Raw genomic sequence first — 57,671 nt, 5'->3', positions numbered from 1 at the left:
GTGCTTGTTTACGTAATGCTGACGCCGCTGGTGTACACGCTATTATTGTTCCTAAAGATAATGCCGCACGTATTACTGCAACAGTGAGAAAGGTTGCTGTTGGCGCTGCTGACACTGTACCTTTAGTGCAAGTAACTAATTTATCAAGAACCATGAAGCAACTGCAAGATTTAGGGGTGTGGATAGTTGGAACTGCTGGCGAAACTGATATCAATTTATATGATGTTAAATTTGAAGGTGCTATGGCTCTTGTTATGGGCGCTGAAAGTAAAGGAATGCGTCGCTTAACGCGTGAAAATTGTGATCAAATAGTTAAATTACCCATGGCTGGAAGTGTTTCAAGCTTAAACGTTTCAGTTGCGACGGGTATATGTTTATTTGAAATCGTTAGACAAAGATCAAATATAAATTAATATATTTAAAAAACATGATTTAATTTCTATATAAAAAAAGAGCTGTTATAGCTCTTTTTTTATATGGGAATTGTTTTTATCTTATTGAATTTTATATGTAAAATATGAGTTTTCAAGTTTTAAAAATCAATGGTGAAATGCGCTCCATCACTGATTTAGGTTTATAACTCTAACCACTAAAAAAATACATCCGGCACGGCCCTCAATCAACGCTTGCCTTTAATGTCGATTTTATCTACACTACGCGACCTTAATTCAGCTAGAACTTTTTGTTCCTTGTCTCAACACTGGTGTTGGCTGAGCCAGATAAGAGGCTACAACCGTAGGGAGCTCGTAATGCGTCATTACGAAATCGTATTTATGGTTCACCCTGATCAGAGTGAACAAGTACCTGGCATGATCCAGCGTTATACTGACTTGATCAATGCTGCTGAAGGCAAAATCCACCGTCTTGAAGACTGGGGTCGTCGCCAATTAGCATACCCAATCAATAAATTGCATAAAGCACACTATGTTTTAATTAACATTGAAGCGCCTCAATCAGTTATTGATGAACTAGAAACTTCTTTCCGTTACAACGATGTTATTATTCGTAACATGATCATGCGTACTAAAGGTGCAGTAACTGAAGCTTCAGTTATGGCTGTTTCTGAAGAACGTCGTGAAGTTAAGAAAGATGTTGCTGAAGAAGCGCCTAAAGCTACTACTGAAGAAGCACCTAAGGCTGCTGCTGAAGAAGTTACAGGCGAAGAATAAGTAACAGTGACAGTCTCTTTATCAGAGAATTGCCTTGTGTTGGTAGGAAAAGTTATTAAACGACCTAAAATATCAACAAGCCCCGCAGGTATTCAGCATTGTCAGTTTTCAATAGATCATCATTCTATTCAAAACGAAGCAGGTATGAACAGACAAGCGTTTGTTCGAATACAAGTAGTTGCAACAGGTGATATGTCACAAAACTTAACTCGTGATTTAACTGAGGGCTGTAATGTAAAAGTGACTGGTTTTATCAACCGGCACGAATCTCGAAACGGTAATCCGCTTCTTGTGTTACATGCTCAACAGATTGAAATGATTAATTAGGAGAAATCCATGTCTCGTTTTTTTAGACGTCGTAAGTTCTGCCGTTTTACTGCAGAAGGTGCTGTATCTATCGATTATAAAGATATTGCAACACTAAAAAACTATATCACTGAAAGTGGTAAAATTGTTCCTAGCCGTATTACTGGTACAGCTGCTAAATATCAACGTCAACTTGGTCGTGCGATCAAGCGTGCTCGTTATTTAGCATTGTTACCATATACAGATTTACATAAGTAACCTAATAAGGGGTTTTGAAAATGGAAGTAATCCTTCTTGATAAAATCGCCAAATTAGGCGGCCTTGGTGACAAGGTGTCAGTTAAGTCTGGCTATGCACGTAACTACTTATTACCAAAAGGTAAGGCTGTATTTGCATCTGCGGCTAACGTTGAGCATTTTGAAGCTCGTCGTGCTGAATTAGAAGCTCAATTAGCAAAAACTTTAGCAGCAGCTGAAGCTCGTGGCGCTAAATTAGCTGAATTAGCTGAAATTACTATCGCATCAAAAGCGGGTGATGAAGGTAAATTATTCGGTTCAATTGGTACTCGTGATATCGCTAATGCAATTACTGAAGCTGGTGTTGAAGTAACTAAAGCTGAAGTACGTTTACCATTAGGTGCTATCCGTGAAACAGGTGAATTCGATATCGTAATTCACTTACACAATGATGTTGATACTAACATCAAAGTTGTTGTTATCGCTGAAGCATAATTTAAAACTATTCATTTAGTTCTAAATTTTTAAACACCGTATTATCTTAGATAATACGGTGTTTTTTATTTTATGGTGTTAAATATTAGCGATATAAGTCATTTTTATAGTAAAAAAATATGGTTGTTTGATAAATTTACGTTACAGTTAGTTATGAGCTTTTGAATTCTATGTAAATTATCGCCTAATTTCTTTTATATTTATGGCAAAAAGTGTTTATTAAATTATTAACAATAATTTTATTAAAAACTTGCGTCAATTCACTAATAGAGGATAATGGAAATTAGGTAATTCGTTATAAATAAACAATAAAATAGACATATGTCACTTATACCTAAAATTAATAAGCTGTTTTCTAAAAAAAAATCGAACGACATTATTGGTGTTAGTTTGCAATCGAACTCACTATCTTATTGTTATCGTCCCGTAAACACCTCTCCAGATTGTCAAAAAATTACAGAACCTAATCTTTCTCATTCTATTACTACATTAGCTGATAGGGTTAATGGTAAGGGGCTGTGTCATATAGTTTTATCATCGAGTCAATATCAAATAGTACAAGTTGATAAACCTAAGGTACCTGATACAGAAATTAACGCAGCACTTAAATGGCAAGTGAAAGATTTAGTGCCATTTAAACCCGATAATATGGTTGTTGATTATTTTGATGCTCCACAATTATCCATGAATGTAGAAAAAATTAATGTTGTATGTGCTGACTTAACAGAGTTGAAGTCAATTGTTGAAGATATGGGTGATAAGCAATTAGATATAGCTTCTATAACGACAGTAGAGTTTGCGTTTTCACAATTAATTCCCGAAAGTGAATTAGCTATTTTGTTGGTTTGTCAGCATGCAAATGAAGATTTACTTATTCTTATTATTAAACAGGGCCGGATCTTTTTTCAACGTCGTATTCGAGGTCTTTCTCAAATATCACAAAAAACGGAAGAAGAACTTACAATGGGCTCAATAGATATGTTGAGTTTAGAGATACAGCGTTCAACCGATTATTTTGAACGACAATTAAAGCAGGCACCGATCAAAGAAGTTCAAGTGATTATCCCTATGGCATCTGAAGCATTTTTGGTTCGAAAAATTTCAGAAAATACCAATGTACCAGTAAATCTCCTATCAATGCCTGAAGGGTTTGAACAATACCGAGATTTTCCGGGTGCGGTTGGAGCTTCTATGTTACCAAATACGGCGGTAGCAATATGACCGAGATAATAACAGGTAAGCATAGTGTAAACTTATTACAGCCTGAATTAATTCCTGTAAAGCCTTTATGGTCTTTAAAAAGATTGTTTATTGTTTGGTCGGCCACTTTAGTTTTTATGTTGCTATTGATTTTTTTAAGTCAAAATCAATTACAAAAAACGAGTAGTCGTCATCAGCAACTAACAAATGAGACAATAGCATTAAATGAAAAACTTGTTCAATTAGAAAATGAACTTGAAGCTCATAAACCAGATAACAAACTGAAATTAAAAATAGATTTACTTGCGTTAATTTTAAACAATAAAACACAGTTACATGCTGAATTAACTGATACGACAAAAACTCAAGTAGCAGGCTTTGCACAATCAATGACTGAACTATCTGAAAACCATCATAAAGGTATTAGTCTATCCATTGTTCAAATTAACAATGATGATATGACTTTTGCTGGAGTAACTAAAAATCCACAAGCAGTACCTGCTTGGTTGGCAGGTTTTGAAAATGCTACATTTTTGTCAGGTAAAAAGTTTATTAATTTTGTTATGCAAGAAAATGAAAAACAACAAATTCAATTTGCGGTAAGTTCTAAAGCTGATCTTGAGGGCTTTTCTTATGAGTAAGTGGCAAGAGTATTCAGATAAATTTCAAAACATCAGTGTTAGAGAGCAATACTTAATTTTAATTACTGGCTTAGTTGCTATTATTTTTATTTCTTTTACTTTATTTCTTGATCCCAGTTTAGCAAAAACGAAAAACCTTCAAGAGCAGTCTGTTAGTTTAGCATCAGACAATCAGTCGGTTAGAACGTCTATTTCAATTTATGAAGAAGCATTAGCTAAAGATCCTAATGTAAAGTTTAATGACCAAATATCTGCTTATGAAAAGCAATTAAAGCAAATAGACGACAAATTGCTACTATTAACCTCTGAGTTAATCGACCCTATTCAAATGAGATTTGCATTAATTGATATGTTGAAAGTACAAAAAGGTGTATCACTTATTTCATTCGAATTATTAGGCGCTAGACCTTTAATGGGGAAAGAAGGTGACTTAGCTGGTGAAGACAATGAAAGTGAAGAAAATAAGAAAGAAAAGTTAAAAAAAGCTTTTGCTGATGTCAATATGCCACAAGAAAATATTAACTTATACCAACATGGCATTCGATTAAAATTAACGGGTAAATATTTTCAATTACGCGACTATTTATCACAATTAGAAGCTATGCCTTGGAAGTTTTTTTGGAAAGACTTTCGCTATACAATTAAAAAGTATCCATTGGGTGAATTAGAAATTGAGATGTATAGTTTAAGTACTAATGAGGAATTTATTGGTGTATAAATTTATATTAATCATTATTTTATCCGTATTTTCTTTTGATACTTTTGCACAGGGGGTTGATCCAACTAAGCCATTGTCAATATCGAATAATGCAGGCGTTGAAAATATTGAAAAAGGATTAGTACTTGAAACTATTTTTTACCGTAGTAAAAATAAATCAGCAATTATAAGTGGGAAGCTAATGAAGGTAGGTGATTATATTGGAGAGCATGAGTTAATCACAGTAAACTCCTCAAATGTTATTTTACGATCTGATGACGAACGTTTAAAGCTGTCTATGTTTTCTAATGTTGTAACTAAATAACCATGAAAAGAAATAATCATATGAAACTTTCAAAATTGAGCCTAAATAGCTGTTTAATTTCTTTTTTATCTATCGCTTCGGTTGGTTGTCAAACGGTGCCAGATCAGCCAACAGTTGTTAATAACGAGTTAGATAAAGCTATTGAAGAGTCTACAAAACGCAAAACACCTAAACCTTTAACTCAACTTCCAAACTCTGTTAAACAAGAATTAATGCAGCAAAGTATGCAAACTGCAAAAAATGGTTTGCTAGCTGAAAAACGATTAGAGATTGCAGCGAGTGAAGTAAAGGCACAAGATTTTTTCGCCGCTTTAGTTGAAGATTCACCTTATAGTATCGCTGTACATCCTGATGTAAGCGGCTCTATTACATTAAATTTAAAAGAAGTAACGATTCAAGAAACGCTAGATGTTGTAGAAGAATTATACGGTTTCGATATTCGTCGCCAGGGAAGCGTGATTCAAGTGTATGCCGCAGGTATGCGTACAGAAACTATTCCTTTAGATTATCTATTCGTAAAACGCAGTGGTTCGTCTAGTACACGCGTTAATTCTGGTGGTGTATCTGAAAACGATCCTAATTCAGGCGGATCTTCAGGAAGTCGTTCAAGTGGAAACTCTAATCGAAACTCTGGTAATTCAAACAATCAAAACAATGATAATAACAACGGACAAAATAGCCAAAGCAGTAATGGTAGTAGCGGAACTAATATTTATACGAGTAATGAATCTAATTATTGGGAAGAATTAAAAGAAAACTTGTCTTCTTTAATTGGCGCTAAAGCTGAAGGTGGCGAAGGCCGTTCTGTTATTGTTTCCCCTCAGGCGGGCTTAGTAACCGTTCGCGCTTTGCCAAATGAAATAGCGTCAGTAAAAAAATTCTTAACTGATTCACAAGAGCATTTACGTAGACAAGTGATTATTGAAGCCAAAATAATGGAAGTTACTCTCAATGACGACTATCAGCAAGGAGTTAAGTGGGAAAATGTTTTAGGGCATGTAGGCTCAACAGATCTTAGTTTTCAAACAACAGGAAATATTGTTGGTAATGTTATTTCTGCATCTGTGGGGGGCTTAACCGGTCTTAGTTTTAAAAATGCTGATTTTTCAGGAGTTATAGATTTACTTTCTACTCAAGGGAATGTACAGGTATTATCAAGCCCTAGAATTACGGCAACCAATAATCAAAAAGCTGTAATAAAAGTAGGTGAAGATGAATATTTTGTTACTGAAATTTCAAGTACAACTACTACGGGTACAGCAACAACCACAACCCCAGAAATTCAATTAACACCTTTTTTCTCTGGTATTGCATTAGATGTGACCGCGCAAATAGATAAAAATGGGGAAGTCATTTTACATGTTCATCCGTCAGTAACTATTACGGATGAACAAACGAAAACAATACGCTTAGGCGATGATAATTTTTCATTGCCACTTGCACAAAGTAGTGTTCGTGAATCTGATACTATTATTCGGGCTAAATCAGGAGAAATTGTTGTTATTGGTGGTTTAATTGAATCTCGTAAAGTGGATCAAGAGTCAAAAACACCTTTATTAGGCGATATCCCTTTATTCGGAGAATTGTTCAAAAGTAAAACGGAAAGCATTCAAAAGAAAGAACTTATTATTATGCTTAAACCGATTGTTGTCGATCAAAACACTTGGAAAACACAATTACAAGACGCTAGGGCATTATTAAAACAATGGTTTCCTGAAGAAGTTGAAAAAACAACTAGCGAACAGTAAACATGTATTTGTACCACTTTGGTTTACGTGAACTACCTTTTACACTGACGCCAAATACACATTTTTTTTTAGGGCTAGAGCCTCATAACGAGGCTTTAGCGGTGTTAATTACGGCTTTGCAAACAGGCGAAGGCTTTATTAAAGTTATTGGTGAAGTGGGGACTGGAAAAACCTTACTATGCCGTAAATTACTAAATGAAATACCTAAACACTTTGTTACTGCTTACATTCCTAATCCTTATTTAAAGCCTGATGAATTAAGAAGGGCTGTAGCACTTGAGTTGGGTGTAAGACAAGCACAACGAATGTCAGTACAACTACTTACACAACGCATTCAGCAAAAGCTTATTGATTTACATAAAGAGGGGCGCTCTGTTGTTCTCATACTTGATGAAGCACAAGCTTTACCAGAAGAAAGTTTAGAAGCTCTTCGCCTATTTACTAACCTTGAAACAGAAACCAGAAAGCTTTTACAAGTTGTATTATTTGCACAGCCAGAATTAGATGAACGACTAAGCCAAACTAACTTTCGTCAATTAAGGCAGCGCATTACCTTTTCTTATAAGCTAAGGGCAATGACAAGTATTGAAGTTGAGCGTTATATAGAGCACCGTTTACAAATCGCGGGTTATAAAGGCGCTGCTTTATTTAACTCTCGTCTTTGTAAAAAAATATCCAAAGCAACTCAAGGTATTCCGAGGTTAGTTAATATTTTATGTCACAAAATGCTTATGCTCACATATGGTCAAGGACACTTTCAAATTAATACAAGCCATTTAAAAGCTGCGATAAAAGACACCGAAGATACACAATTACCTTTGATTGATCTTCGATGGGTTTTTACAGGTATTATTTTAATTACTTTGTTTATCGGTGCATACCTTTATTGGGATTTCCGAGGATGAGTGTTATTAACCAAATGCTGAAAGAGCTTGAACAAAGGAATGAGCAATCAACAGGTAATCATAATGCCGACACACGTTATGGCAATAAGAAAACGTTATCGAAACTTAATATTGCGCTTATTGTTCTGATGATTATTGTGGTTAATATATTGGGTATTTACACTTGGAATTTGTACTCTGAAAATAAAACCCTTAAAACGGCTGTAAATGTTACGAGTAATCATGATGCTAATACACCTCCTTCAAATGATCAATCAATAACAAAAAAACTTGTGAGCATAGAGCCAAAACTGAAAAGTCAACCTACTGAAATTAAAGAAACTCTTAAAAAAGAAAGTATTCCCACAACGACTCAAGATGTTAAGCCGCCACAAGTTGTTAATACTTTAAGCACAGAACCCAATAAGCAACCCATTGTAGTTAAAGAAGAACATGTTGAACAACTCAATACAGTTACTCAGAAAAGTATTCAGCAAGCTCGTAGTCAGCAGATAGTTGAAGACGACAATACTGTGGTTACACCACTTAATAACATTATAGAATCAGAAGATTTAAACGTAAGTTTGAGAGCTGAAGAAACTCAAGCACCTCTAAAAAAATCATCTCTCAGTATTTCTAGAAGTAAATTATCACCTGAGCGTGCAGTACAGAATAAACTGAAAAAAGCTGAACAAGCTATAATTGACAACCAAGTACCTAAAGCTGAACAATTATTTGAAGATGTTTTACTTATTCAGCCTGAAAATAAAGGTGCTCGAAAACAATTAGCCGCTTTATGGTTTGGCCGTAGACTGTATAGACCAGCGTTAAACTTATTATCACAAGGGATCGATATATATCCTGATGATATGGATTTCAGGCTAATGAAAGCCCGTATTTTAATGACTCAAAATAATAATAGAGAAGCATTTCAAGTATTAAATGATTTCTCTGATGTACAAAATGTAGAGTATCAGTTGTTATTAGCTAATACCGCTGAGTCTGTAGGCAATGTAAATAGTGTGATTTTAGCTTATCAGCAACTTACTACTATAGAAGATTATAAAGGTAAATGGTGGATGGGATTAGCCGTGGCTTTAGACCGTAACAGTCAGTTCGAAGAAGCGAAAGCAGCATACGAAATGGCTTTGTCTAAAGGCAGTTTATCTAGTAATTCAGCACAATTTATCAGACAAAGATTGACCGAGTTAGGAGAATAATAATGGCGGCACCTAAATTAAAAATGCGATTAGGTGATTTGTTAGTACATGAGCATATTGTAACTAACGAACAGTTAATGCAGGCGTTAAATAGCCAAAAATCTACTGGACGTAAGTTAGGCGATACGCTCATTGAGCTAGGCTATATTGGTGAAAGGCAATTACTTGAATTTTTAGCTCAACAACTCGGCGTACCATTTCTTGATATAAGCCAAAAACGCATCCCTTCAGAAGTTGCTTCGCTGTTGCCTGAAGTACATGCAAGGCGTCTACGAGCATTAATTATTGAAGACCAAGGTGATGCTGTTCTTATTGGTATGAGTGATCCAGCTGATTTAGGAGGGTTAGATCAACTCGAACAAATGCTTGCGCCTAAACAGTTAAAACTTGCTGTTGTTATGGAGTCTCAGCTATTTGAAGCCTTCGATGGTTTATATAGAAAAACAGCAGATATAGAGTCTTTTGCCAGCCAATTAGAAGAAGAGTATGACCAAACGGCTGATTTTGACTTAAGCACTTCGTTTGGTGACGAAGGCGGTGATGCAACCGTAGGTAAGTTATTACAGTCAGTATTTGAAGATGCTATTCAAATGCGTGCTTCAGATATTCATATCGAACCTGATGAAAATCAACTACGTATTCGCCAACGTATTGATGGTGTTTTACAAGAAAATATTTTAAAAGAAAATAAAATTGCTTCGGCTATGGTTTTACGTTTGAAATTAATGGCTGGCCTAGATATTTCTGAAAAACGCTTACCTCAAGATGGTCGTTTTAATTTACAAATTAGTGGGCATAATGTAGATGTTCGTATGTCAACTATGCCTGTTCAGCATGGCGAGTCTGTTGTTATGCGTTTACTCGATCAAACAGAAGGCTTACTCACATTAGATGAAACCGGTATGCCTAGTGACTTAGTGACTAGAATACGCCATCAAATAAGTCGCCCACACGGTATGGTATTGGTTACAGGACCTACAGGTAGTGGTAAAACAACTACTTTATATGCCGCGTTAAGTGAGCTAAATCAATCCAGTAAAAAAATTATTACTGCAGAAGATCCTGTCGAGTATCGGTTGTCACGTGTAAATCAAGTTCAAGTAAATAGTAAAATTAACCTTACTTTTTCTTCTGTACTAAGAACGGCTTTACGTCAAGATCCCGATATTATTATGATTGGTGAGATGCGTGATAAAGAAACGGTAGAAATTGGTTTGAGAGGTGCATTAACGGGTCATTTAGTTTTATCAACATTACATACTAACGACGCTATAACGAGTGCGCTTCGTTTAATTGATATGGGAGCTGCTGGATTTTTAGTAGGTAGCTCGCTCAGAGCTGTTATTGCTCAACGACTTGTAAGAAGAGTTTGCGGGAGTTGTGCCATTGATCATGAACCCAATAGCCAAGAAAAATTGTGGCTAACAAACTTGATGGGTGAAGGAGTAACATCGCATCGATTTAAGCAAGGTAAAGGTTGTCAAACATGTCAATATACAGGCTATAAAGGCCGAATTGGTGTTTTTGAATTACTTGAAATGAACGAAGGCATGATGGCGGCACTTAAAAGAGATGATCCAGAAGAGTTTGCTAAGCTTGCCAAAGCTAACCCTACATTTAGGCCATTAGCCGTAGCGGCATTTGATTATGCTACTCAAGGTATTACAAGTATAGAAGAAGTACTTCGCTTAGTTGAAACGGTAGACGTTACAGGGTAATAAAAAAGATGGCAGCGTATAGTTATATTGGACGAGATGCTAAAGGCTCTCAAATTAAAGGAAAGTTAGAAGCTAGTAATTCTGCTGCTGCGGCAGAGCAACTTTCTCGCCAACAAATTATACCTATTTCGATTGAAGTGTTAAAAGGTGATCACAAAGGCAGTGATTTAGCCCAAATAGATATCAACGAGTTGTTAGGTTTTGCCCTAGTTTCATTAGATGACCTCATCATTTTTTGTCGTCAAATGTATGCATTGATGCGTTCAGGTGTCCCTATATTAAGAGCTATTAATGGCATGGCTGAATCAACTACATCAGTAAAATTAAAAGCTGCATTAGTTGAGGTTTCAGGCCAGTTAGAAGGGGGATATACACTTTCTACAGCGCTAAATCAGCATCCTAAAATCTTTCCTCCTTTATTTGTTTCACTTGTACATGTAGGTGAAAATACAGGTAAATTGGATGACGCTTTTGCTAAATTAGCCAGTTATTTTGACCGAGAACAAGAAACCCGTAAACGAATAAAAACAGCCTTACGTTATCCGTCTTTTGTACTTGGCGCGATAGTTATCGCAATGGTTATTTTAAATATATTTGTTGTACCTACTTTTGCTGATATGTTTACAAAGTTAGGGGCAGATTTACCTTTAGCAACTAAAGTACTTATTGCAAGTTCAAATTTCTTCTTGGATTTTTGGCCGCATCTGCTTATTGGTTGTGTGTTTGTCTTTTTTGCCATACGTAGTTACGTTAAAACTGAGCAAGGGCAGTACTGGTGGGATAAAAGAAAAGTGAATTTACCTATAGTTGGCAGCATTATTGAACGTTCAATACTTTCAAGGTTTTCTCATAGTTTTGCAATGATATTACGTGCAGGTGTTCCAATGACTTCAGGGCTAAACCTCGTATCAGATGCTGTTGATAATAGTTACATGAAAGACAAAATTATTACCATGCGAAAGTCTATTGAAAGTGGCGAAAGCCTGCTTAGATCTGCAGTAGCAAGTAAGTTGTTTACATCTCTGGTATTGCAGATGGTAGCGGTAGGTGAAGAAACAGGAAGAGTTGACGAACTATTAGAAGAAGTAGGTGAATACTACGAACGTGAAGTTGACTACGAATTAGGTAATTTAACGGCTAAAATCGAACCCATTATGATCGCTATTGTCGCTGGTATGGTACTGGTTTTAGCCTTAGGTATTTTCACTCCTATGTGGGATATGATGTCGGCATTCCAAGGTAAATAATTATGAATTTATTAACCAGTAATTGAATTATACGTTATGTTTAAACATAGGACGTCAGATAAAAAAGAAAGAACTTTAGTTGAAATAGTGCTAATAGTTTTAGTATTGGCTATATTAATGATGAGCTTTATACATTCTTTTTTTAAACAGGAAGAAAAATTTACAGAGGCTGCTTATAGTCGTTTAGCTCAAAATTTTTCAACCAAAGTAACAGCCGTACACGCACAATGGTTTATGGACAAACAGCCAGATAACATAGTTTTATCGCTACCCCAAGCAAGTCAGCGTATATATGTTAATCGACGCGGTTGGATCGACACATTAGGTAATGAAAATGCTTGTGCCAATATTTGGAAAACTGTCATTATGGAGCCCATGTATTTTATGAACTCTCCAGTGTCAGCAATAGAAATAAAATCAGCGAATAAAACTGTTGGTCGAGTTTGCCGTTTTGAATTAGCCACAGGTGAATATTTTGAATACAGTTCGGAAAATGGCAAAGTAAGCCAGATATTATTAAAAAACGTTAATCCTTAAACTATTTGTTGTTGAAAGTAAGAGAGTTTCACTTTAAGGTAACGTAGTGTTGTAACTAAATGATTGTTACAATTAATATAATCTTGAAAGTTATGGTGTTGTTATGAGAAAACAGTCAGGTTTTACGCTAATAGAATTAGTGATAGTGGTTGTTATTTTGGGCTTTTTAGCGGTCACCGCTATCCCAAAATTTATTAATTTAACCGACCAAGCAAAGCAAGCAAATATTGAAGGTATGGCAGGCGGATTTGCAACGGGAATTTCTCTTGCTCGAGCTCAATGGGAGGCCGAAGCACGCCCTACAGATTCAAATAATAGAAATATAGTTGATTATGATGGTACCGACGTACTACTAACAACTGAAAATAAAACTGCAGGCATTAGAGGTGGGTATATTGTTGCTTCTTTAAATGGTGATAATGACGGAGCTACCTTAGGTGGAGGCTTTGGGGCTAGTAATTGCTTAGATATTTGGAACAGTATTTTACAACAACCTCCAAGAGCAACAACGGTTATTAATACATTAAATAGTGTAAATGCTACCGATTATTACGTAACAAATTCTGGTTCAGGTGCAAGTGCTCTATGTCATTATTTTTTAAAGGAAACTTTAAATAAGAATGCGGCGGGCGATTTTGTTGCACCAACAGGTACATTAACCGATGTTGGTAATAGCTTTACTTATCGTCCAGCCACTAGTCAAATTATTGTTTATATAAATATTTAACCCTTATTTAGCACATTAACTTTAGGTAATCTTATGAAAAAAATTAATAAATCCTCTCTGAATACGCAAAAAGGTTTTACACTGATTGAATTAGTGGTTGTTATCGTTATTTTAGGTATTTTAGCCGCGACAGCAGCCCCTAAGTTTATTGACTTAACGAGCGATGCTAAGAAAGCTACAATGAAAGGTCTTCGGGGGGCAGTCGAAAGTGCTACTAGCATGGTTCATGCAAAAGCACTTGTTAGTAATACAATCGCTGAATCCTCTTCTAAATTAACTGTTAACGGCAGTGATATTAATGTTTTTGCAGGCTGGCCTACTAATGAAGCTGCTACATGGACTGCGATAGCTAGTATTTCTTCTGATTCTTTTTTATCAGTCGTCTCATCAACAAGTGCAAATGGCTCTTCTGAAATTGTTTGGTACCCTTTTCAAGAAACTGCATTGGCCGATGTAGCTGCAGCTAAGACTGCTGCTTGTTATGTGAGTTATACTGAAAGTCTTAAATCAGCTATAAGACCAATAATAACGATTGTTGATACAGGTTGTTAAGTCTTATTTAAATAAATTCTATAGTGGAGAGCTTAAGCTCTCCATTTTTTTATCTGTTAAACCATAATAAATTAGTTAGCTGATCTTAAATGATAATTTATGTACTATTCTACTAATAGTGTTTTAAAACTACTGAAGTACTCTGTTAATGAATAATAAAATGCATTCACTACTAAAAAGTAAACATTTAGCTAGCTTTAGTTATAAAGCTGGACGAGGTTTTACAATAATTGAGTTGGTGCTGGTTATTGTTCTTATGGGGATTTTAGCTGTTACCGTTGCCCCTAAAATGTTCGGTTCAGACGGTTTTGAAGAGCATACCTATCAAGCTGAAGTTATTGCCACTTTACGTAGTATTCAATTACGAGCGATGCAGCAAACCAGTGTGGGAGGAAATGCTTGTCATACCGTCATTGTCTCAACAAAACTTTTGACAGTAGGAGGAAGTTGCGCTGTTAATAAAAAAAACGCCAATGACCAAGCCTTAAATGATTTAGACGTTAAAATTGATGAAGATCATAACGTGACTTTTGTAACATCAGGAATGACGGGTAACTCTTTTATTTTCGACTCAAATGGCATACCTGCTAATTGTAGTAACCCTTGTAATATAACAATTATAGGTAGCGATACGCTTACGGTTAGAATTGAATCACAAGGTTATATTCATGCTATTTAATCGCAAAGCTTCAGGCTTTACATTAATAGAACTTGTAATTGGTATTGTTGTTTTATCTTTATCTTTCTCTATTATTTTTACCATGATATTACCCACCGCAACGCAAAGTGCTGTTCAAATTCATCAAGTTAGAGCCGCAGAACTAGGGCAAGCGATGATGAATGAAATTATGGGAAAAGCTTTTGATGAACACTCAGATATGATGGGGGGAATGAATCGTTGCGGTGAGGGGAAAGATACTAATTTAGACGACGTTATCGATGCTTGTACTCTTAATGATAACTTAGGCCCTGACACAGGAGAAACCAACAGAAGTTTATATAACGATGTTGATGATTATAATAATTACTCGACTATTGAAGACTCACTTAATGACAATAGCGATGATGATTTAGATACCTTGTATAGAGGTTTTAGTGTGAATGTTTCTGTTTGTAACGATAGTAACTATGATGATGTGTGTGATACAACAAACAACATAGCAAAGTTGATCAAGGTTACTGTGACTAATGCTGAAGGTGAAGCGATAACGTTTGCAAGCTATAAGGCTAATTTTTAATGAAGTACTTATTAAGCAATAAAGCTGATAAAGGTTTTACGCTTGTAGAACTGGTTATTGTTATTGTTTTATTAGGCATATTATCGGTAGGGATCAGCGGCTTCCTCAAATTAGGTTCTCAAATATTTGTAGATGTAAAAAACCGTTCTGAAATTGTTGCTACTGCCCGATTTGCGATAGAGCGATTAAATAGAGAATTAAGAACTGCTTTACCTAATAGTGTGAGAGTTACGTTAACAGATCAATCGGGCAATTCGACTAATATCCAATGTATTGAATATATTCCTATTTTAACAACAGCCAATTATTTAGATATTCCTACAGAAAGTGAAAACGAAACAGCTAAAACGCTGTCAGTTGTTGATTTTAATACAGGCGCTTTAAATGGTTTAGTTGACTATCGCGTGGCGGTATACCCCGCTAGTATTAATGAGGTATATCAAAATATAAGAATCAGAACATTAGAAAACGCGACTATCGACAATACTACACATGTTGCTCCTCCGGTAAATAATCGATGGGATATCAACTTTACTAACGATGTCTCATTTCCTAGTGACTCACCAACGGGAAGATTATATTTTATTGGTACAAAAGTGAGTTATTGTGTACAGGGAGATGAATTAAAACGCTTTACTGGCGATAGCCCCAATGATCAAAATAGTTTAAGTAGTGCTGTAATAGCATTTAGGGATAACGGTGTATTAATGGCTGAAGATTTATCGTATACGCCTGCTAATTTTTCAGGGAATGACTTTCCTTTTAAGCTATCGCAAGCAACCCAATTTAGAAATGCCACGGCGTTAATCAAGTTAAGATTTAATAAAAACGAAGAAGTTGTTGTTTTCAATAGCGAGGTTCACGTTCCTAATGCTCCTTAAACAAACGCTTTTAATCACTAAAAATACACAAAAAGGTAGCTCACTTGTTCTAGCTATTTTTATTTTAGTGGTTATGTCTTTACTTGGAGCCGCTTTACTTAGAATGATGGCCACTAATGAAGAAACTTACGTTTATGAAGTGCTAGGTACCCGAGCCTATAATGCGGCACAAACAGGTGCGCAACGAAAATTACAACAGCTTTTTCCATTAAATACCGGACTAGATAGTAGCATGTGTACTGCCGGCGATACTTTTTCTTTAGCTAATATTGAAGGTTTAGATTACTGCTCAGTGAAAGTTGATTGTTTAGAAGTAAAACATGAGAATGTAAGTTATTTTACCGTTACCAGTATAGGACAATGTGAAATCAATGATGAGGCGACTTCTCGAGTTGTTGAAGTGCAGGCAAAAAGTATGAATTAATTTTCATTTTAATGTTTTAACTATAAATATTACAAACTAAAACCATTGTTTACTTAATAGTCGATTTATCCTTATTTCATTTTAAATACCGTCATATATTCTCCTTTTTGAATATCATTTGCATCGCTTTTGCCTAAGCGCTTTTTAAATCTTATAAAAAAGCAAAAATATACTATTTTTTTTACAAAAGTTAAGACACTTCCTCTTATACTGGGTTATGATTAGCAGCTAAAAATTTAATTCTATTTATTTATGTTTATATATTTTAAAAAATACAAACGTAAATACGGCATAAGTATTTTCTTATGCGATATGTAAAGGACATTTTCATCGTATGTTTAAAAAATTACGCGGCATGTTTTCTAATGATTTGTCAATAGACCTAGGAACAGCTAACACGCTGATATATGTTAAAGATCAGGGGATCGTATTAAACGAGCCATCAGTGGTTGCAATTAGACAAGATAGATCAGGTGGCTCAAAAAGTGTTGCCGCAGTAGGTTCTGCTGCTAAACAGATGTTAGGAAGAACGCCAGGAAACATAGAAGCTATTCGCCCAATGAAAGACGGTGTTATTGCAAACTTCTTTGTCACTGAAAAAATGTTGCAGTATTTTATAAAGCAAATTCACAGTAATAATTTTTTGCGTCCGAGCCCAAGAGTTTTAGTTTGTGTGCCATGTGGATCTACACAAGTTGAACGAAGAGCAATTAAAGAGTCCGCAGAGGGCGCTGGTGCGCGCGAGGTTTATTTAATTGATGAACCCATGGCCGCGGCAATTGGTGCGGGTATGCCAGTGTCGGAAGCTACAGGTTCTATGGTTGTTGATATAGGTGGCGGTACGACAGAAGTAGGTATTATTTCACTTAATGGTGTTGTGTATTCATCATCAGTTCGTATTGGTGGTGATAAGTTTGATGAAGCTATTATCAACTACGTGCGTCGTAATTTTGGTAGTTTAATTGGTGAAGCTACGGCTGAGCGTATTAAACACGAAATTGGTTCTGCTTATCCTGGTGAAGAGTTAGTTGAGATAGAAGTAAGAGGCCGTAACCTAGCTGAAGGCGTTCCACGTAGCTTTACGCTAAACAGCAATGAAATTTTAGAAGCATTACAAGAGCCACTAACCGGTATCGTTAGTGCAATTATGGTTGCTTTAGAACAATCTCCTCCAGAATTAGCATCAGACATCTCAGAACGAGGTATGGTACTGACAGGCGGTGGAGCTTTACTGAAAGATCTTGATCGCTTATTAATGGAAGAAACAGGTATACCTGTTGTTGTTGCTGATGATCCATTAACGTGTGTAGCACGCGGCGGCGGAAAAGCATTAGAAATGATTGATATGCATGGCGGCGATTTATTCTCTTACGAATAATATTTATATTATTCTAGCCCTTTAATATTAAGCAGCATTAGATAATAATAAAGCTATATTTATGAGCCCAATATTTAAACACGGCCCGTCTGCACAGCACCGACTTTTGTTGGTGCTGATTTGTTCTGTGCTTTTAATCTTTTTTGACCACCATATAGGTAGTTTTGAAACAGCTAGAGGCTACCTTCAATCTTTTGTAAGTCCACTCCAATATTTAGCGACAGCGCCAAAAAGAATGATGATTTGGACAGCTGAAAATCTGACTTCGCGTAAAGACTTAATTGAACAAAATCAAAGCTATAAAGTTAATGAACTACTTTTACGCGAACAGTTAATGCACCTTTCAGATCTTGAAAAAGAAAATAACCGACTACGTTCCTTATTAGCTTCACCTCTACGTGAAGAAACAAAGAAAATGGTGGCCGAAGTTATTGCTGTTGATAGTGATCCCTATACCCATCAAATAGTTATTAATAGAGGTGCAAATGATGGTGTTTATGAAGGACAAGCGGTTTTAGACGATCAAGGTATTGTCGGACAAATTCAACACGTAGGTACAATAAGTAGTCGAGTTATTTTGATTACTGATGTTACCCATGCCGTGCCTGTTAGAGTGAGTCGTAATGGCATTAGAATGATTGCTACAGGTACTGGGCAAATAGACAAGCTCGTGAATAATTTTGTTCCGCATAGTACAGACGTTATAGTTGGAGATGTATTAGTCACTTCAGGTTTAGGAGGGAAATACCCTGAAGGTTACCCTGTTTCAACCATATTGAAAGTGAATCAAGATGAATCAAGAGCTTTTGCTCAAGTCATTAGTGAACCTGTAGCAAAAATAGATCGCTTACGTTATTTATTACTTTTATGGCCAAACATAAAAAATGCTGAACCTTCTGCTATAAAAGAGGAAAAGAAGTAGTGTTAGCTCATAACGGTATTATTATTTTATTAACGCTATTGTTAGCATTAATTGCAACCATTATTCCTATGCCATTAAGTGTTGATGCTTTTCGACCTGATTGGGTTTTAGTGGTGTTAATCTACTGGTGTTTGGCATTACCTTCTCGTGTTAATGTGATTACCGCTTGGATCATTGGTTTCATATTAGATGTATTGTTAGGCTCTATATTGGGTGTACATGCTGCAGCTTTGGCAATATCGGTTTTTATTATTGCTGAAAACTTTCAAAAAATTAGAAACTTTTCTATTTGGCAGCAGTCTATTATTGTTGGAGTGCTTGCGGCTTTATATCATTTGCTTGTTTTTTGGATGCAGCGCTTTATAAGCGATGTCGTGTTTCTCCCTAGTTATTTATACCCTGTTATTACCACCATTATCTTGTGGCCTTGGGCATTGTTATTGTTAAGAAAAATACGTCGTCATTTTCAAATTAAATAATTCTACATTAGAAAGATACGCCTATGACACACACTTTGGTTTTAGCTTCTCAATCCCCTCGTAGACAAGAATTACTTGCTCAAATTGGTTATGTCTTTTCCTGTGAACCTGCCAATATTAATGAAGACATTAAAGAAAACGAAAATGCAGTCGATTACGTTCAAAGACTAGCCATTGAAAAGGCGCAAGCTACCTATCATTCTATTGGTGCACCTCAAAATAATGATGTCGTTGTCCTGGGGTCTGATACTAGTGTGGTTTATAACCATTGTATTTTAGGCAAGCCCGCTAACCTCGATGAATGTATAACTCAACTGCAAATGTTATCTGGACAAACTCATCAAGTGCTAACTTCTATAGCCGCAGTAAATCTAGATAAAGTTTTATCTAAAGTTGTGACAACAGAAGTTACATTTAAAACACTTACATTAGACGAAATTACGCGATACTGGCACACGGGGGAGCCTCAAGATAAAGCTGGTTCTTACGGTATTCAAGGAATTGCAGGACAGTTTGTAACTAACATAACAGGCAGTTATTCAGCCGTTGTTGGTTTACCTTTGTTTGAAACTGCACAATTACTTTCTAAATTTGGGGTTAATACGCCAATACAACTAATCTCGAAGGAAAATATATGAGTGGTGAATTACTCGTTAATGTAACACCTAGCGAAACTCGGGTTGCGTTAATCGAAAATGGAACTCTTCAAGAAGTGCACGTAGAGCGTGAAGCAAAACGCGGCATTGTGGGTAACATTTACCTAGGAAAAATCATCAGAGTATTGCCTGGTATGCAAGCGGCTTTTGTTGATATTAGTTTAGACAAAGCGGCTTTTCTTCATGCGTCCGATATTAATTCTAAACTTATTCTTAATGAAGATGAATCGACAAAAGATTCGGTGAATGATCAAGTCCCTGATATTCGAACCTTAGTACGAGAAGGTCAATATTTAATGGTGCAAGTGGTTAAAGATCCTTTAGGAACAAAAGGGGCCAGATTAACAACCGATATTACCATTGCTGCACGCTATTTAGTTTTAATGCCCAATGCAGGTCGAGCGGGGATTTCACAACGTATTGAAGATGATAAAGAACGTAATCGATTAAAACGTATAATTTCGCCATTTTGTGATGAAGAACATGGTTTTATTGTGAGAACTGCAGCCGAAGGGGCTGATGAGCAAGAATTAAAACAAGATGCTGAATTTTTGCGAAGAGTTTGGTCTAAAGTTATCAAAAGAAAAAAAAGAAAAGTAACTAAAACAGCGATATATCAAGATTTATCATTAATTTTTAGAGTGCTAAGAGATTTTGTTGGAACTGAGCTTGAGCGCATTCGTATTGATTCAAAATTAACTTATGATCAAGTTGTTGAATTTACAGAAGAGTTTGCGCCTAATTTGAGTCATGGGCTTGAATATTATCCGGGCGAACGTCCTATTTTTGATTTGTTTGATGTTGAAAACGAAATACAAAGAGCGCTACACCGTAGAATTAACTTGAAGTCAGGTGGCTATTTAATTATTGATCAAACAGAAGCCATGACAACCATTGATATTAATACAGGGGCCTTTGTAGGACATCGAAACTTAGAAGAAACAATATTTAATACTAATATTGAAGCAACGCAAGCCATAGCAAGGCAGTTACGATTAAGGAACTTAGGTGGCATTATTATTGTTGATTTTATCGACATGAATGACAAAGACCATCAACGACGTGTATTAACTAGCTTAGAGCACGCTATGGCAAAAGATAACGTTAAGTTTAGCATCAGTGGCTTTTCAGCTTTAGGCTTAGTTGAAATGACTCGTAAGCGAACACGAGAAAGTCTTGAGCATATTTTGTGTGGTGAATGTTCCGTGTGTGCAGGACGTGGTCATTTAAAAACATGCGAAAGTGTATGTTATGAAATATTACGAGAAATTGTGCGAGTGAACAGAGCGCATGATGCAGATAAATTTATTGTTTATGCATCTAAAGCAGTAAGTGAAGCGTTAATTAATGATGAATACCATAATTTAGCTGAGCTTGAAGTGTTTATAGGGAAAGACATTAAAATACAAACTGAACTTATGTATAATCAAGAACAGTTTGATGTTGTAATGATGTAGCCTTTGAGGCTAACTGAAATGAATTAACCCGTTACACGTTCAGGTATATAATGATTTAATTAATAAGTGATATTGTAAAAATTAATGAGTACTTCTCGCGTCATTAACCGCTGGTTAAACAGAGTTTATAAAAGCATTGCCATTTTCTTGGTGCTTTTTGCTGTATTAATTAGTGGCTTTCGCTTGTTTTTGCCTTATGTACATCATTATCGAGAGCATGTTCAGAATTTTATTAACTCCACTAATGATAGCCAAATAACGATTGGTGAACTTAGTATGGACTGGGAGAAACTCGGTCCCTCTATTGTTATTAAGCAAGTCAGTTTACTCGAAACGCAATCAACCGATATATTCATCGATAAAATTCATGTGCATTTAGATTTTTGGCAAAGTCTAGCTAAAGGTCGACTCATCACCCAAGATGTGACCCTTGACGGTGCTCAAGTTTTTATTAAAAACTTTAAAACTTCAACAAAAAGTAAAGATAAAGATGCGCCGCTTGTTGCTCGTATTGCAGACATATTTTTAGATCGTATTGGTCGTTTTTCTTTATTAAACAGCCAAATAGTGTTTCAAACTAATCAAACTGAAAAATTATTGCTTATCAATCAGCTTGATTGGTTAAATGAAGGCGATAGCCATAGAGGTAAAGGCTACGTTATTGTTGATGGATTAACCTCTAACAATATTAAAGTTATATTAGATTTGCACGGTGATGAAATTGAAGAACTAGATGGACAAGTCTACTTGCAAGCGAATCAGTTAAATATAACACCTTGGTTAGATACTATTTTTGCTATCGATAATAAAGACACGCATTCAGCCATTAATTTTGATGGCTGGTTAACCATTGATGGTGGATTTCCTACTGAGTTACAAGTCTCTTTAGGAAATAACGAAATCAGCTGGATTCATAATAAACAACATAAATTTTTTAGTGTTAATCAAGGGCAAATATTAACGCGTTTTACTAAAGAACAAGATAATAAAGGTTTGAAAGCTTTTAATATTGTTTCTAGCCCATTAACTTTTATTACTAATAAAAAGTCTTGGCAACCGACTCAACTCCAGTTTTCTAAAGATTCTGGCATATTAAATGGTTATATCAGTGATTTGAGCATTGAAGGGATAAGTGATATTGCGCCTTTATTTTCAAATGACAAAAATATTACTCAATTATTAGATCAAACAAATCCTGTAGGTGTTATTAAAGATATTTTCTTACAGGTTTCAAAAAATAATCAAGCAGTTGTTGCAGGTATTAAGGGAGTAACTAGCCACCCTTATATTGGTATTCCTGGCGTTTCAAATATAGATGGCGAATTAGTTTTCAAAAACAATGTTGCTCAGCTGAGTTTGCAGTCTGAAAATGGAGCTTTAGATTTCGCCGAGCACTTTATTAAACCTATTCCTTACCGTATTTTTTCTAGCGATTTTATGCTGAATTTTGATGAAGGGGCATGGGGCTTATCAAGCGATAATATTGAGTTTTCTTCTGATGAATTAACTTTATCTGCAGCTATAAGCATTGATAAACCTAAAGATGAAGACACAAAAATGTCGCTTTTAGCGAGTATTCTCAATGGTAAGGCTGAATTAGCTAATCATTATTTTCCGAATATTTTAATGGGAGACGATTTAGTTAATTATCTTAATGGAGCTATTGTTAGCGGCAAGATTGAGCAAGCTCAAGTACTATTTAATGGCCCTCTTAATAAATTTCCTTTTAATAACCATGAAGGTATTTTTAATGTAGATGCCGAATTAAGTGAGGCCGAATTTAAGTTTGATCCCCATTGGCCTGCAATTCAAAACTTTAATGCGAATCTTACTTTTAATAATAACAGCATGCTTATTACAGGTCGTAATGGTGATTTAGATGGGATTGATGTTAAAGGCGTAACTGCGGAAATTAAAGACTTATCACATGAACAAATATTAAAAGTAAAAGCTGCGTTTAATAAAACAAATCCGGGGTTAGTGACTCGTTTAATGAATAAAAGTCCTATGAAGAAAACCGTAGGCAATACCTTAAATCAACTGGTAATAAGTAAACCTATTTCAGGAAAATTTTCATTAGATTTACCTTTAAATAAACCTGAAGATGCTGTAGCTAAAGGAACGGTTAACTTTAAAAATAATAGCATTAACTTACAAACGCCCAATATGTTATTTACTCAAGTTAATGGTCAATTAGCTTATAATAATGATCAAATTAATGCTGACAATGTAACCTTGCTGTGGCGTGGCATGCCTTTAAACTTAAGCGTTAATGCAAAAGATAAAGCCATGCTTTACAATACAAATATTAACCTTGAAGCCAATTGGAAAAGTAAAGATTGGTTAAAGCAATTGCCCGAAGTCTTGCAGGAATATGGTTCGGGGAGTTTGGCATGGCAAGGCTTGTTATCGCTAAATATGTATCACGAAGGTGGTTTTACGTATGATTTAGGCATAAATTCAACTTTAGATAAAACCGAACTTAAGTTACCTGCGCCATACACAAAAAAGGCAGGAGAAGTGCTTGCCCTAAAAACGCATGTAACAGGGCAAACATATAACACCACCATTAATGCTTCAGTTGGTGAACAATTACAGTTTTATGGTGTACTTAATCATGACAATATTTCTTTTTCAAAGGCGCATTTAGTCTTAGGTTCCGAAGAAATGCTTTTACCTACTAAAGGCTTTCATATCACAACTAAGTTAGCCCAAGCAGATGTTGAGCAATGGCAACCTTTTATTTTCAATATCATAGAGTCAATTAATACATCTGATGATACTAAATTGCCTGGTAACTCTGGCAGTTTAGTTAACGATAATACCACGCCGAAAAAGCCCCCATTATTGGATAAACCTGAGCGTATAAGAGGGGAAATAGATTCGCTGCTTTATGGTGATTATTCTTTATCTGACATGTCTTTTAACTTAGGCAGCAATGATACATCTTGGTTACTTGATATTAATTCTAAAGAAGCCAGAACTAAGGTGATTTTTCATAATAATATTGTTGAAAAAGGTATACAGGTAGAAGCTGACTTTATTCATTTAGCTAAAATTATTACAGAAGAATCTGATGATAACCTTGATGCAAGCACAAGCAGTTTTACTTCTGAAGGTACACCACAAGCTGAGCAACAAGACGCTAATTTATTTAACCAAAAAGTGTATGCACAATTACCTCCACTGATGGTTCAGTGTGGTAGCTGTATTATTGATAATATAGATTTAGGCAAAGTGAGTTTTGCTATTGAGCGAAATAGCGAAAATCAAATTTTATTGAATAAATTTGAGGCATCAAGAGATAAATTTGCTATCGAGTTAAACGGGACTTGGAGTCAAAAAGACGGGATAGACACAAGTAGCTTTACTGGTTTTATTGATACTAAAGATCTTGAACAAGAAACCGAAAAGCTTGGCTATACCCCAACAATTAAAGACAGTGGTTTACGTAGTGAGTTCGCTTTTAATTGGCCAGCAAGTCCTTACGAGTTTGATGTGGCTAAATTAAATGGTCAGTTTAATGCAAAACTGGATGATGGATATTTAGCTGAAGTACCTGATCAGGCAAGGGTTTTTTCGGTATTGAGTTTGCAATCATTGGTACGAAAACTCAGTTTTGATTTTAGAGATATTTTTTCTGACGGTATGTTCTACAGCAGTATTAGCGGGGATTTTCAGCTCAAAGACGGCATTATGTATACCGACAATCTGTTTATGAAAGGTGCCGCTGGAGATTTAGAAGTTAAAGGGAATACCGACTTAGGCAAAGAGTTACTTGATCTTCGTATGTCTTATAAACCTAATGTTACCTCCAGTTTGCCAGCGCTTGCGTGGATAGCTACATTAAACCCTGTTGCATTTTTAGCGGGTATCGCGCTTGAAGAGGTGATCACCTCAAAAGTGTATTACGAAATGAATTTTGAATTAACAGGCAATATGTCTCAACCTATTTTTAAAGACGTAAATCGTAAAACACGTAATATCAGCGTTGGAAAAACAACACCACCTCAAATCGTTGAAGATGTTATTGTTACTCCTGCGAGTGAAATACAAAAAAACAATTCCGAATCGAGCGAATTACCAAAAAAGAGTGAAGTAGATGGTTAGTTTGTCAGCTATACAGTTATGCTCCAAACCTAATGTAGAAAAAAATTTAAATACAATCGATACTTTTCTTAAAGCCTTACCTGAATCAGATGAGCATATTGTGGTATTACCCGAATGTTGTTTATTTTTTGGTGGCTCAGAGAAAGATCAATTAAACCTTGCTAAAGAAAATTACATAAGTAACTTTACCGTAAACGGTTTATCAGCTTTAGCAAAAAAATATCATGTTTGTCTCGTTGCGGGTAGTGTACCCTTGTTAGTTGAAAATGAGACAAGCCGTGATGAAAAGCCTATCGACAAATTCACTAACTCAAGTTTAGTTTTTTCTCCTGATGGGGAGCTTATTCAACGTTATGATAAAATTCATTTATTTGATGCGAAAGTTAGCGATGGTCAAAAGCAATATTTAGAATCTACCTACACTCAAGGTGGTGATAAACTCAGCATTGCCGTAACAGAAAGTGCTAATATTGGTTTAAGTATTTGCTATGATTTACGTTTTCCTGAATTATATCGCCAATTAAGGTTGCTGGGCGCAGATATCATAACGGTACCCAGTGCTTTTACTGCCACTACAGGCAAAGCACATTGGCAAGCCTTGTTACAAGCGAGAGCGATTGAAAATCAAGTGTATATTATTGCTGCAGGCCAGCAAGGTATACATGAAAACGGAAGAGAAACATGGGGACACAGTATGATCATTTCACCTTGGGGTGAAATTCAAGCGTGTGTACCTGATGGTGAAGGTATTATTACCACAACCTATTCATCAGAAGCGCTGGCAAAAGTACGACAAGCTATGCCAGTAATCGAACATAATAAATTTACATCTAAGTTGACCTCACATGAATAATATTGAGCGCGAGCTCTTGGCCGATAGCCAAATAGACACCGATTTTTTAAATCAAACATTACATAACATGGTGCAACGAAACGTTGATTTTGCCGATTTATACTTTCAATCGAGTCGACACGAATCTTGGATGTTAGAAGACGGTATTGTAAAAGAAGGTTCTTATAATATAGAACGTGGTGTAGGCGTTCGAGCTATTTCAGGAGAAAAAACAGGTTTTGCTTATTCCGATGATATTTCCCCTGCCGCTCTTACAAAAGCAGCTGATGCAGCAAAGGGTATTACTAAAGCAGAACAAAGCGGGTCAGTAAAAGCCTTTAGCCGTCAAACTCAGCCTGAAATCTATCTAGGTGTAGACCCTTTAGATAGCTTAGGGCAAGAGCAAAAAATTAATTTATTACACGAAGTTGAAGCCCATGCGCGTTCAATTGACCAACGTGTAAAACAAGTTATTGTTAGCTTATCTGGTGTATTTGAAAAAATTCTTGTTGCGGCAACAGACGGAACTTATGCAACCGATATTCGCCCATTAATTCGTCTTAACTGCTCTGTGTTAGTTGAAGACAATGGTAAGCGCGAACGAGCAAGTTCTGGCGGTGGAGCAAGAACTGATTACAGCTACTTTTTTGAAGTGGAAGGTAAACAAGCGAGATACCTAAATTATGCTGAAGAAGCTGTACGCCAAGCTTTAGTTAACCTTGTAGCAATAGAAGCACCAGCTGGAAACTTTCCTGTGGTATTAGGTGCCGGTTGGCCGGGCGTATTACTACATGAAGCAGTTGGTCATGGTTTAGAAGGTGATTTTAACCGTAAAGGTTCGTCAGCCTTTTCTGGTAAAGTAGGGCAGCAGGTAGCATCTGAACATTGTACTATTGTTGATGATGGCACGATGGCGAATCGTCGTGGCTCTATCAACATAGATGATGAAGGAACACCAGGGCAATATAATATACTGATTGAAAAAGGTATTTTAAAAGGGTACATGCAAGACAAGCATAATGCATCACTCATGGGTGTTAAGCCTACAGGTAATGGACGAAGAGAGTCTTATGCTCACTTACCTATGCCTAGAATGACCAATACTTATATGCTTGCCGGAGAACATGATCCAAAAGATATTATTAAGTCAGTTAAAAGAGGCATTTATGCTCCACACTTTGCTGGCGGACAAGTAGATATTACTTCAGGTAAATTTGTATTTACTAGCTCAGAAGCTTACTTAATTGAAAATGGTGAAATTACTTCTCCTGTTAAAGGCGCAACTTTAATAGGTAGCGGACCAGAAGCTATGAAAAAAGTGAGCATGGTAGGTAATGACTTAGCTATTGATGCGGGTGTTGGTGTTTGTGGTAAAGACGGACAAAGCGTACCTGTTGGTGTAGGGCAACCTACATTAAAGGTTGATGAAATGACAGTTGGTGGTACTCAGTAATAGGATTAACTTGAGTTCTAGATAACAAAAAGGCGCTAAAGCGCCTTTTTTAATGAGTTGTTTTAATACGAAACCACTTTAGGTAAGTCTTAAATCTTAGTTTCAGGTTGAATCATATGAACATCACGTTGTGGGAACGGTATTTGAATATTAGCTTCATCAAGGGCTAAGTAAATAGCTTTGTAAGCGGTAAACTTGGCTGTGTATAAATTGACTGTAGGTGTCCATAAACGAATAGAAATATTAATAGCACTATCAGCAAATTCATCAATACCTATTTGTGGCTCACGAGTTTTACTCACCACTCCTGTTGTTGCAATTACTTTATCTAAAAGTGCGATAACTTCAATAGGGTTTTCGCTATAGGCAATGCCTACGTTTAATTCTAATAACGAATCATGAAGCGAATTTTGTAATATTTCGCCTACAATATGTTTGTTAGGGATCGTTATTCTTACATTATCTTCATCATAAATAATGGTATGCGCGAGTAGTACTTCTTTAACAACACCTGTAACACCTTTTACTATAATGGTATCGCCAACTACAAAAGGCCGGGTAATAATAATATTAAACCCAGCTGCATAATTTGATAGTAAACCTTGTAACGCTAATCCTGCCCCCAGAGAAACAGCACCAATAGCAGCTATAAATGGTGTAACACTTATACCTAATTTACCTAAGGCAATAATAGCAATCATGAGTACAAGTAACATACGACTGCTATTAGCAATAAAACGGCTTAATGTTACATCAAGATTATGGCGTTCACATACGCGTAAGAGCATGGCTGCTACTTTACCAGCTAAAATATAGCCGATAATAAAAATGATGATAGCGCCTACTATTTGGAAGCTATAATTGGTGAAAAAATCAATGACGATTTGATAAATATGCGCCATTTGATCTATTTCATTTTTTAATAAATTAGCTGGATTAATAACTTCTACCACTTTTTGTGATGTGGTTGCTGTATCGGTTACTTGTTCTGTCATTATTTATGTCTATTTCAGTTACTAAGGGATCTTATTTAAATAAGCGTTATGCCTTCAGGCGTAATTTTTACTTTACCTTTTTTAAGTAAATTACCTACGGTTGCTTTAAAGGTTTTTTTACTGACGCCCAATGCTTTTTGAATATCTTCAGGGGCACTTTTATCGTGTAATGGGCTTATGCCATTATGCTCGGCAATATAATCTAAAAGCTTTTGGCTAAAGTCTTTTACTTTGCCTTCGCCAGGACGAGATAAGCTTAAATCAATACGTTCATCTTCTCGTACTTGTTTGATATAGCCGGTAATTTTTTTGCCAATTCTTAATGGCTGAAAAATTTCGTTATCGTACAGTAAACCCCAATGTAAATTATTGATAATAGCTTTAAAACCTAAATCTGTTTTACCACCAATAATAAGATCAACTTTGTCCCATTTTTGATAATCAGCTGGCCATATATCAATAAATTTATCTAATTTACTTGAGGCAACAATACGTTCTGTACGTAAGTCTAAATAAATACGAACGAGATAATATTTACCTACTTCCATTTCAGTATGTTGTTCGTTATAAGGTACGAGTAACTCTTTAGGCAGGCCCCAATCTAAAAATGCCCCCATTTTATTAATAGCAGAAACTTTTAACGAAACAAATTGATCCACTTCACCTAAAGGTTGTTGAGTGGTTGCGGCAACTCTATCGGCTGAATCTTTATATAAAAAGACACTTACTTGTGAACCTGTAGTACAGCCTTCGGGCATTAAACGATTAGGCAGTAGTACTTCGCCTAAATCATCGGCATTTAAATATGCCCCTGTGTCATTTACTGTAATTACAGAAAGTGTATTAAATTTACCTAAGTCAGCCATTTATGTTCGCCGTTTTCTAGAAATAATAAGGGGATCATTTAATTACTTAATAATTGAATGATGTATTGTGACCTATAATACATCATCAGCTTAAGATGAGGGAGTATTTGCTAACTTTGTTTGAATATATTCGCTGTGTCTTAAATGTAATAAGTCAGCAATTTTACGAATAATATGTTCTTCTAACGTGGCAAGTTCGCCGTCAATATAAGCAAGCCTCCATAAATAGCCTACAATCTCCATGCGTTGTTCAATGGTGTAATGCTCGTTTACTTTACGAGTGAATTGGTAAAAGTCGGTAGCGTTATCACTTAAAGTTAAAGCTGTATTTACTATTTCGTCTATCTGATTATTTTGAAGTTGAAATTGTTTTGCAATAAAAGCCTTAAGTGATATTTGTTCTTCTTCTTGTAAAGTGCCATCAGCTTTCATGACTTCACATAAAAGTACAGTGCACGCTACTTCTAAAGAAAGTTCCTCTTTATCATTTTCTTGAAATGGTGTATTTAATTTTTTGAAAAAAGCATTAATTTTATCAATCATTTTAAATCCTTGTAGCTGGTATATATCGCGTTTAACAGTAAGTATATCGTTAATAATTAGCGTAAAAATTAACAAAGTAGTCTAATTCACTAGTTTTTATTTTTAAGTTATCTGATATTGGTCATTCTATATTGGTTTTTTTTAACTTAGTTTATTGTTTTTTAATGCTTTTATTTTATTATTTTTTAATGTTAGGTTTTGGTAATTATCGGCCTGAAATTTGTAACAAGCATTTGCAACGAAATTAGTTTTTGTATGCAAAAATTAGTTATTATATCTACATTAAAAAGAATGTTCTTAACCTTTAATATTCAGTTTTCTATAAACTGCACAGAAGGTTATTCACAAGAGGGTTACACTGTGACACGGAAAAAACAAATCATATTACCTATCGTAATTATTCTTATAGGTGCCATACTTTTTGTCGTTTTTAAAAACATGAAAAAGCCGCCTGAAGAAAAACCTGAAGTAGAAAATATTCCTATTGTTGCTGTTGAAGAAGTAACCGTGTCGCCAATGACATTAAAAGTAGAATCATACGGTATTGTATTGCCCAAATACGAAACGGAAATGGTAGCGCAAGTAAGTGGGCAAATTGTTGAGTTATCTCCTGTATTTATACGAGGTGGTTTTGTTAAAAAAGGGCAATTACTCGCACGTATTGATCCAAATGATTATCAAGCAGCGCTTATTGATGCAGAAGCTAATATGGCATCTGCAAAAGCGTCGTTAGAAAAAGAACGTGCGCAAGGTAAAGTCGCTGAAAGTGAATGGAAAAGTATTACAGATACTTCTCCAACTGAGCTTAGTTTACGTAAGCCGCAATTGGCGCAAGAAATTGCCCGAGTTAAGTCAGCGCAAGCCTCTATTCTTAGAGCTAAACGAAATTTAGAACGTACAGAGATCCGAGCGCCGTATGATTCAATGATTGAAAGTCGAATGATTGGTTTAGGCTCATTCGTTGGAACAGGTACTAAAGTTGGAAAGCTTTTAGGAACAGGAGTTGCGCAAATTCGTTTACCTGTAGCCGACAGTCAACTGCAATTTTTAGATGGTAATGGTGTTAATTCTACCGTTTTACTCGAAGGGACTTATTCTGGCGCGACTAAAGAATGGACAGCTAAAATAAACAGAAGTGAAGGGGTTATTGATACAACGAGTCGTATGAGTTATTTAGTTGCTGAAATTCAAGACCCTTATTTATTAAGTTCTCACAGCGAAAATACTTTGCCACTAAGATTTGGTTCATATGTAAATGCTCACATTATTGGGCAAAGCCTTACTCAAGCGACATCTGTTCCTCGTTATTTAGTTAAAAATGGCCGAGTTGCCATTTTAGATGAAGAGTCTACATTACATTTTGCTGTGGTTGATATTGTTCGCCAAGAAGGCTCTAACGTTATTATATCTAGTGGCTTAAAGTCTGGTGATCGAATGATAGTATCAGCACTAGATTATCCTATAGACGGTATGAAACTGGCTTTACCCACTAATAAAAGTGAATTAGAAGAGAAAAGTGATGCAGACGAAACACAAATAGCGAGTGTTAAGGATTAATTATGGATAACACTAAAAAGGATAGTGCAGCTGTTAGCGATTCAAGTAACGATACAACAAATAAAGGAATTATTGCTTGGTTTGCTCGTAACCCTGTAGCTGCCAATTTATTAATGATTTTTATTTTAGTGGGAGGTTTTTTAACGGCCTTAACCATTAATAAGCAAATGTTTCCCCAAGTAAAAATAAATTGGATTGAATTTAGAGCCCCTTATCCCGGAGCTGCACCGCAAGAGGTAGAAGAAGGGATCACCATTAAAATTGAAGAAGCTCTGGAAACCGTTCAAGGCCTTGACCGTGTAATTACCTATTCTAATCGAAATTCATCGAGTGGTTATTTTCGTGTTGATGAAAGTTATGATCCTCAAATTGTTTTGGAAGAAGTAAAGTCACAAATTGATTCTATTCCTAGTTTTCCTGATGGTATGGAAAGGCCTACTGTAGAGCGAATTAAATATAGACAAGAAGTTATGTATATCAGTCTTTATGGCGATGTAAGTAATGCAGAGCTTAAAGAGTTAGGTCGTAATATACATGATGAAATTCAGCAGTTACCTCAAGTTAATATTTCAGAGTTTTATAGTGGTCTTGGTTACGAGATATCGGTAGAAGTGAGCAAAGACAAACTTCGAGAATATGGACTCAGTTTTAACCAAGTTGCCCAAGCTATTCGTAGCAGTTCACGCAATATGTCGGCAGGGCAAATAAGAGCTGAAAATGGTTACATAAACTTGCGTGTTGAAGAGCAAGCTTACAGAGGATACGAGTTCGAACAAATCCCGGTGGTTACGCTGAATGACGGAACTAAAATTCTTTTAGGTGATATTGCTACCGTTAATGATGGCTTTCAAGAAGGCCTTCAATATTCTAAGTTTAATGGCCAAAACTCTACCACCTTTTTTATTGGAGCTGCAGATAACCAAAGTATCACTGATGTAGCTGATGTGGTTAAAGAGTACGTCGCTGAGAAATCTAAAGTACTCCCTGCTAATATTCATATGGAAACATGGGTCGATTTAACCTACTACCTTGAAGGGCGTTTAAATATGATGCTCGACAACATGAAAAGCGGCGCCATATTAGTTTTCTTAATTTTGGCTGTATTTTTACGTGTACGTTTAGCGTTTTGGGTAATGATGGGGTTACCTGTGTGTTTCTTAGGTACTTTGCTTGTAATGCCTGCGGAATTTATTGATGTAACGATTAACGTAGTGAGCTTGTTTGCCTTTATTTTAGTGCTGGGGATCGTGGTTGATGATGCCATTGTTATGGGAGAAAGCGCCCATGATGAAATTGAAGCCAAAGGACATAGTATTGACAGTGTAATACGTGGTGTACAACGCGTAGCGATGCCTGCAACTTTTGGTGTATTAACTACTATTGCGGCATTTGTACCTTTTGTTTTAGATGACGGGCCTTCATCTGCCTTTGGTAAGGCAATAGGTTTTGTTGTTATTTTTTGCTTAATATTTTCATTAATAGAATCTAAGTTGATTTTACCCGCACATTTAGCGCAAATGAAACCTAAAGTGTTCAACCCTAAAAACCCTTTAGATAGGTTACGCAGAGCAGTAGACGGCGTATTAAAGCACTTTATTAAAAATTATTATACGCCTGCATTACAAGTGTGTATAACTTATCGTTACGCTGTGTTTATGTTTTTTATGAGCATATTATTAGTCAGTGCAGGTTTGTTTAATGGTGGTGTAATTAAATTTATTGGACAACCTAAAATCCCTCATGATTTTCCTCGTATTACTGTAGAAATGAATGTTGATAGTGCTGAAAAACAAACATTAGCGACCGTCTTAAATATTCAAAATATATTACAAGATGTTGACAGCCAAATAGAAAAAGAGTTTGGTACAAAAATGATCGCCGATGTAGAAGTGAGACTGCAAGGGCGAGTAAAAAGCGAGATGACTGTTAAGCTTGTTGATCCTACTGAGCGTGTAATGGACACGTTTGCGTTGGCTGACAGATGGCGTAAGGCTATTCCTAACTTTCCAGGAGTTAAGTCATTAACCATTTCAGATAACTTGTTTGGTAATGGTCGTGAAGATGGTGATATTGCTTTTAGACTTGAAAGCCAAAATGATCCGCAATTGCTATTAGCCGCTCAAGAGTTATCGAAAAAATTAAAAACCTTGAAAGGGGTTGGAGATGTTAACGACAGCCGTCAAACTAGCGCTAAAGAAGTGCAGTTTGAGCTTAAACCACTTGCGTATAGCCTAGGTTTTACAGTTGCAGATATTGCTTCTCAAGTAGGGTATAGCTTTTACGGATTAGAAGCTCAACGTATTTTACGTGATACCGAAGAAGTTAAAGTGATGTTACGTTATCCGCTAGAACAACGTAGTTCTATTGGTCATGTAAGTGAGGTGATGATCCAAGCGCCTAATGGTGCAGAGTTGCCGCTTTCTGAATTGGCCGATATAAAATTGACGGAAGGTGTTACGCGTATTCGTCGCGAAAATGGTAATAGAACCATCAATGTTTGGGCAAGTGTTGATGCTGAACAAGTAGAGCCTTTTAAAGTCGCAAACGATATCCGTGATAATTTTATTCCTGAACTTTTAAGAAAGTACCCTGCCGTTAAAAGTCAAATATCAGGTAAAGTTCAAGAGGAAATGGAAAGCGCAAACACCCAATTACGCGATTCTGTAATTTCATTAATGGTTATATTTTCGCTGTTAGCTGTGCCACTGCGTTCATATTCACAGCCGTTAATGATCATGACTGTTATTCCTTTTGGTATTGTCGGTTCTATTATTGGACATTTATTACTGGGTATGCAGCTTAGTACATTATCTGTATTTGGTATTATTGCCGCAGCAGGTGTTGTTATTAACGATTCGCTGGTGATGGTGGATTATGTTAATAACTCAAGAAAACAGGGTATTCGTTTACACGATGCGGTAATGCACGCAGGTAGTAAACGCTTTAGAGCTATATTGTTAACCTCGTTAACCACTTTTATAGGACTAGTACCCATAGTGTTTTTTGAGAAAAGTATGCAAGCTCAAATTGTAATACCTATGGCCGTTTCTTTATCGTTTGGTGTGTTATTCGCGACAGTAGTTACACTAATATTGATACCTATTCTTTATATTATTATTGAAGATATCAGAGGAATATTTACTCGTCGTAAACATACAGAAATAGATGAGAAACCTGCAACGCCACTTAATAAAGTGTTAACTGAAAATACGTTTGTTGATTAGGTGATTGATAGTAATGTATGAAAAAGCCATCAAATTATGATGGCTTTTTTTGTGTGCTTAGTCTGGTTATTTTACGCCTAACTCTTTTAAGCGTTCTAATAGATAGCTTTCTTGTGTATGTTTATCTGATAGTACAACTTCACTTCTTGGGTGAAGAAATAAGGGTAAAGACACTCTAGATTTTGACTTACTGCTACCCGTTGGATTAATAACTCGGTGACTTGTTGAAGGAAAGTAACCGCCTGAGGCTTCTTGTAACATATCACCAATATTAATAATTAAGTGCCCAAAGTCAGAAGGCACATCAACCCATTGATCATCAGTCCCTTGAACTTGTAAGCCTGGCTCATTTGCGGCAGGTAAAATGGTGAGTAAATTAATATCTTCGTGTGCTGCAGCACGAATAGCCCCCGCCTCTTCTTTGCCTTCAAACGGAGGGTAATGTAATACACGTAATAAAGTATTAGGTGTATTTTTTATCATATTTGATAAAGGCTCTGAATAATGTTTAGCAACATCTTCTGGGCTGTGTTTTTCAACCCAGTCGAGTAACTCTTCTGCTAAAGTCGAAGTTAATTGATAGTAATGTAATATTTCTTCTTTGAGTGCTGGCGGAATTCTTCCCCACGGATAAATATGAAAATATTCTTTAATATCTTTTTTTGCATGGCCTTTAGCTGTTTCAGAAATTTCGCTTGAAAAAAAACCATCTTGTTTTTCAGGATCAAAAGCATAGTGCTCTTTTTCTTCAGAATTAAAAAAATTTTGCCAGTTTTTATAAATTGATTCGACTAATTCTTGCTTAATAGGATGATTTATAAGTACACCAAAACCTGTGTTATGTAAGCTTTCAACAAATTTTTGAGGAGCATTTTCAGCTAGGTAGTCGACCACTTGAACATTCATTTATTTTCCTTAGAGTATGCATCTCATAACAAAAGGTTGAGATATTAAGAATGAATTTATTAAATATATCATGTGCTTTCACAGGTTAAAATTTTTACTTAAATTTAACTCTAGAGCATACAGTGATTACGTAGTTATTCAGGTACATTAAGTTTTTTTAATCGAGTTTTTTCGGTTTTAAAACAACAAGGTGGATATTTATCCTATTTAAGGTCAAAATAAACATATTATTTTAGTTTATAGTAAGTTGATTAATGGATTTATCTTCAGAAAATTTAGATGATTTGCGAGACTCTGAAAAAGAGCTTGTTAAAGAAGCTATTAAGCTGCGTGATAAATACCAACAATTAGAACGTCGTCATGATGTGCTATGTAAAATCAATCAGTTGTCGAGTGAAATTAACCAACTCCCGCTTTTTTTAAAACAAATTCACCTGATTATAAAGTCTTTTGCCGCAGCCGATAACATTTGTGTTGCGATTTTTGAACCTACTTTTCAAACAATAGAGTTCCCTTATTGGGTTGACGAAAAAACTATTTATCCTAATCAACCTGTTTCAGCGGAGAAATACAAAGATTCTCTCATCAGTTATGTTTTAAAAACGAAAAAGCCGTTGTTAGCAGATCAAGAAAAAATAAAGCAACTTATAGATTCGAACCAAGCTAATTTTATCAATAATGATACACACCAATGGTTGGGGGTTCCTTTACTTAAAGAAGGTTATGTTACTGGCGTCATCGCAATAGAAAGTCGTGATGAACATACAATATATGATGAATCTCAATTAGATATATTAAGCTTTGTAGCTCAACAAGTGATGTCAGGAATTAATTGCCTACAACATTTTGAAATATTAAATAAAGCGGTTGACGCACGTACCAGTGAATTGATGCAACACATAAGGGATCGTGAAAAATCTGACTTATTACAAGAATCATTATTTAAAATTTCAGAATTAACCAGTGATATTAAACTTGATATCTCTGATTTTTATTCCAAAGTGCACAATATTGTTGGGCAGTTAATTAACACAGCTAATTTCTATATAGCGAAACATTCTAGCGAATCAAACTTGTTAACTTTTGTTTATTATTCAGACCAATTACTAAGTAATGAAAGTCCTTATTTTAAACCTAGAATAATGTCGAACTATTTGACTGAATTGGTAATACGCAAAGGAGAAATGTTATTACTAAGCCATAAAGATATAGAAGCACTGTATCAGCGAGGAGAAATCGATGATTTTAATGATAAAACCACCACTTGGCTTGGAGTTCCTTTAATACATTCAGGTAATGTTTTAGGGGCTATGGTGATTCAAAGTTATCAAAATAAAATTGTTTATACAGAGCAAGATGCCGAGTTATTAAATTTTGTGTCTCATCATATTTCTTCAGCTATTAGGCGAAAAGATCTTATGACTATAGAGCGTCAAAGTCATGATATTTTAGAGCAACAAGTAAAACTTAGAACACTTGCATTAGAAGAAGAAATTGCACAGCGTAAACTCGCCGAACAGCAACTTACCCACACGGCTTCACATGACAATTTAACTGGGCTAGCGAATAGAATTATTTTTATTGATTTACTCAATCATGCTATAGCTTCAAGTAAGCGTTTTCCTGAACGGTTATTCGCTATTCTATTTTTAGACTTAGATCGCTTTAAAGTGGTTAACGACAGTTTAGGTCATCATGCTGGTGATAAGTTACTCAAAATTGTGGCTAAGGAATTACTTGATATTGTACGCAATAAAGACACTGTTGCGCGTTTTGGTGGAGACGAATTCGTTATTCTTATTGAAGATCTAGAATCTGAAGAAAGAGCTTACGAAGTGGCAGACAGAATAACTAAATTTTTATCAACCCCCTTCCTTATTGATGATCACCCTGTATATATTGGAACAAGCATTGGCGTATTATTTAATAACGAACGCTATGATAATGCTGATCTTATGTTACGTGACGCTGATATTGCCATGTATCACGCTAAAGAAAAGGGAAGAGGGCGATATGAAGTCTTTGACTCAAGCATGCACAGTAATATTCAAAATGCATTAACACTAGAAGCAGATATACGTGATGCAATAGAAGCCAAAGAGTTTATACCTTACTATCAACCTATTGTGCAATTAGACACAGGAAAAATAATGGGGTTTGAAGCCTTAGCTCGATGGGAAAGCGATAAAAGAGGTTTTGTATTTCCTGATGATTTTATTCCGTTAGCAGAAGAACGTAATTTAGTCATGGCGATAGATTTACAAATATTAGAAAAATCATGCTTACAAATAAAAAAATGGCAAAATCAATTTGGTTGTAAAAATTTATATATTAGCTGTAATCTTTACAGTGGCCACTTTTTTAAATTGTCGTTAGTAGACGAAATCAGCAATATACTCGACAATATTGGTATTTCTCCAAGTAATTTACGTATTGAGTTAACGGAACGTGCTTTATTAGATAATAGTGATATCGTTTTAGAAAATATGAAAGCACTTAAGAAATTAGGCGTTAAAATTCTTCTTGATGACTTTGGCACAGGTTATTCAAGCTTAAGTTACCTGCATTTGTTTCCTATCGATGTTTTAAAAATAGATCGTTCATTTATTACTAATGTACATGACGATACGAGTCATCAAGCTATCATTAAAACGATTATCGATTTAGCCACTAATTTAGATATGGCAACGGTAGGTGAAGGAATTGAGAGTATTGAAGATGCTAATATTTTGAAAGCAATGGATTGTCAGTTTGGCCAAGGCTATTATTTTTCTAAACCAATGAAAGCGAGTGACGCCGAATACGTTTTATTAAGAAGCTTTGGAGTGAAATAATGATTACCTATAATGAGTTACTTACAGCCAAACTTATTTTTTAGCTGTAAGTTTTCATAATTACCTATTACCTATTACCTATTACCTATTACCTATTACATCGTCATCAGCGATGCATTTCCTCCTGCTGCTGTGGTATCAATAGTTACTGTTTTTTCAGTCATCATTTTTTTAAATAATGAAATATAATCGTGTGTCGACAATATTGGTAAAATGGCTCCTTTCCTTGCCGAGATAGTCTTTTTAACGTAATTAAGTAAATGACTATTAGGCATAATTACTGCGCCATTTATGTGGTTATGCTGTAGTAAAGCGGTTAATGTATTAATATCCGTCATTTGAATAACGCCCGAAGGTAGCTCTGACTTTAATAATGCGTCGATAATACTATTAACGGCTTTATTTTTTGATGCGCTGTTAGCTACAATGACACAGTTGCCACATGCTATTGCTGCAAGTATTGATGTTAAATAAAACTCAAGATGACTCTCTTCACAAACCGGGTGAACTAATAAACCACGAGATTCTAAATGTAATATATTCGATTCACCTGTAGGTCCGGGTAAAAATGTTGGATTTTTAAGTGTATTTTCTATTTTAATTAACAGTGTTCTAATTATTGATAAACTCTTACTTAACTCGGTTTTATCGTTAAGTGTAATAGCATCATCAGACGCCATACGAGCAATAGCTTGTCTGATAATCGAGATACGTTGAGACAATGGAGTAAAGCCCCACGCTAGTTCTATATTTTTAGCATGAACAACTAGCGCTTCTACTTGAGTTACTTGTTCTGTTGTCGCACTAAGGTGAGTAATAAATGCATCGTTTACTACTTGAATTTTATGTGCGCTTTTAGCTAAATTGTGGTCAGAGGTATTTTGCACTAAACTTGTTAAATAGTTTGGCCCACCGGCTTTAGGTCCTGTTCCTGATAAACCTCTGCCACCAAATGGTTGAACACCAACAACGGCACCTATCATATTACGGTTAATATAAACGTTACCTGCTTTTGAACGTGCAGCTAAGTATTGGCTTCTTTCTTCAATACGAGTGTGAATACCCATAGTTAAACCAAAACCTGTTGCATTAATTTGGTCGATAACTTGCTCTAGGTGTTTTGATTTGTAACGAATAACATGAACAATAGGTCCAAATACTTCTTTTTTAAGGAGTGAAATATCACTAATTTCGTAAAGTCTAGGTGCGAAAAAATAGTGGTTGCTCACGTCAATGTGATCTGTGTCGCAAACATAATGTAAAGTTGATTTTTTTTCTAAATATTCTACGTGTTGAGTAAGGGCATTATGAGCTTTCTGGTCTATTACAGGGCCAATGTCGGTAGATAAGTAGCTTGGGTCAGCTACATGTAATTCTTTCATTGCGCCTTTGATCATATTAATGAGTTTATCGGCAATATCTTCTTGTACAAAAAGCACACGAAGGGCAGAACAGCGTTGTCCAGCACTTTGAAAGCCAGAAGCGATCACGTCATCTACGACTTGTTCAGGTAAGGCTGTAGAGTCAACAATCATGCAGTTTTGTCCGCCAGTTTCAGCAATTAATGGTATTTGTTCTGAATCGCGTTCAGCTAATTTTTGTGAAATCCAATTTCCTGTTTCCGTTGAACCTGTAAACATAATTAGTTTAATTCGTGCATCAGGCACAATGTGTTGACCTACTTCACTACCATGCGCTATAACTATTTCAACAACGCCTTTAGGCAAGCCACATTGCAGCATAAGTTCAAGGGTTCTTAAAGCAATTAAACTGGTTTGTTCTGCTGGTTTAGCAATTACGGTATTGCCCGTTACTATGGCTGCTGATATTTGGCCTAAAAAGATCGCTAGAGGGAAGTTCCAAGGGCTAATGCAAAGTGCTACACCTCTAGGGTGTACATCTTCATTTTTAAATATTTCAATAGCGCGTGCTGCGTAATATCGGCAAAAATCTACGGCTTCTCTTATTTCTGAGACGCTATCTGGAACTGTTTTACCTGCTTCTTTAATACACAGGGCGATGAGTTCGTCACGATTAGCTTCTAATGCATCTGCTGTTTTTAATAAAATATTCGCTCTTTCATTAACTTGCGTTTGAGACCAAGTATTAAAAGCTAATTCGGCGCTATTTATTGCTGACTTCATTCCGCTTTCGTCGAGGTGAGTAACATACCCAATAATATCGTCTATATTCGCGGGATTAGTTACCGCATGAGTATTCTCAGTTATAGATGATACGGATTGTGTTACCTTTTGAGCTTGTTGAGTAACATGGGTAAGCAAGTTGTCTCGCATCTGAATAAGATCATCAATATCTGTTAAATCAATACCTTTAGAGTTTATTCGTCCGGCTTTGCTTTCAGTTTGATAAATGTTAACCGACTGAGGGATATTTTCATTGTAAGCATTTTCCCATTGTTGAACGGTTTCAACAGGGTCTGACAGTAATGATTCAACGGGAATTTTTTCATCAACAATGTTGTTAACAAATGAGCTATTAGCGCCATTTTCTAATAAACGGCGCACTAAATAAGCAAGCAAGTCAGAATGTTTACCTACAGGTGCATAAACACGGCAAGGAATTTTTTTGTTTGCTACGACTTGATCGTATAAAGACTCCCCCATGCCATGTAAACGCTGGAATTCGAATCCTGAGTTATTTTCAGCCATTTCAATAATAGTTGCTACGGTATAAGCATTATGAGTAGCGAATTGAGGGTAAATAGAATCTCTATATTCTAGTAACTTTTTCGCGCAGGCTTGATAAGACACATCGGTTGCTGCTTTTTGAGTAAATACGGGGAAGTCGTTATAACCTTCAACTTGTGTATCTTTTATTTCGCTGTCCCAGTAAGCGCCTTTTACTAAGCGGATCATCATTTTTCTATTTAGTTTTTGCGTTAATTCTCTTATCCATTCAATAACATATAAACTACGCTTTTGATAAGCTTGCACAGCCATACCAAAACCATCCCAGCCATCGAAAGCACTATCACTGTATACAGCTTCAATTATATCTAATGAAAAATCTAAACGGTTTGCTTCTTCAGCATCTATCGTAAAGCCTATGTCGTATTTCATAGCAGCAAGCGCTAAAGTACGTAATTTAGGAACTAACTCATCTATTACACGTTGACGATGCGACAATTCATAACGTGGATGAATTGCAGAAAGTTTAATTGAAATACCCGGGCTTTTCATCGGGCCTTTGTTATTGGCGGCTTTACCTATGGCTTCAATGGCCGATTGGTAGCTATTAAAATATCGTTGGGCATCTTCCATAGTTCTGGCTCCTTCACCTAACATGTCGTAGGAGTAGGTATAGCCTTTAGACTCAGTATCTTTTGCTCTTTCTATTGCTTCAGATATTTTGTGACCCATTACAAATTGGGTACCCATAATTTTCATGGCGTATTTTACGGCTTGACGAATGACAGGTTCACCTAATCGGCCGACGGTTCTTTTAAGTAAATTTAGTTGGCTTTTGGGTTTGATAACGGTTTCGTCAGAATCTGAATAATTAACGATTTTTCCCGTGAATAAAAGCCCCCAAGATGAAGCGTTAACGAATAATGAATCACTATTGCCAATGTGTGAGCTCCAATCGCCTTTAATCAATTTGTCTCTAATGAGTGAATCAATGGTGTCTTTATCGGGAACACGTAATAGGGCTTCAGCTAAGCACATTAATACAACACCTTCATCACTAGACAATGAAAACTCGTTTAATAGTGCGTCTACACCGCCTTTGCCTTTTTGATCTTTTCTAATCTTAATCACTAATTGGCGTGAAAACTCCCAAGCTTTTGATTTTTTATCGACATTTATTTCTGCGATAGGAAGTAAAGTTTGAAGTGTTGAGTTTTCATCAGCACGATAATGGTCTCTAATTTTTTGACGCAAAGAGTTGTTTGTTTGTAATGAGCCGTTAAAAAGCATATATCACCAATAAGTGAGAAGTTAATAAAACGGATATTAGTTTTTTTTATACAGAATGTGCTGGCTTTTTTGGGTTTTTTACCCTATTTTATTTTGAAATAAGTTGTTTTTACCATAATAAATACTGAGGTGGGGTTTTAGTGAAAAATGCTCCCAAAAATAGAACATTAGATCGTATCGATTTAACCATACTTAATACATTACAAAAGAACGGGCGTATTTCAAATTTAGATTTAGCTAAGCATGTTAATTTAAGCCCTAGCCCTTGTTTAGATAGAGTTAAAAAGTTAGAGAATGAGGGGTATATTGAAAGATACGGTGCTTTTTTAAATGCCACTAAATTGCATTATGGTATGTCAGCTTTTATCCAAGTTACCTTAGATAGAACAACATCGGATGTTTTCAATCGGTTTAAAGAAGAAGTGGTTAAAATTAAGGAAGTTGCTGAATGTCATATGGTAGCAGGAGGTTTTGATTATTTATTAAAACTACGTTTTGAAAACATGGCTGCTTATCGAGAAGTTTTGGGTTTAATTGTTGAGTTACCTGCTGTATCTCAAACCCATACTTATGTTGTGATGGAACACGTAAAGAATGATCAAGGTGTGCCTATTAGGGGCTGTTGATCTTTGCTGATTTTTTTTGCCGCAGTGTATTCGTTTTTTTGAATGATAACGGGTATATAAGTAAAAAGAATTTAGGTTAAATAAGAACTTTTGCTTTATATCAAATGCTTTTATTGGGTTCTGCATAAGAATATGGAGACTAAGTGTTGATACAAAGTTTTATTTTAACAGGCGTTTTTTTGATTTTTATCTTTATGTTTAAAAACTTCGAGTTACACTGTAATTAAGTTTATTTTTAAAGATATAAAACTATGAATGCTCATGAATATGCAACACAAGCCAACGGATCTTTTGCTTTACCGGATACTTGCTTCAAAATAAAATCATTAATGGAAGATGAAAGCTCAACTATTGAAGACTTTGCTAATTTAATTAGTGTTGACCCTTCATTAACATCAAGGCTATTACAAATAGCAAATAGCGCCATTTATAGCTTCCCAGGTGAAATCAGTACGATTTCTCGAGCTATTACCATTATAGGTACGCAAGCGATTTATAATATGATGTTAGTAGATGTTGCTGCAACGGCTTTCAAACATTTCTCTAATCAAGCGATTGATTTAAAACGCTTTTGGCGAATGAGTGTTTTTTGTGGTTTAGCCACTAAAAACTTAGCGATTAAAGCAGGTATTAGAGATATAGAACGTTTATTTGTTGCTGGGTTATTACAAAACTTTGGGGAGTTAATTGTTGCGTCAATATCCCCAGATCTTGCTCAAGATTGTGAAAAATATTCAGCAGAACATTTACCTTGGGATTTACAAAAAGAACGTTTAGGTTTTACTTATACTGATGTTTCAGCTGAACTTTTAAAAATTTGGCAAATTCCTGAAAAAATCATTTTACCTATTCGTCATTACAACCAAGCAAGTTCTAATGAAATTAATAAAGATGTAAAAGTACTGTATTTAGCATCTAGATTAGCTTTGGTTGATAGTCATCCAGAGGAATTTTCTTATGATGAAACTATTGACGAAAGCTTATGCAATGCTTTAAAAATATCGTCAGACGATTTAACTAATGCGGCATCTTTTGCGAGTACTGAAGCAGAAAATATTCTTAATATTATGAATGTAAAGTTTTTTACTCGTAAATAAAATGCGATAAAAATAAGTGCACCGAAATTTATACACTTGGTTTGTTTTTACTTTTTTTGAAAACAAGACATTAAAATAAATACTTGCTAGCATCGATATGTTGGGTATTTTAAGTGCCTGCATACCAGTTTTTAATTGGTATTACATAATTTATAACAAGATTTATGCCCTAAAAAAATTATAATGAAGGACATCTATGAGTACACAAAAAGAACACTTTAGTTCCCGTCTTGGTTTTATTTTAGCCGCCGCGGGCTCTGCCGTAGGTATTGGTAATTTAGTTGGTTTTCCTGTTAATGCAGCAAAAAACGGCGGAGGTGCGTTTTTACTCGTTTATGGATTATTTATATTTATTATTTGCTTACCGGTAATGATTGCTGAAATGGCTGTAGGTCGTAAAACTGGAAAACAGCCAGTAGGTGCCTATAAAGCACTATCGAATAATGATAAGTTATGGGGAGCCGCTGGATTTATTGGCGTATTAACCCCGTTTATGGTGGCTGTTTTTTACATGGTAATAACCGTTTGGTTATTTGGTTACCTGGCCCTAACTGTTACAGGTAACTTAGATTATCTAGCCAGTGAAAAAGGCTTTGGTGAATTTATTAATAGCCCGTATCTATTTGCCGTTATGGCTGTTGTTGCGTTAATTATTAATTTTATTTTAGTTGCTGGCGTAAAAGACGGAATTGAAAAAGCAGCAAAAATAATGATGCCAGCTTTATTTGTAATGCTGATACTCATGGTTATATTCGTTCTCACCTTAGACAACGCCATGGCGGGCGTTAAATTTTTTATTATTCCTGACTTTAGTAAAATAACTCCTAGTGTAATAAATGGCGCATTATCCCAAGCATTCTTCTCTTTATCTCTCGGTATGGGAATTTTAATTACTTATGGCTCGTACATAAACCGTGATACCAATATTGCTAACTCAGCTAAATTAGTTGCTATTACTGATACCGCCGTAGCCTTTACTGCGGGTTTGATGATTCTTCCTGCTGTATTTTCATTTGATCCTGCGATAAACCCTGATGATTTAAGTGATAGCTCAGTTTCATTGATCTTTACTTTTTTACCTAAAATATTTTTAGCACTACAAACATCTATTGGTTATATTGGCGCTAGCATAGTTGCTGCTTCTTTCTTTTTATTGGTATTTTTTGCAGCAATCACCTCGTTAGTTTCGATTATAGAAGTCCCTGTTTCGTATCTTATTACAGAGAAAGGACATACACGTAAAAAGGCCTTATCAACGTTATTAATGACCGCGGGTATATTAACTGTTTTTGCAACGCTTTCATTTGGTATGGTTTCGTTCTTTACTGAATTTGTAGATTATGCGGGTTCAACGCATTCATTTTTTGATGTGGTTTATGATATTTTCTATGACACGATATTACCGCTTAATGGCTTTTTATTATGTTTGTTTGTAAGTTATCGATGGAAAAAACATAATTTATCAAAAGAGCTTTCTATAGGTAGTGATGGCTATGTAGGATCGTGGGTTGAAAAATATGTTAATTTTTCTTTAGGTACCTTTATACCTGTTATTGTTTTGGGTGTGTTTTTAAATACTGTTGCTCAAAAGTTTTTTGGCTATAGTCTTTTAGGTTTTTAATTTAAGATATTTATCCTCAATAATAGAAAAAAGCCGTATCATACGGCTTTTTTATTGCCTGCTTTTTGATACAACTATGTGTGGAACTCTATGATTGAATATATTACAGCAACTAACTTTGATGAATGCCAACGTTTATTTCATGGTAGAGGGCATGCATATCCTGATTTAGCTCATGTAAATGTAGATTGGTTGTCTCCTGTTATTCTCATTACTTTGTATCAAGCCGTTGAGCAAGAATGGCTTGAAAAGCAAGTAAAAGCATTAGAGCAATTAGTACCTGCATGTGAATCAATTCAAGTACAGCATAGGTATGAAAAGTTCGCTCCAACTGAAGTGCTATGGGGTAAAGATATTTCTCGTACTATCGTTGTGGAATCAGGTCTTAAGTATAATATTGAATTTGGTAAGTCTCAAAATACCGGACTTTTTCTTGATATGAAAAATGGTCGAGACTGGGTGAGAAAATTTGCTAAAAATAAAAGTGTACTTAACTTGTTTTCGTACACGTGTGCTTTTTCTGTAGCCGCTATAGCGGGCGGTGCTAAAAAAGTAGTTAATGTTGATATCAGCAAGTCTCCTCTTTCAAAAGGGCGAGACAATCATCGATTAAATTTGCAAGATACCTCGAATGTTAAGTTTGAAGGTGTTGATATCTTTAAGTCTTATGGTCGACTGAAAAAGCATGGTCCTTATGAGTTATTGATCTGTGATCCGCCTTCTTTTCAAAAAGGTAGTGTCGATATTGAAAGAGATTACAGTAAAATTATTAGAAGAATTCCACAGCTAATGTCACCTGAAGGCGATGTTATTTTATGTTTGAATTCGCCTAGCTTAGCTGAAGAGTTTTTATTAGCTGAAGTTGCAAGAGAGTGCTCTGATTGCACGTTTGTTCGTAAAATAGAGTCACCTGAAGTATTTAAAGAAGCACATCAGGGAAAAGGGCTAAAAGTACTTTTGTTTAAATATAGCCCTAGAACTTAATGCTTCTGTAATTAGTTAATAACAACTCTAACAGCGAGTGCAATTAAAAAACAGCCTGTAACTTTATCTACAATGTGACTATTTTCTTTTAGTTTGTTAATCACATTTCCTTTAGATAATAGCAGGGTGACAAAGCAGTACCATAGGGCATCTAGTGTGCCTACAGTAAGCGTCATGATAACTTTTTGTTCTTCACTTGATTCGCTATTTAAAAACTGACTGAATAGTGCAATAAAAAATATAGCGAGTTTAGGGTTTAAAAAGGCAATTAAAAAACCATCTCGCCAACCGTTTATTGTGTTGGTTGGAGTTATACTTTGTTCAAATTGTGTTAACTCGGATTTTTTACTGAGTAAGGACTTTATGCCTAAATACAATAAGAATGCCGCGCCAGCGTATTGGATCAAGGTAAACAACATTGGGGTATTTACAATAATGACAGCTACCCCTGTGGCTGTTATTGCAGCGTATAATGCTACACCTAAGCCATGACTTATAGAGGTTGCATAACCTTTAGCAACACCACCATTCACGGTGTTTTTGATTACTAAGGCTAAGCTTGGTCCGGGTGATAAAGCACCTAATAAGCAAATAACCACGAAAGATAACCAAAGATGTAATTCCATTATTGTTCTTGCTCTCTAATACGTAAAAAACTGGCGAATTTTGGCACACCCTTTTGTGTTTTACCAATATATTTAAAGGTAATTGTTGAGCCTACTGGCGGTGGTGTTTTTCTTTCTTTATCACTAAAGCCAGTACCTATCTTAAAAACAATTCCGTCATACGTTTTAACTTGAATCGCACCTAACATGCCCTGATACTTCCCTTTGCCCGTTATATGTTTTAAAACTACGGCTTCAGCATCTTGGTAGGGTTTTAATTTCATTATATTATTTGTACGTCCAACCGTATAAAGGGCATCTTGATAATGGAGCATAAGCCCTTCACCTTTGTGTTTAACAATAGTCTTCAGCTTTTGGTTGAGTTGCGCGACTGATGATAATTTAAATTGTGAAATTGCTTGAAAGTAAGGCGAGTTAACTTTTTCTACAGATGCTTTTATTTCCTCAATTCTTTGTGTGAATACGGTTTTACTTAGCGGTAAATCAAAAATCATAAAACGTATTTTTTTCCAACAGATATTGGTTTTTTGCTGTTTTACGCAAGAAATGGTTTGCTCAAATTGATGCCTGCCTATCCATAGTTCACCATCAATAGGATAAGTCGGCCAATTAGCGGTAAACCATTTAGGCGTATGCAATAGATTTCCATTCTTAGTTAGTAATTCTGAGCCGTTCCAATATCCTCTTACGCCATCAAGCTTTTCACTGATCCAATACTGCTTAATATCGTGTTTTAAGTTGTACTGGGTTGCGAGTTGTATTGCTGGAGGCGTTTCATAAGCAACACATAAAGAGGTGAAGAGAAGAATAAGTATTGTGAAGTATTTCATATCGAACGTCCTGTTCTTAATTAAAATGGTTAAATTATGTTGTACTGTACAATAGTTTTAAATATGATTGAAGTATAAAAAATACACAAATATAAGTGTAAAAAGGAGCTAAAATGAAAAGGATTTATTTATTAGTTGTTATCTTTATAACGTCATTTCAATCACATGCAGCTAAGAAAGAATGCGCTGAATTATTAAAAAAATATCATAATGTTCAATCCCAACAGCGACAGGGACACTCATTAAAAAGCAGTATTAGTTTACGAAAAAAAGAAGATAAAGCTCGAGAAAAATGGTGGGATTGCGAAAACAATAAATTAAAACCGAAAAGTAAAAAGAAAAAAAACAATAAAACTAAAAGTCCTTCTAAAAAGAAAACAATAAAATTATCACAAAACCCAACTAAACCTTCTAATGATGCGCCGAGTGTTTTCTCTTCAAACCGAAATATTGTGATCAAAGGTAAGTACACAGGAGATAAGCAATTACAATGGCTTACGTTTTATAAGCGGCCTAAAAAGTGTGCTAGGCCAAAAACAACCCAAGTATTTGCTTTTTGCATGGAAGATAAAACAGCTCAGCAGAATAAGTTTGAACAACAATATAAAAATTAACTATCCAGTAGTTAATCTCACTAAATATTATTGTTTTATTTAAATGTTGAGCGTTATGTTTTTTTTAATCTATTGATTAATAAGATTTAAATTTATGGCCTTAAGTTTGCTATTACTTTATAGTGAGTAAATATTAAGGATAACGAATAGATGCAAAAACAGATCAAGTATTGGCTTATTAATTTAATTGGTGGGAGCTTAGTACTAATAGGTGCTATTTTTATTCTGCTGCCTGGGCCCGCTTTTTTATTTTTACCCATAGGTTTAGCTATTTTGAGCTTGGAGTATATATGGGCTAAAGTGTGGTTGAGGCGTTGTCAACGTTGGATGAGAAATGGGGCTGTTAAATTCGATGCTTTAATCGCTAAGCTCTTTCAACATAAAAAACGCTAACAATGGTTCCTTGATAGCGTTTTTAGTGTTTTATGTCTGGCTATTTAATATAGGCTGCTTTGGTGTTATTAAAGTCGTTAACGATAACATCAATGGTTTCTTGACAGTATTCACGCAATCCGCTTAACAACATGTGTTTTTTACCATGTCCCACAGTAATGCCATCAGATATCAAATCAAAGGCTAAACAAGCATTACCTCGTTTACCTTCGATGGTGAGTTTTGAAGTCGATTCAATTAATTTAACGCTAGTAAAGTCAACGTTTTCTAGTTCAATAGACATACTCTCGTACATTACCATTGGGCGAGCAGGGTTAATCATTACGTTATTTTCGGCCATTAACTTTACTAAAATATGAGGGAATGTATGGCCAGAAAACTCAACGTAAGCTCTGATCAGAGCTTCAATCGTTTTTTCATTTTTGGTTGAGTTACCAGACGTTTTAACATGCATGTATTCTTTGTTGTTATCGTCTGTAATGCTCGCTTCACCTTTAATGTCATTAGGAAAGTTTAATTCAATACCATCAGATACCATGCCTGAAAAAGTAAAATCCATTTGTTGAAATAAACCTGATTTTGCAAGTACGATTGAAAATAATAAGTCACCAGGTACACAAAACCTTTTCGCGTCAATGTCATGCAAAGGGTTAAAGTCATCTGCAATTTTTTTAGCAAAGTTACTTGCCTGTATGCGCGTGAAGTTTATTTTGTTGTTTGAAGTGTTATAGAAATCATCAAGAAACATAGTCGGTTATTTCACTTTTAATGTATTTAATTTACGGGTGTAAAAACGGGGGCATTCTATCACTGTAAAACTAAAAAATCGAAAACAAAAAGAGAAGTTTTTTCGAGGGAATGCAATTAAAATAGGGAGGTTGAGCGTACATGTGTAACATTTAAATATTATTCTTTTGCTTGTTTTTTTTAATTAAATCTTCTTTGGTCGACTTTTTTAATTGTTTAAGTTGGTATTCTCTCTGACTTGCTGTTTTTCTATCAAGCTGTTGTTCCCAATAAACTAATTCAACCGGACGGCGTACACGTGTATATTTTGCGCCTAATTTATTTGAGTGATTGTGTTCATCTATTCGACGGTTCAGATCTGTTGTTATTCCTGTGTATAGGCTGTTATCTGAGCATCTTACAAAATATACGTACCAGTTAGAGGACATGTTAACTTTTTAGTAGGGTAACGTTTTAAGTATTATTCCTTATAAACGTTAGCGGTTTGTCTGATATTTTCATAGTATACTGTGCAATAGTCCTAGATAAACGTTTTCTTCTCTCTTTATCGTTAATAGTTTATCCATTTATCATTAATTTTAGGTTTTATCTATGTTCACATCTGAAACTGGTTCGTTACGTAAACTCACCGCACAGCTTGACTCTCAAGGAGATATTCAATATCAATTACCTATTGGTGAACAAAGTATTCCTTTAAATGAACTTATTGGTAAACATATTACACTTGAACATGTTGGTACTATTAATTGCAGTAATTGCGGTAAAAAAACTAAAAAAAGCTATTCACAAGGGTTTTGTTATCCGTGTATGCAAAAACTAGCGCAATGCGATATGTGTATTATGAAACCAGAAACCTGTCATCATCATTTAGGTACTTGCCGTGAACCTGAATGGGGAACTAAAAACTGTTTTGTTCCTCATTATGTTTATTTAGCGAATAGTTCTGGTTTGAAGGTGGGTATAACAAGACATACGCAAATTCCAACTCGATGGATTGATCAAGGTGCAATACAGGCCTTACCTATATTCAAAGTGGCTTCTAGAATTCAGTCAGGGTTAGTAGAAGTTGCACTTTCTGAATTTGTTGCAGATAAAACAAATTGGCGTGCAATGTTAAAAGGTTCGCCTGAAAAGATAGACTTAACAGCAAGGGCTAAAGAATTAACACCTAAAATAGCTCAAAAGCTGGCGGATATTGCCTTACAATATGGTGAAGACGCTGTTGAACCATTAGAGAGTGAAGTTGTAGAGTTGCGTTATCCTGTACAAGAGTACTTAGAAAAAATTAGTTCATTTAATTTTGATAAAACACCGGTAGTGTCGGGAGTCTTGCTAGGGATTAAAGGGCAATATCTTATTTTTGATAAAGGTGTTATTAATATGAGAAAGTTTACTTCTTATCATATTAATATTAAATGGACTTAATCTTTCTTCTATTAATAAGTTAGCTGTGATTTACTTACGTTTTCTACTACAATTTAGTTCATGGCTTTTTAATTTTAGTTATATTTGGGGATAGTGTGATGAATGCATTTGAATGTGCGGAAAATGCTGAAGAGGTTTTTGTTCTTTCTGATTCTTTTTTACGTATAAAAGAATTAATTGATAATGACTCATCGACTATTGATGATATTGCTGAAATCATTATGTTAGATCCGACGTTGTCTATTACGATTCTTAAATTAGCTAATAGCTCTTTTTTTAATTATCCCGGTAAAATAGAAACCATTTCTAAAGCTGTGTTAGTACTGGGCATAACAGAAGTCTACAACTTAGTTATTGCTTATTTTACGACTGATGCATTTAAATCTATTACTGCAGCCCCTGAATATATAGAAAATTTTTGGGAACAAGCTGTTGATTGCGCTTTAATTATTAAGTTTTTAGGCGAAGAGCTCAATGTTATTAATGCTGAGCGATTATTTATACTTGGTTTATTACATAATATTGGAGAGCTAGCGGTTCATCAAAGTATGCCAGGTAAAATTAAAGCCTGTAATAGTATTTCTGATTCTGAGTTTCCATGGGAAAAACAACACAGCACAATTGAGTTTACTTATGGAGAGTGTAGTGGTGAATTACTTAAACAGTGGCAGTTACCTTATAGTTTAATTGAACCTATTCGTAGTCAAGACGAATGGGATTTTGAGCATGCTACGGTTGAAGCTAAATTATTGTATTTATCTAAACGTATAATGCTATTAAATTATCAGTGTAAAACCCATAAACCTTCTTCTCTTATAACTGCAGAGGTTTTAAATGATTTAAACATTTCGCCTAAAATGATCGTGGCGGCTAATCATTTTTGTAATATTGAACGTTTAAGTATTTTATCTATCTTATCTCCTGGATCCGCTTTTGTTTATTAATCTTTTCATGATTTTAATTTTCTAAATATTTATTATGGCCGTGTAGTCTTCATTATTAGTGAGTTGGCCATTTTAACTTTTTTCCTCTAAGTATTATTACCTTTACCCATTATTCCTCAGACAAGAAAACTTATAATAAAACATTTATTTGAGTTTTTTTGTAATACACCATTCAAGTGCACCAACTTATCACTCTAGCGTGTTTTTTTGGTGCAATTGTTCAGCCTTTATTTTTAAAGTTGACTCTAAAGTGTTGATTTGTAAGTTAAAAATTCTTTGGCATGTCATTTGTATAGTATATATTAAATAAAAAATAGGGGTACATACATGAAAATAGTTAATGCAATTATAAAGCCTTTTAAACTTGATGATGTTCGCGAAGCGATATCTGAAATTGGTGTTGAGGGTCTTACTGTAAGTGAAGTTAAAGGTTTTGGTCGTCAAAAAGGGCATACAGAACTGTATCGTGGTGCTGAATATCAAGTAGATTTTTTACCGAAAGTAAAACTAGAAGTCGCGGTAAATGACGATATTGTAGACCGCTTGGTTGAAGTTATCACCAAAGCCGCTTATACCGGTAAAATTGGCGATGGTAAAATTTTCGTTTACAACTTAGAACAAGCTGTACGTATTCGTACTGGCGAAAACGATGCTGAAGCACTTTAAGGGGTAGTTATTATGGAACAAAATATTTTTCAACTTCAATATGCAATGGACACCTTTTACTTTTTAGTATGTGGTGCATTGGTTATGTGGATGGCAGCTGGTTTCTCAATGTTAGAAGCTGGTTTAGTACGAGCTAAAAATACAGCTGAAATTTTAACTAAAAATATAGCCTTATACTCTATATCTTGCATTATGTATTTAGTGATTGGTTACGACATCATGTATGGCGGAGGTGTATTTTTAAGTGGTATTGAGCTAGATGGTGCTGCAAATGCTGATGCGTTGGTATCAACAGTGTTAGCTGAATCTGCTGAAGCTGGTTTTGACGGCGGTTCTGTATACGCAAACGCTTCTGACTTTTTCTTCCAAGTAGTATTTGTTGCTACAGCAATGTCAATTGTATCTGGTGCGGTTGCTGAACGTATGAAGCTTTGGGCTTTCCTAGCATTTACTGTTGTTTTAACTGGTTTTATCTACCCTATGGAAGGTAGCTGGACTTGGAACGGTGAATCTGTATTTGGTTTATACACTTTAGGTGACCTTGGTTTCTCTGACTTTGCAGGTTCTGGTATTGTTCATATGGCTGGTGCTGCTGCTGCTTTAGCAGGTGTTCTTTTACTTGGTGCTCGTAAAGGTAAATATACTGCTGACGGTAAAGTAAACGCTATTCCAGGTGCTAACTTACCAATGGCTACATTAGGTACATTTATTTTATGGATGGGTTGGTTTGGTTTTAACGGTGGTTCTGTATTAAAACTAGGTGATATTACAAGTGCAAACTCAGTAGCTATGGTATTTTTAAACACTAACGCTGCTGCTGCTGCTGGTGCTGTTGCCGCTTTATTATTTGCTAAAATCCTATTTAAGAAAGCTGATTTAACTATGTGTTTAAACGGTGCATTAGCAGGTCTAGTTGCTATTACAGCTGAACCTTCTACACCTACACCATTACAAGCAACAATTTTCGGTGCTATCGCTGGTGTTATCGTAGTGTTATCTATCCTTGCTTTAGATAAAGTTAAGATTGATGATCCTGTAGGTGCTATCTCTGTTCATGGTGTGGTTGGTTTATTCGGTTTATTATTAGTGCCGGTAACTAACGATGGTTCTTCATTCAGTGGTCAGCTAATAGGTGCTGCTACTATCTTTATTTGGGTATTTGTAACAAGTTTCATTGTTTGGTTTGTATTGAAAATGGTTATGGGTATTCGTGTAACAGAAGAAGAAGAATATGAAGGGGTTGATAAATCGGATTGTGGTATGGAAGCATACCCAGAGTTTACACGTGGACAATAACGTGTAATTCAATAGGTTTATCATTCAAAGCAGCCCTAGGGCTGCTTTTTTGTTATTTAAAAATAATAAAAGTGATATAACCTAATAAATAGTACTGATAGTAAGTATACAGAGGTGAATTGGTCTTTATGGATATGTTAGAGAAAAAATACAATGTGATGTGGGAAACGTCACAGGCGCATATTGCAGAACAAGGTGTTGATATAGATCCTAATATTTATTCAAATTGCGACAATAGAAAAGGGATCACTGTTATTGCTAAGTTTTCATCAGACTCAGGTGTTGAGATTTGTCAGTCTTTTGAAAAATTAAAACGTATAGAGCCGAAGCAATATTATTATTCAGAGAACGAGTTACATTTAACTGTTTTATCTTTGATCTCATGCCGTGAAAGCTTCGATATTTCACAAGTGAATATTGATGATTATATTGCGACAATAAATAAAGCTATAGTGGATATAAAGCCGTTTGATATTAATATAAAAGGTATTACTGCTTCTTCATCTTGCATTATGCTACAGGGCTTTCCAGTAACAGATAACTTATTAAATTTAAGAAACAATTTACGTATTTATTTTGAACAATCACAATTATTTAATACTATAGATGAACGTTATAAAATTGATACCGCACACGTTACGATTGTACGGTTTCAGCGTAAACTAAAGCGTAATAAAGAATTTCTTCAATTATTAGAACAATTTAGAAAATTAGATTTAGGTGTTTTGCACGTAAAGGAATTACAATTAGTTTACAATGATTGGTATCATAAAGAAGACAATACAGAGATTTTGTCTACAATAAAATTATAATTAAACATATATCGATGTCAGCTGTAATGTGCATAAAATCGCAGTTTGAGGTGGTATAAGTATAAATAATAAAACTTTGTTAAAACAAAGTAATCAAATAGGTGAATAAGATTTTATGGCTAGAGAGCAATTTGGTATTTGTGCAGAACCTAATTTGCATGGGAGTTATTTACTGTTTAATGTTTTAGATGATAAAAACGATCATTTACGTCAAGCATTATCAAGATTGCCAGCCTTACTTGATAAATATGCAGACCGATTTTCTGAGGCTAATCTTATTGGTGTTTTTGCTATTGGTGCTGGTTACTGGGACGAGTTTTATTCTAAAGCTCGCCCTAAAGAATTGACTAACTTTCCATTAATGGCGTGTGAAGATCGAATTGCCCCGGCGAATAATTATGATCTTTATATAGAAATTAGAAGCGATAGATTAGATGTAAATCACATAGTGAGTACTAAAGTGTGTGCTTTATTAGATGATAGTGTTGAATTAGTAGAGCAAGTACGTGCTTTTCGCTTTCTTGATGGAAGAGATCTTACTGGGTTTGTCGATGGCACTGAAAATCCTAGAGGCCAACATAGAAGAGATATTGCTTTAGTAAGTGAAGCTGATGATGAACATTTCTCTGGTGGGAGTTATTTACATATTCAACGTTATCGTCATAACTTAAATTTGTGGAATACTTTAGAGGTTAAAGCACAAGAAGATGTTTTTTCTCGAACTAAAATAGATAATGAAGAATACAGTACAGAAAATAAATTACCGACTTCTCATATTAAACGCACAGGTTTAAAAGATGATAATGGCAATAGTATCGAAATATTAAGACAAAGCATGCCGTACGGAGATATAAAACATCAAGGGCTATTTTTTGTGTCTTATTGTCAATCACCAAAACCTTTTGAAATGATGTTGAAAAGTATGATTTTTGGCGATGAAGATGGTCACTTTGATCACATGCTTAAGTATACGCAAGCAGAAACAGGCGCGGCTTTTTTTGCCCCAAGCCTTAATTTTTTAGAAAAATTAGCTGATTAACTATGTTTAAATAATTGTTTTTAGGCTACAAAAAACGTTGTGGCTTATTGTTCTAATTATGTACTTTATCTAGGTATATTATTTATGGCCTAAGGTAAATTTTTTGAAAATAACGCTTCTAATTTAGTAATCGTTTTTTGTATCGCTGTAACTTTGGTTGGCGCAATGAATATAGTATCATCACCAGCAATAGTACCTAGTACACCATCGCTTTTACTTAAGCTATCTAATAAGCGTGCAATTAATTGAGCAGCACCTGGACTCGTTCGTATAATTATCATTACATCATTATGTTCAATGTCTAAAACCAGTTGTTTCAACGGGCTTTTAGCGGTTGGAACACCTAACTCTGCGGGTAAGCAATAAACCATCTCTTGGCGTGCATTACGTGTTCTTACTGCTCCAAACTTACTCAACATTCTTGATATTTTTGATTGACTAATATTATCAAAACCTTGGGCCTTTAATGCATCCACAATATCACCTTGAGAGGCGAACTGTTCTTGTTTTAATAGCTCTTTAAAGGCTTGTACTAATGCTTCTTGTTTCAATTGTTTCGCCATGACTTATTTATTGATTATTAAGGCCTGTTGATCTTTTGACATTATTTTTACAGACAATTTGTTTAAATATCAAACAAGTATTTCCTTTTAGGCTATTTATAACTTAACCCTAGAGGGTAAACTCAAACGTGTTTATTCTTTTAATAGGCATATACTTGAATAAACATATTAGTATATGTGTTTTTAATAAAAACGTCATTAAACTATAAGCGATATCGGTTATTTCTTAATAATAATTGTTTTTTTATGACCAATACTATATCTTTCGTGCATCAGTATTTACGTATTTACTCAAATAACGGAGACACCACATGAAAGTTGCTGTTCTAGGCGCTGCTGGCGGTATTGGCCAAGCGTTATCTTTACTATTAAAAACTCAATTACCAGCGGGTTCTGAATTATCACTATATGATGTTGCACCAGTTGTTCCAGGTGTAGCGGTTGATCTAAGCCATATCCCAACGGCTGTTAAAGTTGAAGGTTTTGGTGCTGACGCTTTAGGTGATGCATTAACAGGCGCTGATATCGTGTTAATTCCGGCAGGTATGCCACGTAAGCCAGGTATGGATCGTTCTGATTTATTTGCAGTAAACGCAGGTATTATTAAAACACTTGCTGAAGGTATTGTTGCAAACTGCCCTAAAGCATTAGTGGGTATTATTACTAACCCTGTAAACGGAACGGTTCCAATTGTTGCTGAAGTTTTTAAAGCAGCGGGTACATACGATAAAAACCGTGTATTTGGTATTACAACGCTAGATGTTATCCGTAGTGAAGCGTTTGTTGCTGAACTTAAAGGTTTAAATGTTGCAGATGTTAAAGTTCCAGTAATTGGTGGTCATTCAGGTACAACTATTTTACCTCTACTTTCACAAGTTGAAGGTGCTACTTTTACTGATGAAGAAGTTGCAGCATTAACTCCTCGCATTCAAAATGCGGGTACTGAAGTTGTAAACGCTAAAGCCGGTGGTGGTTCAGCTACGTTATCTATGG

General features: G+C 35.4%; 55 protein-coding genes (2 of these 55 cut by a window edge). 45 read left to right on the top strand and 10 right to left on the bottom strand.

All coding sequences use genetic code 11. The features are described 5' to 3' along the window. The 29 genes from rlmB to tldD all read left to right on the top strand — a co-directional run. On the top strand, positions 1–413 hold the 3' portion of the coding sequence (gene rlmB, locus B0X80_RS13345) for a 23S rRNA (guanosine(2251)-2'-O)-methyltransferase RlmB (protein WP_077341031.1). 349 nt of this gene lie to the left of the window's left edge; the window shows 413 of its 762 coding nt (coding positions 350–762); the start codon falls outside the window, past its left edge; its stop codon occupies positions 411–413. A 336-nt stretch (positions 414–749) separates the two neighbouring features. Then, entirely contained in the window at positions 750–1,169 is a 420-nt protein-coding gene (rpsF, locus tag B0X80_RS13340) for a 30S ribosomal protein S6 (protein WP_076417172.1), read from the top strand. A 36-nt stretch (positions 1,170–1,205) separates the two neighbouring features. Next, positions 1,206–1,496, top strand: coding sequence for a primosomal replication protein N (gene priB / locus B0X80_RS13335; RefSeq protein ID WP_077341029.1), 291 nt, complete (start codon positions 1,206–1,208; stop codon positions 1,494–1,496). Positions 1,497–1,505: 9 nt separating this feature from the next. Beyond that, complete coding sequence (gene rpsR, locus B0X80_RS13330; protein WP_076417170.1) at positions 1,506–1,733, top strand: 30S ribosomal protein S18; 228 nt, start codon at positions 1,506–1,508, stop codon at positions 1,731–1,733. Between the two features lie 20 nt (positions 1,734–1,753). Continuing rightward, a complete protein-coding gene (gene rplI, locus B0X80_RS13325) occupies positions 1,754–2,206 on the top strand; it encodes a 50S ribosomal protein L9 (RefSeq protein ID WP_077341027.1) in 453 nt (150 codons plus the stop codon). A 321-nt stretch (positions 2,207–2,527) separates the two neighbouring features. Then, positions 2,528–3,427 (top strand): hypothetical protein, encoded by a 900-nt coding sequence (locus B0X80_RS13320; protein WP_077341025.1) that lies wholly within the window; start codon positions 2,528–2,530, stop codon positions 3,425–3,427. Then, the gene (locus tag B0X80_RS13315) at positions 3,424–4,047 is read left to right on the top strand and encodes a PilN domain-containing protein (protein WP_077341023.1); all 624 of its coding nucleotides are present in this window, start codon (positions 3,424–3,426) and stop codon (positions 4,045–4,047) included. The genes B0X80_RS13320 and B0X80_RS13315 overlap by 4 nt, the downstream gene beginning before the upstream one ends. Continuing rightward, positions 4,040–4,765, top strand: a complete 726-nt coding sequence (locus tag B0X80_RS13310; protein ID WP_077341021.1) for a hypothetical protein — start codon at positions 4,040–4,042, stop codon at positions 4,763–4,765. The genes B0X80_RS13315 and B0X80_RS13310 overlap by 8 nt, the downstream gene beginning before the upstream one ends. After that, the gene (locus B0X80_RS13305) at positions 4,758–5,069 is read left to right on the top strand and encodes a hypothetical protein (RefSeq protein WP_077341019.1); all 312 of its coding nucleotides are present in this window, start codon (positions 4,758–4,760) and stop codon (positions 5,067–5,069) included. Before B0X80_RS13310 ends, B0X80_RS13305 begins: the two co-directional genes overlap by 8 nt. A 20-nt stretch (positions 5,070–5,089) precedes the next feature. Beyond that, positions 5,090–6,817, top strand: a complete 1,728-nt coding sequence (gene mshL, locus B0X80_RS13300; protein ID WP_077341017.1) for a pilus (MSHA type) biogenesis protein MshL — start codon at positions 5,090–5,092, stop codon at positions 6,815–6,817. A gap of 2 nt (positions 6,818–6,819) precedes the next feature. After that, positions 6,820–7,722: an ExeA family protein gene (locus tag B0X80_RS13295; protein ID WP_077341015.1), complete on the top strand. Its 903-nt coding sequence runs from the start codon at positions 6,820–6,822 to the stop codon at positions 7,720–7,722. Next, entirely contained in the window at positions 7,719–8,921 is a 1,203-nt protein-coding gene (locus B0X80_RS13290; RefSeq protein WP_077341013.1) for a tetratricopeptide repeat protein, read from the top strand. The genes B0X80_RS13295 and B0X80_RS13290 overlap by 4 nt, the downstream gene beginning before the upstream one ends. 2 nt (positions 8,922–8,923) lie before the next feature. Then, positions 8,924–10,639, top strand: coding sequence for a GspE/PulE family protein (locus B0X80_RS13285; RefSeq protein ID WP_077341011.1), 1,716 nt, complete (start codon positions 8,924–8,926; stop codon positions 10,637–10,639). 8 nt (positions 10,640–10,647) lie between these two features. Continuing rightward, positions 10,648–11,886 (top strand): type II secretion system F family protein, encoded by a 1,239-nt coding sequence (locus tag B0X80_RS13280; protein ID WP_077341009.1) that lies wholly within the window; start codon positions 10,648–10,650, stop codon positions 11,884–11,886. 117 nt (positions 11,887–12,003) lie between these two features. Next, on the top strand, positions 12,004–12,423 hold the full coding sequence (locus B0X80_RS13275) for a hypothetical protein (protein ID WP_139345322.1): 420 nt from the start codon (positions 12,004–12,006) through the stop codon (positions 12,421–12,423). A 103-nt stretch (positions 12,424–12,526) separates the two neighbouring features. After that, positions 12,527–13,150 carry a prepilin-type N-terminal cleavage/methylation domain-containing protein gene (locus B0X80_RS13270; RefSeq protein ID WP_077341005.1) on the top strand — a complete coding sequence of 208 codons (624 nt, stop codon included), beginning with the start codon at positions 12,527–12,529 and terminating at the stop codon, positions 13,148–13,150. Positions 13,151–13,183: 33 nt separating this feature from the next. After that, positions 13,184–13,702, top strand: a complete 519-nt coding sequence (locus B0X80_RS20650) for a type II secretion system protein (RefSeq protein ID WP_077341003.1) — start codon at positions 13,184–13,186, stop codon at positions 13,700–13,702. Between the two features lie 148 nt (positions 13,703–13,850). Further along, the gene (locus B0X80_RS13260) at positions 13,851–14,381 is read left to right on the top strand and encodes a type II secretion system protein (RefSeq protein WP_077341001.1); all 531 of its coding nucleotides are present in this window, start codon (positions 13,851–13,853) and stop codon (positions 14,379–14,381) included. Further along, positions 14,371–14,940: a type IV pilus modification PilV family protein gene (locus B0X80_RS13255; RefSeq protein WP_077340999.1), complete on the top strand. Its 570-nt coding sequence runs from the start codon at positions 14,371–14,373 to the stop codon at positions 14,938–14,940. The genes B0X80_RS13260 and B0X80_RS13255 overlap by 11 nt, the downstream gene beginning before the upstream one ends. After that, the gene (locus B0X80_RS13250) at positions 14,940–15,821 is read left to right on the top strand and encodes a PilW family protein (RefSeq protein WP_077340997.1); all 882 of its coding nucleotides are present in this window, start codon (positions 14,940–14,942) and stop codon (positions 15,819–15,821) included. Before B0X80_RS13255 ends, B0X80_RS13250 begins: the two co-directional genes overlap by 1 nt. After that, the gene (locus B0X80_RS13245; RefSeq protein WP_077340995.1) at positions 15,811–16,245 is read left to right on the top strand and encodes a pilus assembly PilX family protein; all 435 of its coding nucleotides are present in this window, start codon (positions 15,811–15,813) and stop codon (positions 16,243–16,245) included. Before B0X80_RS13250 ends, B0X80_RS13245 begins: the two co-directional genes overlap by 11 nt. A 334-nt stretch (positions 16,246–16,579) precedes the next feature. Further along, on the top strand, positions 16,580–17,623 hold the full coding sequence (locus B0X80_RS13240; RefSeq protein WP_077340993.1) for a rod shape-determining protein: 1,044 nt from the start codon (positions 16,580–16,582) through the stop codon (positions 17,621–17,623). Positions 17,624–17,684: 61 nt separating this feature from the next. Further along, positions 17,685–18,545, top strand: coding sequence for a rod shape-determining protein MreC (mreC, locus tag B0X80_RS13235; protein ID WP_077340991.1), 861 nt, complete (start codon positions 17,685–17,687; stop codon positions 18,543–18,545). Continuing rightward, positions 18,545–19,024: a rod shape-determining protein MreD gene (gene mreD, locus B0X80_RS13230; protein ID WP_076417150.1), complete on the top strand. Its 480-nt coding sequence runs from the start codon at positions 18,545–18,547 to the stop codon at positions 19,022–19,024. Before mreC ends, mreD begins: the two co-directional genes overlap by 1 nt. 23 nt (positions 19,025–19,047) lie before the next feature. Continuing rightward, positions 19,048–19,662, top strand: coding sequence for a Maf family protein (locus tag B0X80_RS13225; protein WP_077340989.1), 615 nt, complete (start codon positions 19,048–19,050; stop codon positions 19,660–19,662). Continuing rightward, positions 19,659–21,137 carry a ribonuclease G gene (rng, locus tag B0X80_RS13220; RefSeq protein WP_077340987.1) on the top strand — a complete coding sequence of 493 codons (1,479 nt, stop codon included), beginning with the start codon at positions 19,659–19,661 and terminating at the stop codon, positions 21,135–21,137. The genes B0X80_RS13225 and rng overlap by 4 nt, the downstream gene beginning before the upstream one ends. 84 nt (positions 21,138–21,221) lie before the next feature. Next, the gene (locus tag B0X80_RS13215; RefSeq protein ID WP_077340985.1) at positions 21,222–25,247 is read left to right on the top strand and encodes a YhdP family protein; all 4,026 of its coding nucleotides are present in this window, start codon (positions 21,222–21,224) and stop codon (positions 25,245–25,247) included. Beyond that, positions 25,240–26,100 (top strand): carbon-nitrogen hydrolase family protein, encoded by an 861-nt coding sequence (locus tag B0X80_RS13210; protein WP_077340983.1) that lies wholly within the window; start codon positions 25,240–25,242, stop codon positions 26,098–26,100. Before B0X80_RS13215 ends, B0X80_RS13210 begins: the two co-directional genes overlap by 8 nt. Next, positions 26,093–27,532 carry a metalloprotease TldD gene (gene tldD, locus B0X80_RS13205; protein ID WP_077340982.1) on the top strand — a complete coding sequence of 480 codons (1,440 nt, stop codon included), beginning with the start codon at positions 26,093–26,095 and terminating at the stop codon, positions 27,530–27,532. Before B0X80_RS13210 ends, tldD begins: the two co-directional genes overlap by 8 nt. Before the next feature lie 89 nt (positions 27,533–27,621). Here the strand turns inward: tldD and B0X80_RS13200 are convergent, their stop codons facing one another. From B0X80_RS13200 to B0X80_RS13190, 3 genes are all read right to left on the bottom strand, one after another. Continuing rightward, positions 27,622–28,527, bottom strand: coding sequence for a mechanosensitive ion channel family protein (locus B0X80_RS13200; protein WP_077340980.1), 906 nt, complete (start codon positions 28,525–28,527; stop codon positions 27,622–27,624). A 35-nt stretch (positions 28,528–28,562) separates the two neighbouring features. Next, positions 28,563–29,393 (bottom strand): CvfB family protein, encoded by an 831-nt coding sequence (locus tag B0X80_RS13195; RefSeq protein ID WP_077340978.1) that lies wholly within the window; start codon positions 29,391–29,393, stop codon positions 28,563–28,565. Between the two features lie 90 nt (positions 29,394–29,483). Beyond that, positions 29,484–29,936, bottom strand: a complete 453-nt coding sequence (locus B0X80_RS13190; RefSeq protein ID WP_077340976.1) for a tellurite resistance TerB family protein — start codon at positions 29,934–29,936, stop codon at positions 29,484–29,486. A gap of 360 nt (positions 29,937–30,296) precedes the next feature. On the opposite strand from B0X80_RS13190, the gene B0X80_RS13185 reads away from it, so the two are divergent. Both B0X80_RS13185 and B0X80_RS13180 read left to right on the top strand, forming a co-directional pair. Then, the gene (locus tag B0X80_RS13185) at positions 30,297–31,493 is read left to right on the top strand and encodes an efflux RND transporter periplasmic adaptor subunit (RefSeq protein WP_089024886.1); all 1,197 of its coding nucleotides are present in this window, start codon (positions 30,297–30,299) and stop codon (positions 31,491–31,493) included. A 2-nt stretch (positions 31,494–31,495) separates the two neighbouring features. Beyond that, entirely contained in the window at positions 31,496–34,717 is a 3,222-nt protein-coding gene (locus tag B0X80_RS13180) for an efflux RND transporter permease subunit (protein WP_077340974.1), read from the top strand. 66 nt (positions 34,718–34,783) lie between these two features. Here the strand turns inward: B0X80_RS13180 and B0X80_RS13175 are convergent, their stop codons facing one another. Further along, on the bottom strand, positions 34,784–35,623 hold the full coding sequence (locus B0X80_RS13175; protein WP_077340972.1) for a 2OG-Fe(II) oxygenase family protein: 840 nt from the start codon (positions 35,621–35,623) through the stop codon (positions 34,784–34,786). A 254-nt stretch (positions 35,624–35,877) separates the two neighbouring features. Between B0X80_RS13175 and B0X80_RS13170 the strand changes: the two genes are divergently transcribed. After that, a complete protein-coding gene (locus tag B0X80_RS13170) occupies positions 35,878–38,457 on the top strand; it encodes a sensor domain-containing phosphodiesterase (RefSeq protein WP_077340970.1) in 2,580 nt (859 codons plus the stop codon). A gap of 95 nt (positions 38,458–38,552) precedes the next feature. Here B0X80_RS13170 and putA read toward each other — a convergent pair whose 3' ends face one another. Then, positions 38,553–42,395, bottom strand: a complete 3,843-nt coding sequence (gene putA, locus B0X80_RS13165) for a bifunctional proline dehydrogenase/L-glutamate gamma-semialdehyde dehydrogenase PutA (protein WP_077340968.1) — start codon at positions 42,393–42,395, stop codon at positions 38,553–38,555. Between the two features lie 140 nt (positions 42,396–42,535). Here putA and B0X80_RS13160 point away from each other — a divergent pair, with 140 nt between their 5' ends. The 4 genes from B0X80_RS13160 (at position 42,536) to B0X80_RS13145 (ending at position 46,723) form a co-directional block, all read left to right on the top strand. Then, positions 42,536–43,021, top strand: a complete 486-nt coding sequence (locus B0X80_RS13160) for a winged helix-turn-helix transcriptional regulator (RefSeq protein ID WP_077340966.1) — start codon at positions 42,536–42,538, stop codon at positions 43,019–43,021. A 251-nt stretch (positions 43,022–43,272) separates the two neighbouring features. Next, the gene (locus B0X80_RS13155) at positions 43,273–44,118 is read left to right on the top strand and encodes an HDOD domain-containing protein (RefSeq protein ID WP_077340964.1); all 846 of its coding nucleotides are present in this window, start codon (positions 43,273–43,275) and stop codon (positions 44,116–44,118) included. A 196-nt stretch (positions 44,119–44,314) separates the two neighbouring features. Beyond that, on the top strand, positions 44,315–45,739 hold the full coding sequence (locus B0X80_RS13150; RefSeq protein WP_077340962.1) for a sodium-dependent transporter: 1,425 nt from the start codon (positions 44,315–44,317) through the stop codon (positions 45,737–45,739). A gap of 90 nt (positions 45,740–45,829) precedes the next feature. Beyond that, the gene (locus B0X80_RS13145; protein ID WP_077340960.1) at positions 45,830–46,723 is read left to right on the top strand and encodes a class I SAM-dependent methyltransferase; all 894 of its coding nucleotides are present in this window, start codon (positions 45,830–45,832) and stop codon (positions 46,721–46,723) included. An 11-nt stretch (positions 46,724–46,734) separates the two neighbouring features. Here the strand turns inward: B0X80_RS13145 and B0X80_RS13140 are convergent, their stop codons facing one another. Further along, positions 46,735–47,349, bottom strand: a complete 615-nt coding sequence (locus B0X80_RS13140; protein WP_077340958.1) for a LysE family translocator — start codon at positions 47,347–47,349, stop codon at positions 46,735–46,737. Beyond that, complete coding sequence (locus tag B0X80_RS13135) at positions 47,349–48,179, bottom strand: DNA ligase (RefSeq protein WP_077340956.1); 831 nt, start codon at positions 48,177–48,179, stop codon at positions 47,349–47,351. The genes B0X80_RS13140 and B0X80_RS13135 overlap by 1 nt, the downstream gene beginning before the upstream one ends. Positions 48,180–48,292: 113 nt before the next feature. Between B0X80_RS13135 and B0X80_RS13130 the strand changes: the two genes are divergently transcribed. Both B0X80_RS13130 and B0X80_RS13125 read left to right on the top strand, forming a co-directional pair. Next, positions 48,293–48,793 carry a hypothetical protein gene (locus B0X80_RS13130; RefSeq protein ID WP_077340954.1) on the top strand — a complete coding sequence of 167 codons (501 nt, stop codon included), beginning with the start codon at positions 48,293–48,295 and terminating at the stop codon, positions 48,791–48,793. Positions 48,794–48,943: 150 nt separating this feature from the next. Next, a complete protein-coding gene (locus B0X80_RS13125; protein WP_077340952.1) occupies positions 48,944–49,186 on the top strand; it encodes a PGPGW domain-containing protein in 243 nt (80 codons plus the stop codon). Positions 49,187–49,226: 40 nt separating this feature from the next. Here B0X80_RS13125 and B0X80_RS13120 read toward each other — a convergent pair whose 3' ends face one another. Continuing rightward, the gene (locus tag B0X80_RS13120) at positions 49,227–49,934 is read right to left on the bottom strand and encodes a DUF3581 family protein (protein ID WP_077340950.1); all 708 of its coding nucleotides are present in this window, start codon (positions 49,932–49,934) and stop codon (positions 49,227–49,229) included. Between the two features lie 151 nt (positions 49,935–50,085). After that, entirely contained in the window at positions 50,086–50,361 is a 276-nt protein-coding gene (locus B0X80_RS13115) for a GIY-YIG nuclease family protein (RefSeq protein WP_076417131.1), read from the bottom strand. A gap of 163 nt (positions 50,362–50,524) precedes the next feature. Here B0X80_RS13115 and B0X80_RS13110 point away from each other — a divergent pair, with 163 nt between their 5' ends. The 6 genes from B0X80_RS13110 (at position 50,525) to B0X80_RS13085 (ending at position 56,115) form a co-directional block, all read left to right on the top strand. Then, a complete protein-coding gene (locus B0X80_RS13110; RefSeq protein WP_077340948.1) occupies positions 50,525–51,358 on the top strand; it encodes a DUF2797 domain-containing protein in 834 nt (277 codons plus the stop codon). A 98-nt stretch (positions 51,359–51,456) separates the two neighbouring features. Beyond that, positions 51,457–52,302 carry an HDOD domain-containing protein gene (locus B0X80_RS13105; RefSeq protein WP_077340946.1) on the top strand — a complete coding sequence of 282 codons (846 nt, stop codon included), beginning with the start codon at positions 51,457–51,459 and terminating at the stop codon, positions 52,300–52,302. A 327-nt stretch (positions 52,303–52,629) separates the two neighbouring features. Beyond that, positions 52,630–52,968 (top strand): P-II family nitrogen regulator, encoded by a 339-nt coding sequence (gene glnK, locus B0X80_RS13100; RefSeq protein ID WP_076417128.1) that lies wholly within the window; start codon positions 52,630–52,632, stop codon positions 52,966–52,968. 12 nt (positions 52,969–52,980) lie between these two features. After that, complete coding sequence (locus B0X80_RS13095) at positions 52,981–54,264, top strand: ammonium transporter (RefSeq protein ID WP_076417127.1); 1,284 nt, start codon at positions 52,981–52,983, stop codon at positions 54,262–54,264. Positions 54,265–54,392: 128 nt separating this feature from the next. Further along, positions 54,393–55,076, top strand: a complete 684-nt coding sequence (locus B0X80_RS13090; protein ID WP_077340943.1) for a hypothetical protein — start codon at positions 54,393–54,395, stop codon at positions 55,074–55,076. A gap of 115 nt (positions 55,077–55,191) precedes the next feature. Next, on the top strand, positions 55,192–56,115 hold the full coding sequence (locus tag B0X80_RS13085) for a Dyp-type peroxidase (protein WP_077340941.1): 924 nt from the start codon (positions 55,192–55,194) through the stop codon (positions 56,113–56,115). Positions 56,116–56,204: 89 nt separating this feature from the next. On the opposite strand, the gene argR is transcribed toward B0X80_RS13085, so the two are convergent. After that, complete coding sequence (gene argR / locus B0X80_RS13080; protein WP_076417124.1) at positions 56,205–56,678, bottom strand: transcriptional regulator ArgR; 474 nt, start codon at positions 56,676–56,678, stop codon at positions 56,205–56,207. Positions 56,679–56,989: 311 nt separating this feature from the next. Between argR and mdh the strand changes: the two genes are divergently transcribed. After that, on the top strand, positions 56,990–57,671 hold the 5' portion of the coding sequence (gene mdh / locus B0X80_RS13075; protein WP_077340939.1) for a malate dehydrogenase. 254 nt of this gene lie beyond the right edge of the window; only the first 682 of its 936 coding nucleotides appear in the window; the start codon lies at positions 56,990–56,992; its stop codon lies off the right edge, out of view.

Source organism: Pseudocolwellia agarivorans (assembly GCF_002000085.1).
Classification (GTDB): Bacteria; Pseudomonadota; Gammaproteobacteria; order Enterobacterales; family Alteromonadaceae; genus Pseudocolwellia; species Pseudocolwellia agarivorans.
This window is presented reverse-complemented; position numbering and strand designations above follow the sequence as displayed.

Excerpts from the sequence above, each read along its gene's own strand:
- rpsF (WP_076417172.1), top strand. The coding sequence starts at position 750 with ATGCGTCATTACGAAATCGTATTTATGGTTCACCCTGATCAGAGTGAA.
- rpsR (WP_076417170.1), top strand. The coding sequence starts at position 1,506 with ATGTCTCGTTTTTTTAGACGTCGTAAGTTCTGCCGTTTTACTGCAGAA.
- rplI (WP_077341027.1), top strand. The coding sequence starts at position 1,754 with ATGGAAGTAATCCTTCTTGATAAAATCGCCAAATTAGGCGGCCTTGGT.
- B0X80_RS13320 (WP_077341025.1), top strand. The coding sequence starts at position 2,528 with ATGTCACTTATACCTAAAATTAATAAGCTGTTTTCTAAAAAAAAATCG.
- B0X80_RS13315 (WP_077341023.1), top strand. The coding sequence starts at position 3,424 with ATGACCGAGATAATAACAGGTAAGCATAGTGTAAACTTATTACAGCCT.
- B0X80_RS13310 (WP_077341021.1), top strand. The coding sequence starts at position 4,040 with ATGAGTAAGTGGCAAGAGTATTCAGATAAATTTCAAAACATCAGTGTT.
- mshL (WP_077341017.1), top strand. The coding sequence starts at position 5,090 with ATGAAACTTTCAAAATTGAGCCTAAATAGCTGTTTAATTTCTTTTTTA.
- B0X80_RS13295 (WP_077341015.1), top strand. The coding sequence starts at position 6,820 with ATGTATTTGTACCACTTTGGTTTACGTGAACTACCTTTTACACTGACG.
- B0X80_RS13290 (WP_077341013.1), top strand. The coding sequence starts at position 7,719 with ATGAGTGTTATTAACCAAATGCTGAAAGAGCTTGAACAAAGGAATGAG.
- B0X80_RS13285 (WP_077341011.1), top strand. The coding sequence starts at position 8,924 with ATGGCGGCACCTAAATTAAAAATGCGATTAGGTGATTTGTTAGTACAT.
- B0X80_RS13280 (WP_077341009.1), top strand. The coding sequence starts at position 10,648 with ATGGCAGCGTATAGTTATATTGGACGAGATGCTAAAGGCTCTCAAATT.
- B0X80_RS13275 (WP_139345322.1), top strand. The coding sequence starts at position 12,004 with ATGATGAGCTTTATACATTCTTTTTTTAAACAGGAAGAAAAATTTACA.
- B0X80_RS13270 (WP_077341005.1), top strand. The coding sequence starts at position 12,527 with ATGAGAAAACAGTCAGGTTTTACGCTAATAGAATTAGTGATAGTGGTT.
- B0X80_RS20650 (WP_077341003.1), top strand. The coding sequence starts at position 13,184 with ATGAAAAAAATTAATAAATCCTCTCTGAATACGCAAAAAGGTTTTACA.
- B0X80_RS13260 (WP_077341001.1), top strand. The coding sequence starts at position 13,851 with ATGAATAATAAAATGCATTCACTACTAAAAAGTAAACATTTAGCTAGC.
- B0X80_RS13255 (WP_077340999.1), top strand. The coding sequence starts at position 14,371 with ATGCTATTTAATCGCAAAGCTTCAGGCTTTACATTAATAGAACTTGTA.
- B0X80_RS13250 (WP_077340997.1), top strand. The coding sequence starts at position 14,940 with ATGAAGTACTTATTAAGCAATAAAGCTGATAAAGGTTTTACGCTTGTA.
- B0X80_RS13245 (WP_077340995.1), top strand. The coding sequence starts at position 15,811 with ATGCTCCTTAAACAAACGCTTTTAATCACTAAAAATACACAAAAAGGT.
- B0X80_RS13240 (WP_077340993.1), top strand. The coding sequence starts at position 16,580 with ATGTTTAAAAAATTACGCGGCATGTTTTCTAATGATTTGTCAATAGAC.
- mreC (WP_077340991.1), top strand. The coding sequence starts at position 17,685 with ATGAGCCCAATATTTAAACACGGCCCGTCTGCACAGCACCGACTTTTG.
- B0X80_RS13225 (WP_077340989.1), top strand. The coding sequence starts at position 19,048 with ATGACACACACTTTGGTTTTAGCTTCTCAATCCCCTCGTAGACAAGAA.
- rng (WP_077340987.1), top strand. The coding sequence starts at position 19,659 with ATGAGTGGTGAATTACTCGTTAATGTAACACCTAGCGAAACTCGGGTT.
- B0X80_RS13215 (WP_077340985.1), top strand. The coding sequence starts at position 21,222 with ATGAGTACTTCTCGCGTCATTAACCGCTGGTTAAACAGAGTTTATAAA.
- B0X80_RS13210 (WP_077340983.1), top strand. The coding sequence starts at position 25,240 with ATGGTTAGTTTGTCAGCTATACAGTTATGCTCCAAACCTAATGTAGAA.
- tldD (WP_077340982.1), top strand. The coding sequence starts at position 26,093 with ATGAATAATATTGAGCGCGAGCTCTTGGCCGATAGCCAAATAGACACC.
- B0X80_RS13200 (WP_077340980.1), bottom strand. The coding sequence starts at position 28,527 with ATGACAGAACAAGTAACCGATACAGCAACCACATCACAAAAAGTGGTA.
- B0X80_RS13195 (WP_077340978.1), bottom strand. The coding sequence starts at position 29,393 with ATGGCTGACTTAGGTAAATTTAATACACTTTCTGTAATTACAGTAAAT.
- B0X80_RS13190 (WP_077340976.1), bottom strand. The coding sequence starts at position 29,936 with ATGATTGATAAAATTAATGCTTTTTTCAAAAAATTAAATACACCATTT.
- B0X80_RS13180 (WP_077340974.1), top strand. The coding sequence starts at position 31,496 with ATGGATAACACTAAAAAGGATAGTGCAGCTGTTAGCGATTCAAGTAAC.
- B0X80_RS13175 (WP_077340972.1), bottom strand. The coding sequence starts at position 35,623 with ATGAATGTTCAAGTGGTCGACTACCTAGCTGAAAATGCTCCTCAAAAA.
- B0X80_RS13170 (WP_077340970.1), top strand. The coding sequence starts at position 35,878 with ATGGATTTATCTTCAGAAAATTTAGATGATTTGCGAGACTCTGAAAAA.
- putA (WP_077340968.1), bottom strand. The coding sequence starts at position 42,395 with ATGCTTTTTAACGGCTCATTACAAACAAACAACTCTTTGCGTCAAAAA.
- B0X80_RS13155 (WP_077340964.1), top strand. The coding sequence starts at position 43,273 with ATGAATGCTCATGAATATGCAACACAAGCCAACGGATCTTTTGCTTTA.
- B0X80_RS13150 (WP_077340962.1), top strand. The coding sequence starts at position 44,315 with ATGAGTACACAAAAAGAACACTTTAGTTCCCGTCTTGGTTTTATTTTA.
- B0X80_RS13145 (WP_077340960.1), top strand. The coding sequence starts at position 45,830 with ATGATTGAATATATTACAGCAACTAACTTTGATGAATGCCAACGTTTA.
- B0X80_RS13140 (WP_077340958.1), bottom strand. The coding sequence starts at position 47,349 with ATGGAATTACATCTTTGGTTATCTTTCGTGGTTATTTGCTTATTAGGT.
- B0X80_RS13135 (WP_077340956.1), bottom strand. The coding sequence starts at position 48,179 with ATGAAATACTTCACAATACTTATTCTTCTCTTCACCTCTTTATGTGTT.
- B0X80_RS13130 (WP_077340954.1), top strand. The coding sequence starts at position 48,293 with ATGAAAAGGATTTATTTATTAGTTGTTATCTTTATAACGTCATTTCAA.
- B0X80_RS13125 (WP_077340952.1), top strand. The coding sequence starts at position 48,944 with ATGCAAAAACAGATCAAGTATTGGCTTATTAATTTAATTGGTGGGAGC.
- B0X80_RS13120 (WP_077340950.1), bottom strand. The coding sequence starts at position 49,934 with ATGTTTCTTGATGATTTCTATAACACTTCAAACAACAAAATAAACTTC.
- B0X80_RS13115 (WP_076417131.1), bottom strand. The coding sequence starts at position 50,361 with ATGTCCTCTAACTGGTACGTATATTTTGTAAGATGCTCAGATAACAGC.
- B0X80_RS13110 (WP_077340948.1), top strand. The coding sequence starts at position 50,525 with ATGTTCACATCTGAAACTGGTTCGTTACGTAAACTCACCGCACAGCTT.
- B0X80_RS13105 (WP_077340946.1), top strand. The coding sequence starts at position 51,457 with ATGAATGCATTTGAATGTGCGGAAAATGCTGAAGAGGTTTTTGTTCTT.
- glnK (WP_076417128.1), top strand. The coding sequence starts at position 52,630 with ATGAAAATAGTTAATGCAATTATAAAGCCTTTTAAACTTGATGATGTT.
- B0X80_RS13095 (WP_076417127.1), top strand. The coding sequence starts at position 52,981 with ATGGAACAAAATATTTTTCAACTTCAATATGCAATGGACACCTTTTAC.
- B0X80_RS13090 (WP_077340943.1), top strand. The coding sequence starts at position 54,393 with ATGGATATGTTAGAGAAAAAATACAATGTGATGTGGGAAACGTCACAG.
- B0X80_RS13085 (WP_077340941.1), top strand. The coding sequence starts at position 55,192 with ATGGCTAGAGAGCAATTTGGTATTTGTGCAGAACCTAATTTGCATGGG.
- argR (WP_076417124.1), bottom strand. The coding sequence starts at position 56,678 with ATGGCGAAACAATTGAAACAAGAAGCATTAGTACAAGCCTTTAAAGAG.